The organism is Telluribacter humicola (assembly GCF_017355935.1).
GTDB lineage: Bacteria > Bacteroidota > Bacteroidia > Cytophagales > Spirosomataceae > Telluribacter > Telluribacter humicola.
Genome location: NZ_JAFIQT010000009.1, coordinates 1 through 57,671 on the forward strand (window position 1 = coordinate 1; position 57,671 = coordinate 57,671).

At 48.6% G+C, this 57,671-nt stretch carries 38 protein-coding genes (1 of these 38 running past the window's edge); 27 read left to right on the plus strand and 11 right to left on the minus strand.

Annotated elements, in window-relative coordinates; translation table 11 throughout:
• Positions 1-84: 84 nt before the first annotated feature.
• The 4 genes from JUB14_RS24845 to JUB14_RS24860 all read right to left on the minus strand — a co-directional run bounded on the left by JUB14_RS24845 (position 85) and on the right by JUB14_RS24860 (position 3,439).
• Positions 85-354, minus strand: a complete 270-nt coding sequence (locus tag JUB14_RS24845; protein WP_207509573.1) for a CHC2 zinc finger domain-containing protein — start codon at positions 352-354, stop codon at positions 85-87.
• A gap of 249 nt (positions 355-603) precedes the next feature.
• Positions 604-1,875, minus strand: a complete 1,272-nt coding sequence (locus JUB14_RS24850; RefSeq protein WP_207509574.1) for a VapE domain-containing protein — start codon at positions 1,873-1,875, stop codon at positions 604-606.
• A 74-nt stretch (positions 1,876-1,949) separates the two neighbouring features.
• On the minus strand, positions 1,950-3,230 hold the full coding sequence (locus JUB14_RS24855; protein WP_207509575.1) for a site-specific integrase: 1,281 nt from the start codon (positions 3,228-3,230) through the stop codon (positions 1,950-1,952).
• Positions 3,227-3,439 carry a helix-turn-helix domain-containing protein gene (locus tag JUB14_RS24860; protein WP_207509576.1) on the minus strand — a complete coding sequence of 71 codons (213 nt, stop codon included), beginning with the start codon at positions 3,437-3,439 and terminating at the stop codon, positions 3,227-3,229. The genes JUB14_RS24855 and JUB14_RS24860 overlap by 4 nt, the downstream gene beginning before the upstream one ends.
• A gap of 117 nt (positions 3,440-3,556) precedes the next feature.
• Between JUB14_RS24860 and JUB14_RS24865 the strand changes: the two genes are divergently transcribed.
• Complete coding sequence (locus JUB14_RS24865) at positions 3,557-4,078, plus strand: helix-turn-helix domain-containing protein (protein WP_207509577.1); 522 nt, start codon at positions 3,557-3,559, stop codon at positions 4,076-4,078.
• Between the two features lie 323 nt (positions 4,079-4,401).
• Here the strand turns inward: JUB14_RS24865 and avs2 are convergent, their stop codons facing one another.
• Both avs2 and JUB14_RS24875 read right to left on the minus strand, forming a co-directional pair.
• Positions 4,402-8,907 (minus strand): AVAST type 2 anti-phage system protein Avs2, encoded by a 4,506-nt coding sequence (avs2, locus tag JUB14_RS24870; protein ID WP_207509578.1) that lies wholly within the window; start codon positions 8,905-8,907, stop codon positions 4,402-4,404.
• A gap of 960 nt (positions 8,908-9,867) precedes the next feature.
• On the minus strand, positions 9,868-10,437 hold the full coding sequence (locus JUB14_RS24875) for a cupin domain-containing protein (protein WP_207509579.1): 570 nt from the start codon (positions 10,435-10,437) through the stop codon (positions 9,868-9,870).
• 405 nt (positions 10,438-10,842) lie between these two features.
• Here JUB14_RS24875 and JUB14_RS24880 point away from each other — a divergent pair, with 405 nt between their 5' ends.
• The 4 genes from JUB14_RS24880 to JUB14_RS24895 all read left to right on the plus strand — a co-directional run bounded on the left by JUB14_RS24880 (position 10,843) and on the right by JUB14_RS24895 (position 17,573).
• Positions 10,843-11,778, plus strand: a complete 936-nt coding sequence (locus JUB14_RS24880) for a DUF6807 family protein (protein ID WP_207509580.1) — start codon at positions 10,843-10,845, stop codon at positions 11,776-11,778.
• A 56-nt stretch (positions 11,779-11,834) separates the two neighbouring features.
• Positions 11,835-14,669: a 3-keto-alpha-glucoside-1,2-lyase-like domain-containing protein gene (locus tag JUB14_RS24885; RefSeq protein ID WP_207509581.1), complete on the plus strand. Its 2,835-nt coding sequence runs from the start codon at positions 11,835-11,837 to the stop codon at positions 14,667-14,669.
• Positions 14,670-14,970: 301 nt separating this feature from the next.
• Positions 14,971-16,371, plus strand: a complete 1,401-nt coding sequence (locus tag JUB14_RS24890) for an SBBP repeat-containing protein (protein ID WP_207509582.1) — start codon at positions 14,971-14,973, stop codon at positions 16,369-16,371.
• A gap of 305 nt (positions 16,372-16,676) precedes the next feature.
• Positions 16,677-17,573 carry a poly(ethylene terephthalate) hydrolase family protein gene (locus tag JUB14_RS24895; protein ID WP_207509583.1) on the plus strand — a complete coding sequence of 299 codons (897 nt, stop codon included), beginning with the start codon at positions 16,677-16,679 and terminating at the stop codon, positions 17,571-17,573.
• 116 nt (positions 17,574-17,689) lie between these two features.
• Here the strand turns inward: JUB14_RS24895 and JUB14_RS24900 are convergent, their stop codons facing one another.
• From JUB14_RS24900 to JUB14_RS24915, 4 genes are all read right to left on the minus strand, one after another.
• Entirely contained in the window at positions 17,690-19,828 is a 2,139-nt protein-coding gene (locus tag JUB14_RS24900) for a polysaccharide lyase family 8 super-sandwich domain-containing protein (protein WP_229368263.1), read from the minus strand.
• A gap of 251 nt (positions 19,829-20,079) precedes the next feature.
• On the minus strand, positions 20,080-21,018 hold the full coding sequence (locus tag JUB14_RS24905) for a ThuA domain-containing protein (RefSeq protein WP_207509585.1): 939 nt from the start codon (positions 21,016-21,018) through the stop codon (positions 20,080-20,082).
• A gap of 106 nt (positions 21,019-21,124) precedes the next feature.
• Entirely contained in the window at positions 21,125-21,583 is a 459-nt protein-coding gene (locus JUB14_RS24910; protein ID WP_310586198.1) for a DUF3237 domain-containing protein, read from the minus strand.
• A 3-nt stretch (positions 21,584-21,586) separates the two neighbouring features.
• On the minus strand, positions 21,587-22,831 hold the full coding sequence (locus JUB14_RS24915; RefSeq protein WP_207509586.1) for a flavin-dependent oxidoreductase: 1,245 nt from the start codon (positions 22,829-22,831) through the stop codon (positions 21,587-21,589).
• Positions 22,832-23,693: 862 nt separating this feature from the next.
• Between JUB14_RS24915 and JUB14_RS24920 the strand changes: the two genes are divergently transcribed.
• From JUB14_RS24920 to JUB14_RS25020, 21 genes are all read left to right on the plus strand, one after another.
• Positions 23,694-26,780 (plus strand): SusC/RagA family TonB-linked outer membrane protein, encoded by a 3,087-nt coding sequence (locus tag JUB14_RS24920; RefSeq protein ID WP_229368266.1) that lies wholly within the window; start codon positions 23,694-23,696, stop codon positions 26,778-26,780.
• A 38-nt stretch (positions 26,781-26,818) separates the two neighbouring features.
• Positions 26,819-28,330: a RagB/SusD family nutrient uptake outer membrane protein gene (locus JUB14_RS24925; RefSeq protein WP_207509588.1), complete on the plus strand. Its 1,512-nt coding sequence runs from the start codon at positions 26,819-26,821 to the stop codon at positions 28,328-28,330.
• Between the two features lie 310 nt (positions 28,331-28,640).
• Complete coding sequence (locus tag JUB14_RS24930) at positions 28,641-31,358, plus strand: c-type cytochrome (RefSeq protein WP_229368269.1); 2,718 nt, start codon at positions 28,641-28,643, stop codon at positions 31,356-31,358.
• Between the two features lie 180 nt (positions 31,359-31,538).
• Positions 31,539-32,231 carry a 3-keto-disaccharide hydrolase gene (locus tag JUB14_RS24935; protein ID WP_229368290.1) on the plus strand — a complete coding sequence of 231 codons (693 nt, stop codon included), beginning with the start codon at positions 31,539-31,541 and terminating at the stop codon, positions 32,229-32,231.
• A 102-nt stretch (positions 32,232-32,333) separates the two neighbouring features.
• Positions 32,334-33,218, plus strand: coding sequence for a sugar phosphate isomerase/epimerase family protein (locus JUB14_RS24940; RefSeq protein ID WP_207509590.1), 885 nt, complete (start codon positions 32,334-32,336; stop codon positions 33,216-33,218).
• A complete protein-coding gene (locus JUB14_RS24945) occupies positions 33,200-34,279 on the plus strand; it encodes an aldose 1-epimerase family protein (protein ID WP_207509591.1) in 1,080 nt (359 codons plus the stop codon). Before JUB14_RS24940 ends, JUB14_RS24945 begins: the two co-directional genes overlap by 19 nt.
• 111 nt (positions 34,280-34,390) lie before the next feature.
• The gene (locus JUB14_RS24950; protein WP_207509592.1) at positions 34,391-35,614 is read left to right on the plus strand and encodes a class I mannose-6-phosphate isomerase; all 1,224 of its coding nucleotides are present in this window, start codon (positions 34,391-34,393) and stop codon (positions 35,612-35,614) included.
• A gap of 42 nt (positions 35,615-35,656) precedes the next feature.
• Entirely contained in the window at positions 35,657-36,712 is a 1,056-nt protein-coding gene (locus tag JUB14_RS24955) for a sugar phosphate isomerase/epimerase family protein (RefSeq protein WP_207509593.1), read from the plus strand.
• Between the two features lie 74 nt (positions 36,713-36,786).
• Positions 36,787-37,962 (plus strand): Gfo/Idh/MocA family protein, encoded by a 1,176-nt coding sequence (locus JUB14_RS24960; protein ID WP_207509594.1) that lies wholly within the window; start codon positions 36,787-36,789, stop codon positions 37,960-37,962.
• Positions 37,963-38,169: 207 nt separating this feature from the next.
• Positions 38,170-39,714 (plus strand): sugar ABC transporter ATP-binding protein, encoded by a 1,545-nt coding sequence (locus tag JUB14_RS24965; protein ID WP_207509595.1) that lies wholly within the window; start codon positions 38,170-38,172, stop codon positions 39,712-39,714.
• Entirely contained in the window at positions 39,711-40,694 is a 984-nt protein-coding gene (locus JUB14_RS24970) for an ABC transporter permease (RefSeq protein WP_207509596.1), read from the plus strand. The genes JUB14_RS24965 and JUB14_RS24970 overlap by 4 nt, the downstream gene beginning before the upstream one ends.
• A 279-nt stretch (positions 40,695-40,973) precedes the next feature.
• Entirely contained in the window at positions 40,974-42,149 is a 1,176-nt protein-coding gene (locus JUB14_RS24975) for a sensor histidine kinase (protein ID WP_207509597.1), read from the plus strand.
• 223 nt (positions 42,150-42,372) lie between these two features.
• The gene (locus JUB14_RS24980; protein ID WP_207509598.1) at positions 42,373-43,320 is read left to right on the plus strand and encodes a sugar ABC transporter substrate-binding protein; all 948 of its coding nucleotides are present in this window, start codon (positions 42,373-42,375) and stop codon (positions 43,318-43,320) included.
• Between the two features lie 119 nt (positions 43,321-43,439).
• Positions 43,440-43,985: an REP-associated tyrosine transposase gene (locus JUB14_RS24985; RefSeq protein ID WP_207509599.1), complete on the plus strand. Its 546-nt coding sequence runs from the start codon at positions 43,440-43,442 to the stop codon at positions 43,983-43,985.
• 166 nt (positions 43,986-44,151) lie between these two features.
• Positions 44,152-45,480 carry a rhamnogalacturonidase gene (locus JUB14_RS24990; protein WP_207509600.1) on the plus strand — a complete coding sequence of 443 codons (1,329 nt, stop codon included), beginning with the start codon at positions 44,152-44,154 and terminating at the stop codon, positions 45,478-45,480.
• Positions 45,481-45,808: 328 nt separating this feature from the next.
• A complete protein-coding gene (locus tag JUB14_RS24995; protein ID WP_207509601.1) occupies positions 45,809-48,172 on the plus strand; it encodes a DUF1549 domain-containing protein in 2,364 nt (787 codons plus the stop codon).
• Positions 48,173-48,174: 2 nt separating this feature from the next.
• Positions 48,175-49,614, plus strand: coding sequence for a DUF1501 domain-containing protein (locus JUB14_RS25000; RefSeq protein WP_207509602.1), 1,440 nt, complete (start codon positions 48,175-48,177; stop codon positions 49,612-49,614).
• Positions 49,615-49,685: 71 nt separating this feature from the next.
• Positions 49,686-52,013, plus strand: coding sequence for a PSD1 and planctomycete cytochrome C domain-containing protein (locus JUB14_RS25005; protein WP_207509603.1), 2,328 nt, complete (start codon positions 49,686-49,688; stop codon positions 52,011-52,013).
• A gap of 5 nt (positions 52,014-52,018) precedes the next feature.
• Entirely contained in the window at positions 52,019-53,473 is a 1,455-nt protein-coding gene (locus JUB14_RS25010; RefSeq protein ID WP_207509604.1) for a DUF1501 domain-containing protein, read from the plus strand.
• 93 nt (positions 53,474-53,566) lie between these two features.
• Entirely contained in the window at positions 53,567-55,741 is a 2,175-nt protein-coding gene (locus JUB14_RS25015; protein ID WP_207509605.1) for a c-type cytochrome domain-containing protein, read from the plus strand.
• Positions 55,742-55,934: 193 nt separating this feature from the next.
• Entirely contained in the window at positions 55,935-56,561 is a 627-nt protein-coding gene (locus tag JUB14_RS25020; protein ID WP_229368272.1) for a DsbA family oxidoreductase, read from the plus strand.
• A gap of 85 nt (positions 56,562-56,646) precedes the next feature.
• On the opposite strand, the gene JUB14_RS25025 is transcribed toward JUB14_RS25020, so the two are convergent.
• Entirely contained in the window at positions 56,647-57,330 is a 684-nt protein-coding gene (locus tag JUB14_RS25025; RefSeq protein ID WP_207509606.1) for an arylesterase, read from the minus strand.
• Positions 57,331-57,438: 108 nt separating this feature from the next.
• Here JUB14_RS25025 and JUB14_RS25030 point away from each other — a divergent pair, with 108 nt between their 5' ends.
• On the plus strand, positions 57,439-57,671 hold the start of the coding sequence (locus JUB14_RS25030) for an ABC transporter ATP-binding protein (RefSeq protein ID WP_207509607.1). Its footprint extends 466 nt past the window's final position; only the first 233 of its 699 coding nucleotides appear in the window; it begins with the start codon at positions 57,439-57,441; its stop codon lies off the right edge, out of view.

A 57,671-nucleotide genomic window follows, 5' to 3' on the forward strand; every position in this document is an offset into this window, starting at 1 on the left:
ATACAGTGATATTTACAGTGTTTCTACTACAACCACAGGGTGGCTCAGTTTACTCCGAAATGGGTGGCTCAATTTCACCGGAATTTACACTAAAAAGCCGCAGTTGTAAAAGAGTCTAACTAATCGGATAATGTCCCCTTTCATTTCTTCTGAGCCTCCAAAGTCATTAAAGCTGTTTTTGATGATGTTCACCGAGAAAGAAGGAGTCTTTTCTTCTCTTAGTGGTGATAGATAAATTAACTCTCGCCCATATTCCTTAATAGGGTGGAGCCCTACCGATTGAAGGAAGCTAGTAATGGGTACTTCTTTAACCTTTTCTATTATTTCCCTTTCGTAGAATCTTATATTTTCCATTGGGTTGTGCTTTAAAATTTTTTGACTTTTAAAACTGTGTGACTACACCTTGATACCTGGCTACAATTGGCCGTAAGTGATAGATATTAAATGATTTATTCTTTTTCTTTTAGCGGTAAAACTTAACTACAAAGTAGAATACAGGACTAAAAGGAGGTAATTTGTGTTAAGTTGTATTCATCTTTGTAGCTAAGTGAAATATCAAGAGGTGTATACAGCTATCTGACTGATAGATAGAGTATAAGATTGCTATGTAGCTATGTAGTCAACATGAGCAGCCAAATAATTTAAAATATCTGGGTTGTTGCTGGTAACGAAGTATCTGCTTGTAGGATTTGCTTGATACGGTAAGCGAATAGGATGCTTTTTTATTTTAAGGTGAGTAAGAGCTCTACCAATTTGTACACTACTTAGTTTGTTGCTGGTTTTGGTAACAGCCTGAATAGCATCCAGTATATCAGTGGAAGTTACAGCATACGTATTAGGCATTCCTCTTTCAGAGCCAATGATATATTTGGATACATAATCTAACTCAGAAGTGGTACGTTGATAGCTCCTATTAGCTTCTTCTACTTTCTTGATTTCTTCTGATGATAATTCACAAGCTTCTCCTTTTAGCACCAGAGCATAAGCTTGTGCCCAAACATTATCAATATTTACTCGCTGTGAATAGCCGTTCTTGCCCCCTTGGTCATGCTGAAAACCATCAACTTCAAACACTAACCATCTGACATTACCTGTTGGGTCATTCAGAAATTCCCTTTCATTGGTGGTGCCGAAGAAACTTGCATAGCGAGCCTGGGAGCTATCTTTAGAAGCATAGTGCGCTCTTACTTTTATCTCCGCTTGTGAGAATAAGGATTTAACCTTGTTGGCATCAGCTTTACCTAGATCATGTAATTCGTCAATGTTGATGATGAAATACTTACCCAAGGCAAGAATGCTATCCTTATGGTCTAATGGAGGGTTTTCTTTGTAGTAGTCTTTAAGCTGTTTAGGAGTAAGAAAACGCAAGAAAGAAGTCTTTCCATCATTCTGTTTTCCAAGTAGGACTAGACATTGTTTGTTGAAAGGTAGGATACGAAGAGAGCAAGCTACGGTTCTCATCAGATGCTTTCGGAACATCAGGCTATACCATGGCCGCTGTGTCTCATCTTCTAGTCTTACATGGTCAAGAAGTTCGCTGATATAGTCGTTTCCATCCCATGGAGGTAGTGATTGAAAATAATTCTTGAATGGGTTAAAGTCTGGACAGAAATGGTCTGATTTCAAAAGATCATCTAAAAGCCCTTTGAAGCCTGTGAAGCCCTGCTTTGTAAGCTCTATTCGTAGTTTAGCTATGCTTCTTTCACTTATAGAGCTGAACTTTTCAGTCCCTCTTTGTCTGAATTCTGTATCTTCATATACAATGTTGTATTGGAAGTCATACTTTGACTTAAGATATTTCTCTATACGAGTTAGCTTGTTTTCGTTGGAAGAATTTTCGTCCTGATTTGAGTTGTTTTGGTTGTTTTTTTTCATCTTTACAGTGGTTTTAAAAAATTGATACTAAGATTATTGGGCTCCATTCTCTGGCAGGAGAGGGGAGCCTTTTTTTAGGAGGTGGTAGTAATAAGTTGAAAAATTTTTGCTTGCTCCCGAATGGTTCTTTCGGCTTGCTGATTTAGGTAGTGCTTTTCAGTGATTCCTATGCTGCTATGAGCCATTGCGTACTGGAGGCTCTCTTTGGATAGCCCTTTGTTGACCATGAGGGTAGCAAACGTTTTACGGAAGACATGAGAAGTCAGCCTCTTATTGATTCCTATAATTTTGGCTATCTCCTTAATTACTCTATTGTATTGCTGATTGGTAGGAACGGGTAGGCAAGTGCCACGAGCTATACAGACTGGGTGATTCTTGTACCGTTCTAAGATCTGCAGAGTAGTATCAATGAGCAGAGTTGCAAAATCGTTATGCGTCTTGTACCTACGGGCGAAGATGTATTTCAAGCCATTCTCATTTGTGATAATCTGAGTAGGGGAAAGAATGTATAAATCTGCATAGGAAAGCCCCGTAAGGCACTGGAATAACACCAAGTCCCTTGTCTCTCGGTAGGTGTCATTCAGGAATTGAGCTTGCTGCAGTCGTTTGATTTCAGCATCATTTAAGAATAGAACTTCCTTTCGGGTGTGCTTAATACTGATTGACAGAAACGGGTTGTACTCGCACCAATTGTTAGCGATGGCAAAAGCATAGGTGCGTTTACAGAGTCCATGAAGCTTGCGCACAGTATCAGAGCAAAACCCCATTTGAGTCCTCATGTAATGAATAAAATCCTTGGCTGTGGCATGATTGATCTTTGAGAATGCTACCTGTTTGGTACCGAATCGATGCTGTAGGAAAGTCCCAATGTGTTTGACGGAGTTTTCCATTTTATTCACCGTCTTTCGGGTGTATTCCACGTCTTCAAGATCCTGATACCTTTCAAGCTCTTTCTCTAAGACTTCATAGAATGTAGGGGTATCATCCTTTAGATCACATTCCTTCAAGATCAGACTCATAATTAGGAATGGGTCAAGCTCTCTTTCAGTAAGTCTGAAATCTGCAACAAAGCTTTCTGCCTTGATACAGGCTAGCTGGATAATAGAAGTTGCTTTTGAATCACCCTTGACTGTTCGAGTCTTTGCGTCTAAGGCTCCCTTTTTACAGTAAATCTGGAGACTTCTACGGGCTATCTTACTGCCGTGTTTGAGGGTAAGGTATATTACAGCCTTATCGTTGCCGGATACTTTATCCGTTCTTTCCATTACAGAGATTCCAAACTTGGAAAGCCTGGACTGGCTTTCCGTAGATAGGACTTCCTGAATGAGCTTTGAAAGTTTTCTCCCTTTTCTCATAGCAGTTGATCGGCTGAAATTTTGAAGTAGGTGGCAATGGAATGCAGCTCTGAGCGAGTAGGGTCTATTTCATCCCGCATGATCTTAGCGAATCGGTGCTTGTTGATTCCTATCTGCTGATAGAAGTTCTTCCTTGGCTTGAATTCAACGTTGGGAGGCAACGCAGAGCCAATGATTTGTGAGATTGGCAGAAGTGGCGTATTTTGCATAATTAAGAATTAGATAAGGTTATTTATATGCGTTATTGATATATATCGCAAATATATAAATACTTATTCTGTATATGCAATACGTAAAACGCATTTATGCTTATATGATATAGTTATATGAATGATATATATTTGAAAATCAAGAGCATAAGAGTCAAAAAAAATTTGACTCAGGATGATGTTGCTAAGCATCTAGGTATGGCGCAGAGCAACTATGCCAGGATGGAAAGAGGCTTGTCTCAGATAACAGTAGAGCGACTGGCAGAACTGGCAGAGATATTTGAGATGTCTCCGGAAGCTATTATGGGCTACTCAGAGGAAGGAGGAGATTTCAAAGAAGATGCACAATACTACTACAATCAGGTTAAGAAGCTAGAAGAGAAGGTCAAGAAGCTTCAAAAGGAGCTAGAAGAAAGAGATACCGATGATCTAGATTCATTTAGTCGTAGAGAAGCAGAGAAGAAAAAGCTGTCGGAAAAAGTAGGAGAGCTTAGGAAAGAGCTTGCAGCAAAGGAAGCTTTATTACAAGAGAAACAGCAAGCTATAGAAAGGCTAGAGAGGGAAAAGGAGGAAAGAGGTAGGACAATAGAGCATCTACAGGCTGCTAATACAAAGCTGTTGGAGCTGCTGACAAGGTAACTTAACCATCTCCTTTATCTCTAATATAAAGGCTGGACTTAAATTCTCAAAGTTAGATTTTAAACTTAAGCTATTACAGTATTCTAATAATTATTATAAAAGAAGGAAAGTATTTTGGTTGCACATAGTGGGAGGCATTGGCGAAAGCAAGACGCTTTAATTTTTTTTGCCGATACGATTAAGGATTAAAAGTAAAATGATCTTTAATAATTCTAGATTGATCAGCAAAAAGTCGGATACTTACTGCAGTTGGATTTATAGCAAGTATTAGTTGATTGTCCACCAGCCTTGCTTTCGCAAATGCAATGTTATGCAGCCATTTTTTATTTTTGCTTTAAATTCAACCTACCAACGATAGCACAGTTATCAAGATAGTATACCCCACTAATTTCAAGTCTTCCAGAATAATCCTTACCAAAAGTGCTGCCGCCAATTATAAGTTTCTCTCCTAAACATGTCCAAGCTATTTTTAGATTGTGTTCTTGTAGCCAATTTAGGAAGGGCTTCTTTTTGATAAGTAAAGAGGGCTTGGAACTGTTATATACGTTGGGAGCAAAACATTGGACTTCATTAGCTGTATTGAGGAATTCTCCTTCATTTTGGCTGTACTTTAATCGCATCCCTTCATATATTAGTTTACTGGGCTTCAAAAAGTATATTGACTCTTCTTTAGACATATCATATTCTTCTCCCCACGAGTAAGCTTGAGAGGTTATATTAACTTTTGTAACGAACTTTCCAGACTTTTTATCATGAAGCTCTATCCATTCTGTCCCCATATTGCGTTCATTCATAAAATATTCCTGCGCAGGTGACCAATAGTACTCCCTACTGAACATCTCGTGTTGTTCATGACTTTCAGGCATCCAACGGCCCATAAAGTCTTGTTTACTAGCCCAATCTTTAAATGCGATGAACTCACTATCATTAACAATATAACTCCTTATCTGGCTCCATAGTTCTTTGCGCGGCTGATTCCATTTTTCTTCACCAATTTTTTTGGGCTCCGACCACGATGGATAAGCTTCCAGTATCAACCATTCTTCGTCGTTATTATCCTTTACTTGAATCAATTCTTCATAACGTGGTAAAATAGTAGAATCTTGAACCCAATCATCGTTTGAGCTATTCCAATTGAATACTTCGTTGTTATCCCACCAGAAACTCTTAGACTGTTCTTCATCAAGCCTACCTGTTTTATTAATTAGTATTGATGGGTCTATGTCTCTAACATATGGGTCCCAGGGACCTTGGTATGGGTTTTCTTCTCTATCGCCCCATCTGTCTTTTTTAATAAAGTTGTCAGATAAAAGTGACATGTATTGATGATAGGCTATCCATTGATATTTTTTTCCAATTCTTTCATGAGGGTTGGTGTCCCTATTTCTGCCTGTGCCAATTTCTTTATCAAAAGCAAGATGCAATTCTGGATTCCACCCAAGATTTATAACTTTAGAGAAAATAAGCCGCTGGGCAACCCTTAAATCGAAATACTCTCCTGTATTTATAATTTTATGATTGTGATTCAAAAAAGGTTCTATTTCGTTTTCGTATTCCGATAATAACTCTTTTGACAAGGATTGTTTAAAATCAGTTCTGATTTGAGTTAATTGTTCTTCACTCTTCCGGCCAATAGCAATTTTAAAATCGATTTTTCTATCTACAAGCTTTAATGTTCTACTTGGTTCGTCAGATGTAATTATAGGATCTAAGGCGTTCAGGAACTGTAATTGGTCGTTGTTTAACTTGTTTTTAAACTTATAATAAAGTTGTTCCCTGTTAATAGGGGTCTCGCCTTTTTTGCAGCCAGACCAATCTGAAATGCTATTATTTGTTCCAATGATATATCTGGAAAAATCGCCAAGCCCCATAATCGATTCCCATAAATGCCAGTATTTATCATTATTGTAATTTTCTTCCAATTCATCATAAGAAGGAATTTCTTCTGGCCAAGCGCTTTTGTATGGGGGACGAATCTTTGATATTTCAAAACTAAGGTTGATGCCAAGATGATGAGTATATTCAATAACACCTCTTGCATAGTCCCTCATTAATATATGTGGAACTACTCCTTGTGGATTATTGAAAATGCTGCTGAAAATATATTCGCTTAAATCAGCTAAGCTTTCTTTTTGCTGTGTTCTTAATGCACACCCATAGGCTACAGCATAAAGACGTTCACTTATATAAGGATCATTGACATTTTCAAACATTTTTAGAATATCAATCAATATATTCAATCGATATTGTAGTAAACTAACAAGTGCCTTTGTAGAACAGTCCCTGAGCTTTCTGTTAGTGGAAGTATGAAACCATGCTAGGGTAATCCCAGAAAGCAGTATGGATTGGTCAGATATATGTGATTTGTCTGTATCATTCCAGGCCCAATCAATAAGCCTCTTTACTGATGAATCATCACTATATCTATATTTAAGAAATTGAGTCCAATTCGCATCTCTTTCTGCCAAAGAGAACTTCAATAAATAAGCATGAAGCGAATTCGCATTAAAAAAGTGTCCTGGAACTCCCGTAATAGCAAGTATCGTTTCCAAAAAGAGCTCATACGTGCCATTATATGAGATTACATATTCATTTACATAATTTTGTGATATTTCATTGATAGTCTCTATTTTACGCCAAAGTAAGCTCTCAACAAATGATTCTATAATCGGGTACTCATCTTTAAGTTCGGGAATGTGAGCAAAGAATTCTTGACCTGTTTTCTCAGGAACTTGGATTGAAAAAGCTTCTACTAGCCCTTTATGTATGTACAAAGCATGTTGATCTTTCACATACTTGTATAGTTTACCCCCTTTTTTAAAAGCTGAGTCTAATTTAGGGCATTGATCAAGTAAATACTGAACAGTTAAGTGATCTTCAAATCGCTGATAAGCCAAATAAACTCCTTCTTCATAATCATTATCATTTCTCCAGAAAAGGTTTTTAGATAAAACTCCTTCTGTAATTAGTTCATCAATAAAGCCCTTTCTTGTTATAAACTTTGAGATATTGTTATCAATAACTTCGTAAGCTTTTTCATAAGGAATATATTCAAGGTTGTTCTTAATTTTATATTCAATCAAAACGTAAATAGACTTTTCTACTAAGTTCAAGCTAGTGGAGTATCCAAGCCTATTAGGTTTAGATAAAACGTTATTTACATTCTTGATGAAAAAGTTGTTAATAGAAGTGATTCCTTGAAGTCCATCAGGAATACGTGTTAAACCTGCTTTATTGATCCCTTCGCAAAATAACTTTAAGAAAAGTGGGTTTTGAAACTCTGGATTTAACAAGGGGACATTGGGTAATTCTATTTTATAATTATCGAAGAATAGTTTGCTTGCTTCATATTCAATATTTTTGAATCCGTAATGGTGATGCTCCACCATACGCAATTCCAATAATTCGTCTTCTGGGAAAATATAATTCTTGTATGAGCTTCTAACAGTTATAACAAGTCCTAACCATTCATATCGTCTTATCTCATTAATAAAGCTCCTTATAAAGCTACTCCAGAAGTAGTTCCCTCTTCCCTCGTTAATAGCATCAATAAAAAGGATAATTCTCTTTCTTGATTTATCGGCATGTTGATTTAATTTTCTTAGGAAATCTTCAGACTTTGAATTAATTTGAAGTCTTTTAAATATTTGTGTCCACGGGTCTTCATCTGTGACAAAATGTTGCCCAAGTAGGAAAATACTTTCATATCCCCTATTATTTCTACTTGAAACTATATCCCCAATTAAATGGGATTTTCCAATGCCGGCTTCACCGTCTAATAGTAAGAAAGGATTATTAGCTAGATTAAATGTAGAGCCACGTATAAAAGTGTTGAAATTTGAAAGCTCATATTTAAACTCTTGAATATTTCTTAGCTCAAGGCCGTATTTGTGATAATATCTATGATCATCCTTTTCTTTATGTAGTTTTATTTCTTCTTCTATGTAATAATTACGAATATGTTGAACTGAACTTTCAATATTATTAATTAAATATCTAATTTTATCTACAGGAAGTGTGCTGGTGCCTAAAAAGTCTGTATTATTGAATAAGTTGTATAGTTCATCAAAGTAGTTCTCCAAGCTCTCAACCCACTCTTTTATGCTAGATTCTTTCTCTAATACTTTTTTTCCCTTTATTAGAAGCATATCAAAAAGGTTTTCTACTTTTATTTTAAATTCTTCAGTTCTTCCAAGTCCTTCGAAGATTTCTGATACCTCCAGATGTACATTTATTTCTAGTGTATAACGTTTGCCTAAGTCAAATATAGATAGTCTACATTGTTCTAAAAGCCAATTTGTATGTGGATGAAATAATATTTCAGAGTTAAGATCTTGAACATTTGAGTTGATCAAATCAACTTTACCCTCAATTCTTTCTAGGTCTTTGCCAAGTGTAAAAATTTTAGATTTAAAGTTTTCGTCTATATACAATAACCTTAGGGTCTTATCTTTATTAACTTTTGAGGTAAAAATATGATAAAACGTTTCTAAATCTTTTGTATTTGGAACAATGATATTAGGGTTTTTATCTATAATGCTAGCAATAGCATTATAGTCAACATCTGAGTTTTTGAAAATGATGAATTTATTTAGCTCATCAAATAGTGATTGTGAGTAATAGAAGGGGAACTTGTTGTTGTAGCTTGCAATTGGTCTAATATTTTGATATTCCTTAATTGTTTCATAAATAATATCAGTAAGTCTGTTTGCATATTTCTCTGATGGAAATAAAAACTTTTTGATTCTACCGTACCCTTCGTCTTTGATGAACTGATCAACGAATTTGAGAGAAACGTATGTTATTATAGTAATTAATACTGGATCCATCTAATATTCTTGTAATGCGTAAGTTTAGATATATATACTATGGTGTATAACTAGTGAAAATGCCAAAAATTTGTAGTAGTATAGACTAAATCATACTTTCATTGTTATATAGGGTGCTTTATATAGAATTTTTGTTCTGATATTTATTAGAATGAGAAATTGTAAAGAATAGTTGGTGGGTTGACAATGCTGTATCAGTCTATCTTCTTGTTTAATTCGGCTAATGGTGAATCCAACAGACCTTACCGTTTGGTAGGCATCTTTATTTTACTTTGCAGTTTATTCTGGGTCTATTGGCTGGAAATCGAAAGGCATATAGTTACTTCAATTTTAAATATCCTTTCTACTATCTGCAAAATGTATGTTCTGTAGTTTTAAATGCCTGGTGACTTACCACCTTGGCTGCCGTGCTACTATTGTATGGTATTAAGTTCAAAAATAAATTTTGAAACAAGCATTAAAGAAACTAGACAGATAGGTCTTAATACTATCAATTTTATATACATGCTAAGTATACTACCACACTTATAAGTGTCTTAATATTAAGTAGTTAATATATATGGGGGCTGTGTAAAGCTACAAAAAGATGTAATAAATTGTGACAATTTATGATCACAAATGAAAAGTTCATTGCGCCTACCACCTAATGTATTGATACACAGCCATTTATATATTCATGCCTCTTCCCAGCTTCGGGAGCCTTGGTTGTCAAGCGCTTAGTCACTACGACTAAGCGCTTTATTGTTTGCACGCAAATTTGCACGCCTACCCGATAGTTCAAGCTTTGTATTCCTTTCTCTTAGCTACTAGCGGCCGCTAAATATTGGTCAATTGTTGAGCATGGTCAGTCCTTAATTTTGCCTTCTACTGAATAGAGACTTTACCTGACATAGGAGCTAATTATTGGAAGTAAAACCAATAAGAGTCCTGAGCAACTATACACTAGTATCAGGAGTTTGTTCACGAGCGAGACCGGAGCGTTTTCAGCGGTGCTGGAGCTCCCTGAAAATGCTCGTATTTTCCCAATAAGCTACCTACCTGGTACGTAAAAGGCATGATCACTTTCCGAACTAAATACGGAATCTCTACCATGGTGTATTCGCTGGCATACTGCGTCAGGAGGTAGGCCGCATCAAAGGCTTCCGGCTGGGCCTTGCCCGATTTATTTTGGGCCGCATAGACTGCCGAAAGAAAAAATACTATGCTATTGGCGGGATTAACCCAGCCTTTACAATTGAGTACTTCCTCACCAGCGTTCCAGAAGCGGTGGGCAATACCCCGCTTAAACAAAAGGGTTTCCCCCTCACCGGCATATTGAGCCGGTTGTCCTGCCACCTGATATCCCATTTTGCCTTTGACGATCGTCAGACTTTCATCCTGTTGCCAGTGCACGTGCATAGGTGGCCCACTACCGGGCGCCACAAAATTTTCAACCAGAACCCTTTCTCCCTCTGGACTGCTTTCAGTTCCAAGAAAGATGAGCTTTTCACCGTGAGTGTTACTAATTGTGTAAGGGTAGGAGATGTTCATAACCTCTGTGTATTAGTGTTTTATATTTTTAATTAGGTCAAAGCTATGAGAGAAGCCAACAAGTCTCAAGAGTGAGCCTGGTGAAGCGGAAGAAGCGCTGTATAAGGCGGCACTTGAGGGACATGGAGCCTTAAGTTGTCCTAAAATAAAACGACCTTACTTTTGCTACTATTAGCTGAAGTCATGATTAACTTCAACCATAAATAAGCAATCAATCCCCCTTACTAAGAGCCACTCTCTGCAAGTAGATTTTGAGACATACGACCTTAAAATTTTTGATTTAAGATTAACACTTTTCCAGGTGAGCAGCCTTGGGCTGGAATAGGTATCCGTTGGCTTGCAATGCAGTACCTAGTCACTTTCTGTTCCTGAGGCATATTAATGTTTTGCCTGTACGTATACACTATGATAAAGAAGATATCAGTTTTCGCCTTATTCGTTACCATTTTCACTGGCCTGGCAGGCGGTGTAGTACCTATAACGGCCTATGCGGCAGAAGGCTCCACTATTGACAACAAGACCCTCCGGGTAGAGCACGATGAGCAGGCGGGTACCATATCTGTTTTTCGGGCCGGGGATAAAGTGCCGATCCTGACGCAGAATGCCAGGGAGGATACGCGACCGTATATTCACCCGATTGTGGCTCCTGATGAAAAAGGCCTGCTGACAGAATACCGACCCAAACATCACCTGCACCAGACTGGGCTATACTGGGGCCTTAAACTGGTCAATGGCCGCGACTATTTTATGAACTGGCAGGGCAACTACTGGCGCCGCGTGTCGGCTACGGTACTCAATAAAAAGGGGCAGGAGGTGAAATGGCAAACCGTGTATGACCTGATTGATGAAAAGGGAGCCATTATCCTGACCGAAACCCAGAACTGGACCATGCAGGAGCAGGACGGGAAGTACCTGCTGGACCTGGAATGGAAGGGGAATGCCCACGTAGATATCAATCTGGGCAAGTTCTACGTCGGGGGCTTGTTTATCCGGATGCCTTGGAAACCGGGGGACAAGGGCGAGGTAGTCAATGCGGTGGGACAAAAAGATAAGGAGGCGGAGGGGCAACGCGCTATCTGGACGGATGTAGGCATTCAGGTGGAGGGACGTAATGATCTGGCCCACATCGCTATCTTCGATCACCCCGATAACCGCGCTTTCCCTACTCCCTGGCGTGTAGATAATGAATTGGGTGTAGGTCCATCTGTACAAATCCTGGGCGACTGGAAGATACCAAAAGAACAAACCGAGACAATCCGCTACCGACTGGTTGTCTACACCGGAGACCTGAAGGATGCCGGACTGACCCAACAATGGAAAGAGTTTGTCCGGGCGTATTAAGGCCGCCTTTCCGTGTAGTATACCTTTTCTTTGATTAATTACTGACTTAGTAGTACATGAAACCAGTTTCGTACCTCTTCCTGCTCCTTCCTTTTCTGTACCTGTATACCCCTAAGGCTCCTGAGCGTACATCCGGTGCTATAAGATTAGATAGTATTCCTAAAAGCGGTCAGAAGGACAAGTACGACAACTTTATGGACTGGGCCATCTACCGCGGGGATAAAAAAGCCAATCAGTATGCCGAGCTGGCGCAGATTAATGCTACGAATGTGCACCAGCTGGAGAAGGCCTGGGAGTACCATACCGGCGATCCGAAGGGACCCTCTATGTACAGCAACCCCATTATTGTCAATGGTCTTATGTACTTCACCACTCCTAAGCTACATGCTGTAGCCCTAAACGCGGTGACGGGGAAGCAGGTGTGGGTATTCGATCCAGCCCGATACAGTGAGGACAAAAAAGACTTCCGTGGGCGTAGCCGCGGCGTTACCTACTGGGAAGATGCTACAGGTGGAAAGCAGCGAATATTCAACTTTGTGAAGGACCGGGTGTATGCGCTGGACGCCAAAACGGGGGCTCTGATCGAATCATTTGGGGAGAAGGGCTATATTGATCTGCGTAAGAACCTGCCTGTTGATCCGGCCACGGCCGCTATCGAGGTCACTACGCCCGGCATCGTGTACAAGAATTTTCTGATCGTTGGCTCGCGGGTACCCGAAGGAGAAGATTCAACCCCGGGGGACATTCGGGCCTACGATACCGAAACCGGAGAATTTAAATGGATCTTCCATACCATACCACAGAAGGGTGAGTTTGGCTATGACACCTGGAAGCGGGTGGAGGGCGTGACCTACGGCGGGGCTAACCCCTGGGGCGGCTTTTCGCTGGATGAAGAAAGAGGATGGGTTTTTTGTGCTACCGGATCAGCGGCCGCCGACTTTATCTACGGGGGAGACCGCAAAGGAGCCAACTTGTTTAGTAACTGTGTACTGGCCCTGGATGCGACTACCGGCGAGCGCAAGTGGCACTACCAAACCATCCACCACGATATTTTTGACTACGACAATCCTCCGGCTCCCATGCTGACGACCATCAGCTCCAAAGGCAAGACCCGGGACGCAGTGGTTCAGTTTACCAAGATGGGCCTCACGTTCGTCTTGGATCGCGACACGGGAGAACCCATTTTTCCGGTGGTAGAGATGCCCGTACCACCCTCGGATGTACCGGGCGAGGAAGCCTGGCCTACCCAGCCATTCCCCCTGAAGCCAGCACCCCTCAACCGATTGATACTAACGGAGGCTGACCTGACTAATATCACTCCTGAATCCCGCGCCTCGGCCCTCAAGCAGTTCAGAAAGTATAAAACCGGATTTCTGTATACACCCGCTTCTCAGCAGGGTACTATCACCCTCCCTGGACATCAGGGTGGCATGGAGTGGGGGGGAGGCTCCTATGACCCGTACACCAACCGGTTGTACATTAATGTCAATGAAGCGCCTACTATCAATCAACTGGTACCTTATCAGGAAAGTGAGAATATGGCTAAGGCTACGCCGGGGGAGCGTGGTGCTGTGATCTATAATAAGAACTGCACGTCCTGTCACGGAGCTAATCGTCAGGGAAATCTGCCGGCTTTTCCTCCGCTCACCCAAATCAAGCTCAACAACGAGCAGATTCGTACTGTGCTCCACGCAGGGCGTGGTATGATGCCGGCATTCCCTCAGTTTAGCGATGCGCAGGTAAATGATCTGGTGGCTTTTCTGAAGACCCGACCTGGCGAAATAAAGCTGAAAGAAGTGGTCGGCGGGCGGACACGCTATGCCAATGAGGCTCCCTTCTTTGTGGACCCTTACGGAGTTCCGGCCATTGCGCCGCCCTGGGGTACGCTCAATGCCATTGACCTCGCTACGGGTGATATTCTGTGGAAGGTACCTCTGGGCGAATATCCGGAGCTGGTAGCCAAAGGCATTCGCAATACCGGATCAAAAAACTTTGGCGGACCCGTGGCCACGGCCGGAGACGTCGTATTCATAGCCGGTACTCCTGATGAGAAGATCCGGGCATTTAGTTCGCATACGGGCGAAGTACTTTGGGAGTACCAGTTGCCCGCGGGTGGCTACGCTACCCCAAGCGTGTACATGATCGACGGCAAACAGTATGTAGTGATAGCCGCCGGTGGTGGAGGTAAGAATGGCACCAAGTACGGCGATTCTATTATAGCCTTCGCTCTGCCAGAGTCGGATGGCAAGCAGCAGCCGAAACCCAAAAAGGCGGAAACAGGCTGGATTGATCTCTTCGATGGCTCTACCCTAAACGGATGGGTTCAGCTCAACGGTACCCATACCTTTGCTGTGGAAGACGGAGCCATCGTAGGGCGAACGAAGGAGGGTAGCCCCAATTCGTTTCTAGGTACCCGGCAAAAATTCAGTGATTTTGAGCTAGAGCTGGACGTTATGGTCGATAGCGTGACCAACTCAGGTATCCAGATCAGGACTAGAGTCAAACCCGTAACGGCAGGAAAAGGGCATGATCAGCGGGCTGGAAGAGTATACGGTCCACAGGTAGAAATGCAGCGAAACCATCGTCCCGGTACCCCCACTACGGGACTCATATACGGAGAAGCGTTAGGAACGGGCTGGCTCTCTTCGCCGGAAAAGATACAGAACGGCCACCACTACCTGAATAATGAAGGCTGGAACAGGTTACGCATCGTGGCCAAAGGCCCGCGTATACAAACCTGGCTGAATGGCCAACCCACAGAAGACCTAACCAATGAGGCCGTTTATAAAACCAATCCCGAAGGCTTTATCGGCCTGCAGATGCACGGTATAGATGGCAAAGGCCCCTACTTGATGAAGTGGAAGAATATCAGGATTCGGGAGTTAAAGTAGTGGTCTTACTGAAAAGTGAAAGCCTCCAACTGTAAGATCTGAGGCTTTTGTGTACTTACCATGAATCTCCTTCTTCTTTCTTGAAACTATCAGTATTACTGTATTTAAATGATTAGGTGAGGAGGTCCTAATTCTTACTTTTGCAAAATGTGGCATTATTAATGTGCCTCCATTAGTGGTTGAAGTCTTTGACTACGAAATGTGCTATGTACCTACAGCATCAATCAATCCAGTATTAATTTACTATTTGAATTATACCCTTTGAAACCTTACTCTGCATATAAGTATTCTACTATTTTTTATGAAAAAAATATCTGTTGTTTTAATGTCAATGATAGGAGCCTTATTGATAGGCTGCAAGGATCATAATCCTGATCCTGTTACCATTCCGCCTGTTACCAATCCTCAGTTCGAAGTTAATGCATGGCGAGCTGGCGGCACAGGAAAAGATGAGGGAAACTATATTACTGTTGATGGGAGCGGCAATGTATATGTATTAGGCCAATTTTTTAATTCAGTTACCTTTGGCACGACTACTCTTACTTCAAATGGTGATAGAGATGTGTTTGTTGTAAAGTATAATAACAATGGAGAAGTGCAGTGGGCTAAGAGTGCAGGTGGTACAGGGTCAGATTCGGGGCTGAGTATTGCTGTTGATGGAAGTAGCAATGTATACGTAACAGGCTTCTACTATCACTCAATAAACTTTGGTGCGACTGCTTTAGCATCTGCCGGTCTTTCTGACATGTACGTGGCTAAATTCAAAAGCAATGGAGAAGTGCAGTGGGCCAAGAGCGCCGGTGGTACTGGATATGATAATGGAAGTGCTCTCGCCGTGGATGGGGGAGGGAATGTGTATGTTGGTGGCTCCTTTACAGGCAGTGTTTCCTTTGGTATGACTACACTAACCTGTACTGGGGAATCTGATATTTATGTTGCAAAATACAGCAGCAGTGGAGATCTACAATGGGCAAAAAGAGAAGGAGGAGTTGGATCTGAAACTGTTAGAGGGGTTGCTGTAGATAATAGTGGCAATATATATACAACAGGAACCTACATTGGCACGACTACCTTTGGTTCGACTACTCTAACACCCATTAATCCCATAGGTGTGGTTGTTGATATATACGTTACAAAATTCAGCAACAATGGTGAAGTGCAGTGGGCTAAGAGTGCCGGGAGTAGAGGGAATGAAACAACACTTGATATTGCTGTAGATGGCAGCGGCAACGCATATATTACCGGCTATACAACTGGTCTTGCAACTACTTTTGGTAGCATAACATTAAATCCTATTGGTGATTATGATACATTCATAGCTAAATACAGCACAAATGGTGAAGTGCAATGGGCTAAAATAGCAGGAGGTACAGGTGCTGATCAAGGGCAGGGAATCGCAGTTGATGAAAGTGGTAACCTATATGTGACAGGAAACTTCAGTGGTACATTTACTTTTGGTACAACTACACTAACGTCGAATGGTGATTTAGACATTTATGTAGCAAAATATAATAATGCTGGAGACGTTCAGTGGGTAAAATCAGCAGGAGGAAGTGGAACTGATCGAGGTCAGGATATCGTAGTTGATGGAAGCAGTAAAGCATATGTTACCGGACTATTTTCTGACACTGCTACTTTTGGCTCTACTACACTTACCTCCAGTGGTGACAAGGATATGTTTGTAGCCAAGTTTAAAAACTGATATAGTTTACATGTGGCAAGAAATATGAATGATTGCTAAGAATAGTCCAGTCAAGTTTTAGAGCATTAAGTATTATATTCCATCCAGCACAAAAGCCTTAGATCGCGCGATCTGAGGCTTTTGTGCTGGATGACTTCTGTTTGTATATGTGTTTACTGCCCTATGGGTTCTTTTTCGGTTCGTTGGATAAAGCATGGGCTTCTCTTATTCTGTCTAACCCGTAGAATAAAATTCAGGCTTACTGTTAGAAGTTAAGGAATGCAAGATTTACATTGAGGCTTCAATCAGAAATACTTTTGAAACAGATGAAAATACTAAAGTTTATAGTACTGGTGTGGGCTCTTTTTAGTTCAGTATATGCATCAAGGGCACAGGAAGCAAGCTCAAGAGTGGTTGAAGACGGGGGAACAGGCAAGTACTCCGCCATCATGATGACGGAGACTTCCCTGCCGACGCACACCATCTTTAGGCCAGAAGAATTAAGTGAATTTGGCAAAAGGAATAAGTTGCCGGTTATTGCCTGGGGAAACGGCGCATGCTACGACTCGCCTTGGGAGCATGTCAACTTCCTGAATGAGGTAGCGTCTCATGGATTTCTGGTCATAGCCATTGGGGTGATGCCCAAAGAAACGGGGGAACAGGTAAAAGAGCGCTCCACCTCGAAAAAGCTGCTGGATGCCATTGACTGGGCCATTGCGCAGAATAACGATAAGAAAAGTCCTTACTATAATAAAATAGATATATCCAAGATCGCAGTGAGTGGTATGTCGTGTGGGGGGCTGCAGACCCTTGAGGTCGCTGGCGATCCGAGAGTCACCACGACTGTGGTCTGCAACAGTGGGATCTTTATCAATCCGGCAAACAGCAAAATGCCTGGTATGCCTGCCCTCACGAAGGATCAGCTGAAAAAAATTCACACGCCCACGCTGTATCTGCTAGGTGGGCCGTCGGACATTGCTTATAACAATGGAATGGATGATTACAAGCAGATCAACCACGTACCCGTTTTTGTAGCGAACATGGATGTTGGGCATGGCGGTACATACAGTAAGCCTCACGGTGGTGAATTCGCCCGAGTAGCAACTGCCTGGTACAAGTGGCAGCTGAAAGGAGACCGTGAAGCAGGTAAAATGTTTACTGGTAATCCACCAGGACTTGCTCAATCTAAGGGATGGACGGTTGCGAAAAAAAATATGCCCTAAGGAGGTAGTTTTAATCCAATCTAGGAATTCAAAAGGGGGGCGCTCGTTTGCTACTGATCCTTATTCGTGTAGCGCCCCCTTCCCCCTAAAAGCTCTATCCAGATAAGGCCATTGGTTTATTTTACACTCAGATGGACGCTTTTACCCAGGTACACTCCCTGGGGCAGGTCGACGATGAATAAGGTGCTGTTCTGCTTCTCATCCACAAGGGTACGGAAGTGCTCTCCCTGAACATTATAAACACCACTTACAGACAAGAGCATGCGGCTCAATTTTCTGGATGGATCGGCCAGGGTCAGTTCGCTCAGCCGTCCTCCCTCTATCTTCAGCATGGCCATCCCGGGGCTATCCAGCCTGATCTGTACGTCTTTGTCGATTTCTACGGATCCGGCCTTGTAGAAGGCCAACTGGGTGATCCCTAACTGGCCCTGTTTCACAGCCTGTAAGGCGGAGGTATTGGAGAGTATTTCAATGGAGCGATTGTGCTGGCTGGTTTGGTTCAGCTGCTCCTCCGTTACGTTAGGTACCACGATGTACTGGTAGGACGCTCCGTTCGGCTTGCTGCCGTGGTCAAACCACAGGGCAAATACTTCTTCGCTTACCGGTTTAGAGCTTATATTTTTCTGGTCTGTAATGGCCGACCAACTGCCCGTTTCCGTCTGATTGGAGAGGTTGATGGTAGTAGGTTGGGGGAAGAGGTAGCCGATGTTATTGTGGTGTACCCACTTCACCTTCTGGAGCGGGCGGCTTCCTTTCTGAACACTTTGCCGGTTACCATCCTGCATCATGCGTACATCACTCCGTATCAGTACCTGGTCGAGCGTAGTGGCTACCGGCAGGGCAGACATGGATTTGATATCAGTACCGAGACAGACGTACTCTTCGTCAAAGAAGAACCATGACTTTTTAGCTTCGAGCGGGTCGTGCGGGCTCTTAAAATCAAAGACAACGGCTCCGTACAATCCATCGGTTACCGCACCTACAAAGTCGGTCAGCCCTTCTTTCTGAATGGCATCAGGGGCGGGTAACTCCGGCTTCTGCACAATAGTTGTTCCTGAAATCTTCTGCCAGTTGTACACGGGCCAGATGTTGTGGTACTCATCGCCTTTCAGCATAAGGTAGTTGGTACCATCGGCCCGGTGGTGGGTGAGTTTTCCGGGCCCGTTGTAGGGCTCTTCCATGTTCCGGTTGCGGGTCGAAAACATACGGACGGTGGTGTAGAAACGGGGGCGCTGGAAAACGAAATGTTCGGTTTGCCAGAAGAATTTTGCGAAGGACGCCGAGGGGGGGACTTCGCCTTTGCGCAACCGGATGATCTCTTCCAGCTCACTTTTACGGTAGTCAGTACTCACCAGCAACCGCTCTATTTCCAGCGTACTATGCGGCTTAAAAGTAGCCTGATTGGAGATACTGCGGTTTTTAACACTGATGTCTTCGTACACCCCGTACACCATCTGCTTATAGATCCCGTCGAGGTAGTAGTCCACCAGTTGGTTTATTTTCTCTTTGGAGAAAGCATAGCGGGTATCTGCCACATAGTAGGACCAGTTCCCGAAGGCATTGGCATACTTACCATAGCCGTATGACGAGGTATTGTTCACGCGGTCCACCCGGTGGTGAAAGCTATAATCGTGTTGCATACCCCGCTGTCCCGTTGCAAACTTTAGCTCTCCTTCAATGATTTTTATTACCTCATCAAATTGCTGATTGTCGCCCAGAAAAAGCAGGTTTTTAGCCAGAATCCCCGCGATCACAATCCGGTCGCCACTGGGCCGCGCCCCCGAGGCATTCATATTGGCCCGGCCAATGATGGGCTGGGCTTTAGCCACAAGGTCTTTAGGTAGTTCGTCACCCATGATCAGCATCAGGTCCCCCAGATCGGTGGGGGTTGTGATCTGATTATCATGCCAGTTGTCTCCAAAGAAATCGTGCTGGACCCAGTAGGACAGCCCCTGCTCAATACGGGTCTTCAGTAGCTTGCTCCGGTAGTATCGGGACTTTTTGGCTTTATAGGCCTTGGCCATGTATACAAGATCGCGTGTGTGGGCTCTGTGCGGAAATCCGGCTGTTCGGCTTAGATCCTCATAGTTGATACCCACGAAGCTACCATCCTTGTTCATTCTGGCTAATATAGCCTCCACTGCACTGTCGCTGGGTATTGTTGACATCAGGTCAGTTACAACCCGCTCCTTTATTGTTTTTATATCATTCTGTGCCAGACAGAATGAAGTCAGCAGGGTAAGGCTCAGTGCCATGAAGAGGCATCTCAGTTGGGACATCATAGGAAAGTAAGTTTACGTACCTTGGGTTTAGCTATCTTAACAAAGTAGCTGTCCACCAATTTCTATTGACAGGGCGGGCAAAAAGGCTTGTAGAGCCGACCGGAAAGCACAGGTGCCAGAGGTATTTTATTTAAAAGTTCCTGCTTTTGCTCTTCCAGTTCCCTAAATAGAAAAAGCCTCAGAATGAATATTCTGAGGCTTTTTCTAATCAATATTTTATTAAATCACTGCAACGAGCCGCCCATCCAGCGGGCAGCGTTGGTAATAATCTGTAGGGGCCACTTCTCTTTGTATACCGGGTAGAGCTCATGGCCGGGGCGGAAGTAAAAGACTTGTCCCTTGCCTAATCGCCAGAGCATACCGCTGCGAAACCATTCGCCGGTCTCCCAGCGCTCTTCCAGCACTATCTCATCCGGCTCGGGTACATGAAAAGGTTCGTTGTACATTTCGGTCTGAGGCACCTGAAACTGCTGAGGTACCCCTTTGGCAATGGGATGCTGTGGCTTGAGGATCTGAATGGTACTAGGCTTGCCATCACCCCGGTAGGCCGGAAAGCAGCAGTTTGGCAGATGTACATCCACCTTTACAGTTCTGTCCGGAAATTTGCGGGAGGCGGTATAGGGGGTGAGGCGGGTGTCATATTTAGGCATGATGTACTTCTGCGCGGGAGCAATGATCTTAAACTCTATCTGACTCTCGTTCGAAGCCTGATATGATTTCCGGGCATCCTGGATGGTACGCTCATACATAGCCTCTACAAACGGAGTAGACCAGTGTGAAGCATGCAGAGCGATCAGGGCTGTTTTACCGGCCAGTACCTGTTCTACTATCCGGCGTCCCGTTTCGGGTTTTATTTCGCCGTGTCTGACGTGCCCCCACCAGATCAGTACATCGCAGTTGTCAAGTACCTCAGCAGATAGTCCCTGCTCAGGATCATCCAGGGCAACGGATCGTACCGAGAAGCCCGACTGCGTTTTGAAATGGTCGGCCAGATGGTTGCCTATGTAGTTGTCGTAGGCTTTTTTCTGATCGGGCTGGCGCTCATCCCACACTACCACCCGGATGCCCTTTGTGGGAGAGGCCGTGAGCATACCATCAGGTACCAGGGTGACAGCCGTAGCCAGGGTAACATTTTTAATAAATTTTCTTCGGTTTGTGTGCATAGTAGTAGCTTATGAACAGATTCATAACCCGTAACATGGTACTCCGGTGAGAGTACAATTACTGCTACAAGTTAAATCTATATATAGACTACATCTACTCTTACCGCTACAAAACCTTATAGACCCGGATAAGCACGTGGTCGGGTTGGCGGCTGCCCGTCGCGACAAAGATGGATTGGTTGAGCCAGGTGTAGCGCTCATCGGCGGTTTCAAATTCGGGGATGGAGCGGAAGTAGTACTCGGATGGGTCTACCCCCGCCCCCTGAGCCAGTCGCTGCATCACCTCTTTGGGGCCGTGCCTTAGGCCCTGGTTGACGATGGTAATGGTAACGCCGTCGTCGGTATGGAGCAGGTAGCGGGCTTCCAACTCGGTAACACCATCGGCGCGGCCAATCTGCCAGTCGAAGCCGCCGGGCACTACTTCACCCCTGATAGCCGGGCCTTCAAAAGTACCCCCCGTGATGAGGATCACGCGGCGTACTCCTTTGGGCGTAGGACCCAGTTCTTCGATAGCGGCTACGGTTACGCGTAGTTCCAGAGCAAACTCAAGTTGTATGGTATCCACAGGTTAGTGTTTTTGGTTAAGGCTTTCCTTATCAAATCCGGCTATGACTTTGTAGCGGCTCATGATGGTGTCCATCTCGGCGTAGGGGAACACCTCGTACGGATCTGTAAATCCATTGGGAGCCCGCTCTTCCATAATATCCAGGATCTGGTCGGGGCCTTTCTGCCGGTTGCCCTGTACTACCTGCGAGGTCGCCGGCAGGCGCTTCTGTTCGTAATTCTGTAAAGCAGCGGGTATATCCGGGGCACTCTGGAGACAATCGGCAAGTACCTCTGCGTCCAGTATAGCCTGCGAGGCCCCATTGGAGCCGATGGGGTACATCGGGTGGGCAGCATCACCCAGTAGGGTGGTCCGGCCGAAGGTCCAGCGGCCGAGCGGATCTCGGTCCGACATGGGAAACTCGTATACGGCTCCGGCCCCGGCGATCATGGCGGGTACGTCCAGCCAGTCAAACGTCCATTGCTGGTACTTTTGCACCAGCCAGTCTTGGTCAGCCGGGCGGTTCCAGTCGCGGACCGTCATGAGCTGGGTGTCGGGCTCCTTCAGGTTTGCTACCCAGTTGATCAGTTGGTGACCATTGGCGTCGAGGTCAGGGCTGATGGGGTAAGCCACCATTTTCTGCTTCATGGAGCCGACCATGACCATGGAAGTACCGTTGAGGAAGGGAGGCATACGGGTCGTGCCGCGGTAGAGGACATTGCCCGAAAAGCATGGGGAGCCTTCCTGCGTATATAGTTGCTTACGTACCACCGAGTGAATGCCGTCGCAGCCGACCAGCAGGTCACCCACATCGGTACCTAGTACCTGACCAGTCTCCCGGTCTACGAAGGTAGCTCTGATACCTTCAGGCGTCTCTTCGAAAGACTCTAAATGATGATTGGTACGTACAGCGTCTTCGCCGAGCCGCTCCTTTACTGCTTCCAGCAGCAGCATCTGAAATCCGCCCCTGTGGATTGAGAACTGAGGCCACTGGTAGCCGGCATGCCTGCCGCGCGGCTCTTGCCAGAATTTCTGTCCGAACTTATTGAAGTATACCAGATCTGAGGTCTCGACGGCCATGCTGGCTATTTTTTCTTCCAGCCGGAGATTAGTCAGTACCCGTACACTATGGGGAAGGAGGTTAATACCCACACCTAAGGGCCGCAGTTCCTGGACCGACTCGTACACCTGTACGTCAATACCGGCTTCATTCAGACAGAGGGCCGTAGTGAGTCCTCCGATTCCTCCTCCTATGATGATCGCTTTCACGGTCTATAACTTTTTAAAGGCGCTGATAATGAAGCCTAAAGGATTGCCAGCTACCTGCATACTTGTAGTTGTACCCGCAAAATGGTAATAAAGCCAGCAGAAAGTCTAATAGTATTTTCTTCTTTTTAGATAAGTAATACTTATCAGCTCCTGCCCATGATCCGGCAATAGCAGAGCCTCCCGGGAGTGTGGAGGTAGCTTGGCAGGTACCCTAAAAAACAGGGTAGAGTACACTAAAACTATGGAAAGAGGTGGATTGAAAAGGCCGTATGGGAGCAGCCTGTGCAGCTAAGAGAAGGAAATAAAAATAGATCACCTGACACTACAGGATAGTAAAAGAAAGTATCAGATGTAAATAGCACTTAGTAATGCTTAAATGTGATTATCCAAATAGTTGTATAAGCTACTGCTTCAAAAAATAATATCTTAGTTTTAGATAGTATAAAAAGCTTACTAGCAGCAGCAGTAGCCGGAAAGGTGAAGTAAGGGTGTGAAATAGGCTGCAACGTTCACACATTCGGTTGGTAGCTGATAAGTAAATGTTGACAGTTACAACCTTCTGATTTGAAAATCTATACCGATACTTAAGCTTAAAAATAAAAAAGATGTACCGCCTATGATAGTATGATATAAGCTCATCTTATAAAAAAACAACCGACAGTGTGCCACCACTATCGGTTGAGATTCCCCGCCCGTATCCCGTCTCAAGAGATTCATCCAAAAGATGAAGCAGGGCCCTATTGTCTTATTTTCTCACAAAATAAAACCTGTCAAAATTATGAACGAATTGCGACAATTACAATTGTATGGTACTAGAGGCCACCTTCGCAAGCTATTTCTATACCCTGCTCTAGCAGCCTGTATGGTGCATACAGGATCACTGGCTGCCACCGCATTGCCCGTGGGTACTTCGGCGGTAGCGGTGGCTGTCACTATAAAAGGAACCGTAACGGACGACGCTGGGCAGGGCCTGCCGGGGGTAAGTGTAGTGCTTAAAGGAACTACTACCGGTACCACTACCGGACCAGATGGAGGGTACTCCCTTGTAGTGCCCAATGTCACAGGGACGCTGGTGTTCTCCTACGTGGGTTTTACATCGCAGGAGGTCAGTATTAGCAACCAGACTACAATCAACATACAGATGACTGCCGATACCAAGGCTCTGTCAGAGGTAGTAGTAGTGGGATACGGTAGTCAGCTTAAGAAAGAAATTACCGGAGCGGTACAGACCGTAGGTGCGGCAGAGATTAAGGACTTGCCGGTTTCGCAAATCGGACAGAAGCTTCAGGGACGACTAGCCGGGGTACAGATTAATCAAACTACCGGTAAGCCGGGGCAGGGGATCAGCATCCGTATTCGCGGGCAGGTGTCGGTTTCGGCGGGTAGTGATCCGCTGTACGTAATTGACGGCTTTCCTATCACAGGAAACATCGCCCAGTTGAACCCGGACGAAATAGAAGATATCTCCATTCTGAAAGATGCAGCTTCAACCTCACTGTACGGTTCGCGGGCGGCTAACGGCGTCGTGCTGATTACCACTAAGAAAGGTGTCCCCGGCAAAACTACCATCAGCTTTAATGCTTTTGGAGGTATACAGAGTGTACCCGAGCGTGGCCGTGTCAAAATGCTGAACGCCCAGGAGTTTGCCCAGTTCAAGAAAGATTACTACGAAGATCAGGGTCAGGCGGTACCTGCGGAGTTTCAGAACCCGGCAGATTGGGCTAACAAAGACAACGACTGGTACAATGCAGTACTTCGGAAGGCACCCGTTCAGAGCTACAACCTGAGTATCTCTAATAACACAGACCGCTCGAGCACCTCGCTGGTAGCGGGTGTATTCAACCAGGAGGGGGTTGTGATAAATAACACCTACAAGCGTTATTCGCTGCGGATGAATTCCAACTATAACCTGTCTAATACCGTAAAGGTAGGTTTTAACATAGCGCCTTCGTACGTATATGACAACACGCCACGTACGGATGGTGACCGGGGTACAGGTATACTATTCAATGCGCTGCATACCTGGCCGGTTATGCCTATCTACGATCCGAATGGCGAGCTGACTCTGGTGAACCGCTTCCCCGGAAGTACCGGAAACATCTTTGCCTATCCCAACTGGGTACGGGCAGCGAATGAGCTGACCAACGAAAACAAGAATACCAATCTACTCGCCAATACGTATATTCAGTATACACCGCTTCCGGGCCTGTCGCTTAGGTCGACCTTCAACGTGGAGTACATGAACTCTAAGTTCTTCTTCTTCAACCCGTCGACAGCTACCAGTCAGATCAACGTACCCATTCCGACTACGGCCGTTTCTATCCGTCAGGGGCTTGAAAACGTATCCTGGCTGAATGAGAACCTGGCGACGTACACGAGAAGCTTTAACGGTGATCATAACTTCGAATTACTGGCGGGTTTTACGCAGCAGCGCTTTAGCCAGGAGTTTTCCCGCGTTCAGGCTGATACCTATGCCGATGACCGGCTACCAACTATCCAGGGAGCTCTTAACATCAACCGGGGGGGAACCATCAACGGGGTTAACGAATGGAGCCTGCTATCGTACCTGTCACGTCTGACCTATAACTACAAAGGTAAGTACCTCTTTACGGCGGCTATTCGTTCGGATGGATCGTCGCGCTTTGGTGCCAACAACCGCTGGGGTACCTTCCCGTCGGCATCGGTGGGTTGGGTTGTTTCGGATGAAGAATTCCTCAAGCCTGTTCAGCAGGTTTCGTTTGCCAAAGTACGGGCCAGCTACGGTGTGATCGGTAACAATAACATCGGTAACTACACGCAGTACGCCCTGGTAAACAACACCGTCAATGCCGTTTTCGGAAGTACAGTGGGTACAGGAGCGGTAGTAACGTCTATTGCTAACCCTAACCTGGGCTGGGAAACTACCAAGCAGTTTGACTTAGGTTTGGATTTGGGCTTGTTCAACGATCGTGTACAGTTCATCTATGACTTCTATACCAAGCGTACTACCAATCTGTTGTACGCCGTACAACTGCCGCAGGAGTCCGGTTTTACCAACTTCAACGATAACATTGGTGAGATTAAGTTCTGGGGGCATGAGTTCTCGCTGACTACCCGCAACACAGTAGGTAAGCTGAAGTGGACTACCAACGCCAACATTTCGTTTAACCGTAACCTGGTAGTAGCACTGGCACCGGGCATTGACCGGGTATATGGTACTTTCCACATCACGCAGGTAGGTAAGCCTTTTGGTCAGTTCTACGGTCTGGTGAAAGAAGGCTACTACATGAGCCAGGAAGAACTCAAAACTTCGCCTATCATTCCGGGTCGCTCAGCAGTCGGTACGATCAAGATGCGTGACGTGAACGGTGATGGTGTAATTACCTACGGAGGTGACGCCGACGACCGGACTATCATCGGTAATCCGTTCCCCAAGTTTACATACGGTATCACCAACGACATGAAGTATGGCAACTGGGACCTGTCTATTACAGGATCGGGTTCACACGGCAATCAGCTATGGGTACGCCACCTGTACAGTACTGCTAACCTGGACGGTGTGTTCAACATGGTGGCGGGTGTAAAGGATCGCTTCCGGGTTGACAAGAACGGGAATGTAATTACCCCTGGTGCAGGTATGTTTGGCGCGACTAACGGCGGTGGTAACTTCACCGGTATTGAGCGTGACTGGAACAGTACTCAGTTCCTGGCGGATGCCTCGTTCTTCACCATCCGTAACATCACGGTAGGCCACACGTTCGGCGCTTTGAACAAGTTCTTCAAGTCAGCCCGCGTGTACGCATCGGCTCAGCAGGTGTATGTATTCACTAAGTACTGGGGTGGTCCTAACCCTGAAACCAGTGCTCAGGGTGATGGTAACGGCGATGGTGGTAACCTGAGCCAGGGCGTTGACTTCTCCAACTATCCGGTTCCACGTACCTACACAGTTGGTGTTAACCTGAATTTCTAATTAGCTAATCCATTTTTTCATCCTTATACGAATACAGAATGAAAAAGATAATCATACTAGCGGGTCTGATCGGGCTGTCCGTGACGAGTTGCAATACTGATAAGTTCCTGACGGTAGTACCCGAAACCTTGCTTAGCTCAGCTACCTTCTTCACCAAAGAGGCCGACTTCCAGCAGGCTGTCAATGCGGCCTACGTACCTTTACGAGCTATGTACAATGAAGCTGCCTGGGCTTTGGAGGAGATGCACTCCGACAATACTTACTATGCACGTAACGTACTATTTGGGGCGGTTGAAAATACAGAGAACGTAGCCGATTTTGCCGTTCCTTCTGCAAACGGCGTGACTGCTAACACTATAGTACTTAACATCTTTCGTCTGAACTACCAGATCATCGCCAGAACCAACCAGGTACTGTCGGTTATCGACAATGTGGAGTTCGGCGCAGAGTCAAAGAGTAACCTAAAAGGCCAGGCCTTATTCCTGCGGGGATTTGCCTACTTTGAACTGGTTCGGTTGTTTGGCAAAGTACCCATGCACCTGCAGCCTGTACCTAACCGGGAAGAGGCTGCTGCGCCCCTGGCGACTACGGAAGAACTATACGCCCAGGTGGAGAAGGACCTTTCCGAAGCAGCTAAACTACTGCCACCTAAGTCGAAGCAGGAGGCTGGCCGGGTTACATCGGGGGCGGCCAAAACAGCGCTGGCTAACCTGTACATGATCCAGAAAAAATGGGCAGAGGCCGAAAAGCTCCTGATGGAAATCGTTAACAGTGGCGAGTACGCACTAATGCCGGATTACAACGACGCGTTCTCAACCACGGGAGGTAACAAGAACAATAAGGAGTCGATCTTTGAAATCCAGTACATGGAAGGAGCGGCCGGCTATAACGGTAACCAGATTTACCGGTTTGTGCCTTCGCCGATCACCGCCGAAGAACTGAAGCCTATCACAGGTACGTCGAATCCTCAGGCTATCTCCGGTGAGAACAACAATGTTCCGACACCGGATCTGATTGCAGCCTACGAACCGGGTGACAAGCGGAAGGATATTTCGATCGGTTTTGTGACACTCAGCCAAAGCCTGCGGGATAACAAGGTGTATCCATACATTAAGAAGTATGCCCGCACTCACTCTTTGCACGGTAACACAGGACAGAACTGGCCGGTGTATCGCTACTCAGAAGTACTGCTGTTCCTGGCCGAAGCCCTCAATGAGCAGGGTAAGACCAGTGAGGCGGCTACCTATCTGAATCAGGTGCGTACCCGGGCCGGGCTGGCTGCTACCACGGCGTCTTCTCAGGCCGACATGCGTAAGGCTATTATGCAGGAGCGTCGTGTCGAGTTGGCATTCGAAAACAAGCGCTGGTTTGACCTGGTGCGTACCGGTATGGTCAATGAGGTAATTAGCGCCTACGGAGCCCGTATCAAAGCTAACCCGCAGGCGTACTACTTCCCTGCTGGTGCCGTGCCACCACCCAATGCCTTCACTAATCTGGAAATATACTATCCGTTGCCGGCAGTTGAGGCAGCCCTGACCCCGCACTTCTAAGACTAGTAGATTGACAAGCTGGTATCCCTGGTGAGCCAGCTTGTCATTACTTTTTATACAATAGGATGCCGTAGCCCTTGATAAGGGCACAGCCGTACTTCCTTCGGGATATGTAATTTGTACGTAAAGTTTGAATTTGAGTATTAGCAGGATTTATATAAGTATTTATGCCCGTGGAGCACCTTTTACTAGTGCCGCATTTATAGAGAGTGCCTAAAAGTAACTTACTGAGTAGTTAAGGGTAAACGTAGCAAGAAGCTGTCAGTAAGATATTGGAAGAATCATCCGGAATTTCCTAACATCCAACCTTATGTTCAACAAGAATTCATCCGCCAGTACGACTGCCATTAAGTCCATGCTGGGCCTGGGAGTCGTTTTGATACTGGGCGCTTCCTATACCCAGATCAACAAAACGGAGCCAGCCCACACAGGCATCGATAACCCGAAGGTGGAGAAGCTCAAGCTCCAGCCCGGCTTTAAGGCTGAGCATTTGTACAGCCCATCTGAGAATCAGCAGGGGTCGTGGGTATCTATGGCTTTTGATGACAAGGGCCGCATGATCGTATCTGATCAATACGGAGCCTTGTATCGCCTCAAAGTACCGGCAATGGGCTCCGGTTCTACCAAGCCGGAAGTGGAGAAGCTAAAGATCGGCAACGCCACTGATACGCTGGGTATGGGTACGGCACAGGGCCTCCTGTACGCATTCAATAGCCTGTATGTAGTAGTAAACAACCGCGTTACCGAGACGCTGCCACGCACCAGTGGTCTCTATCGCCTGCAGGATACCGACGGCGACGACCAGTTTGATAAGGTAACCATGCTGAAAGAGCTGGTTGGTAACGGTGAGCACGGCCCGCACAGCATTATTCTGTCACCTGATAAAAAATCATTGTATGTCATAGCGGGTAACCATACCGATATACCCCCGATGGACTGGTACCGTCTGCCCAAAAACTGGTCAGAGGATAACCTCTTTCCACTTATCAAAGACCCCCGCGGCCACGCCAACGACCGTATGGCTCCGGGTGGCTGGATCGCTAACGTTGACCCTGAGGGAAAGCGCTGGGAGCTGATCAGTGCGGGCTACCGCAACGCCTTTGATATGGCCTTTGATGCAAACGGCGACTTATTTGTATACGACGCGGATATGGAGTGGGACTTCGGGATGCCCTGGTACCGCCCAACCCGTATTGTACATGCTACCAGTGCCAGTGAGTTTGGCTGGCGGACCGGTAACAGCAAGTGGTCGGCTGCTTATCCCGATAACCTGCCTCCCGTGCTGAACATCGGACAAGGCTCCCCTACGAACCTGCTGCATACCCGCGACGCCAAGTTTCCGGCCAAATACAAAAATGCGCTGCTAGCCTTTGACTGGAGCTTTGGTATTGTACATACTATTCTGCTGAAGCCTTCCGGCTCTACCTTTACAGCCGACCACGAAGAGTTCCTGTCGGGTATACCACTACCGCTTACCGATGGTGTAATCGGACCGGATGGTGCCCTGTACTTCCTGACCGGAGGCCGCCGTCTGGAGTCAGATCTGTACCGGGTTTATTATGATGGTAAAGAGCCTCTGAACAGTACAGTAGCCGCGCCACCAATCAATCAGGCCAACGAACTACGCAGAAGCCTTGAGAAATTCCATACCGGCGGACCTAACAAGGATGCCATCGCAACTGCCTGGCCTCACCTCAACAACCCCGACCGCTTCATCCGCTATGCGGCGCGTCTGGCGGTTGAGCACCAGCCGTTAGCTGAGTGGCAGGCAAAAGCTCTGGCCGAAAAAGATCCTGTTCGCCTTACCAATGCTATGATTGCCCTGTCGCGTCAGGGATCACCTGAGCAGAAAGGCGCTATGCTGAAAGCATTAACCTCTATCAACTATGCAGCACTTTCGGAGCAGCAGCAGATCGAGTTGCTGCGCGCTTTTGAACTGACATTTGCCCGTATGGGGCAGCCCGATGCCGCTACCAAGTCGCAGGTAATCGCTTACCTGAACCCTAAGTATCCGGCTAAGTCTAATGAGCTGAATCGTCTGTTCGCTAAGGTACTGGTATTTGTGGAGGCTCCCGGAGTAATACCTAAGACACTGGCCCTGCTGGAAGCGAAGGAGCAGCCCGGTGCTGCCACGGCTGGCGGCGAAACTGCTACTTCATCCGCCGAACTGATCATGCGTAACCCGCAGTATGGACTGGATATTGCCGGTATGCTTGAGAAGATGCCACCGGCTCAGCAGACCTACCTGGCTACCGCGCTCAGCAAGGCCAAGACAGGCTGGACACCTGAACTGCATGACCGCTACTTTAAGTGGTTCCGTAAGGCATTCAGCTACCAGGGAGGACGCAGCTACATCGGATTTATTGATAAAGCCCGTAAGATGGCCCTCCAGAACGTGTCTGAATCCAGAATGGCTCATTACGATAAGCTATCGGGTGGTGATCTGCTAACTCAGAACGGAAACGATCTGGCTAAGGCGGTATATCCTAAAGGTCCCGGCCGCAGATGGGCACTGGATGAAGCCGTCACCGCGGTAGATGGTAAGCTGACCAACCGTAATTTTGCCCAGGGTAAGGCCATGTACAACGCCATTACCTGTAGCCGCTGCCATGCGATCGGGGGTGAAGGTGGAAACATCGGACCTGAGCTGTCTCAGTTGGCTACCCGCTTCTCTACCAAAGATGTACTGGAGGCCATCATTGATCCGCACAAAGCTGTTTCGGATCAGTATGCCGCTACGCAACTAACACTGAAAAATGGAGAGTCCATAGTAGGGCGCGTCACCAACGAAGATAAAGTTAACTACTTCGTGTCGCAAAATCCATTTGCACCGGATATGCTCTTGAAAGTACCTAAGAAAGACGTAGTTTCAAGCAAGTATTCGGCCGTTTCGATCATGCTTCCCGGCCTGATCAACAGTCTGAACGAAGAAGAGCTGAAAGACCTGATGGCCTACCTGATGGCCGGAGGAAACGAAAAGCACCCTTCTTTCTCAGCTTCGGCTGCCAAGAGTACTGGAGGAAAATAAATAAGCTTACCAGGGACAGAGCTGTATCAATCAGCTCTGTCCTTTTTTATTAAGCTCTGCTGCACATCAGTCCACCTGTTAACTACTGCTACTATAATGCTGAAAAGAAAAGACATCCGTTTTCTGATAGGAAGTATTGCATTGGGCGCTATCCTTACCGGTAGCATCCTGACTCCGGCTATGAGCCAGAAAACCGAAAAAGGCTTTAAGTCCATATTTGATGGCAAAACCCTGAAAGGGTGGGAGGGCGACCCCAACTACTGGCGGGTCGAGAACGGCAGCCTGGTAGGAGAGATTACTCCTGATAAGCCCCTTAAGACAAACTCATTCATTATCTGGCAAGGTGGAGAGCCCGCCGATTTTGAATTGAAAGGTGAATTTAAAATCACTGAAAACGGCAACTCGGGTATCAACTACCGCAGCGAACGCCTTACTGATATTCCTTACGCGCTACGTGGCTATCAGGCCGATATTGACGGTAAAAACCGCTATACCGGCCAAAACTACGAAGAGCGCAAGCGTACTACCCTGGCCTACCGGGGCGAGGTAGCCCAGATCAACCCGTATGAGGGCGAGGCTACTCCCGAGGCAGTACGGGCCAAAACTGCCAGAAACGCCTGGACCAATCGGACTGTGACTGGCTCTTTGGGAGCCAATGAAGAGCTACAGGCTAAAATTAAGCCCGGTGACTGGAATGAGTTTCATCTGGTCGCCAAAGGAAACCGCCTGCAGCACTACGTCAACGGGGTACTTATGAGTGACGTGATTGATGAGGATACCATTAACGGAATGAAAAAGGGACTGCTGGGCGTGCAGGTGCACGTGGGACCTCCTATGAAAGTAGAGTATCGTAACCTGCGGATCAAGCAGTAAGCGTTTCGTTAACTCATTCCCGGCTAAAAAATCCTACATGTATAGAATAGGTACTACCGCCTTTCTGACTTTATTAGCGTAGTACTTAATTTACCTGAACCCATGAACAAGATTGGTTTTAATGTGCTTGCCTGGTCGGCGGTGGTGTCGGATGATCTTTTCCCCGTTGTCGACCGGCTAAAAGAAATTGGATACGATGGTGTAGAGTGCTTTGTAGGAGCCGCCGATGATCCTGCTGCGTATAAGCGCTTTGGCCGCCACGCCAGCGACTTAGGATTGGGCATGACGGCCGTTACAGTAGTTGGAGCCGACACCAATCCTATCAGCGAATCAGCTTCTGTACGGGCCAAAGCCCTGGATCGGATCAAGTGGAGCATTGATCGTACGCATGATCTGCAGGGTACTATTCTGTGTGGCCCGTTTCATTCGGCACATACCGTATTTGCCCAGCATCCGGCCCTCGAAGATGAGTACAACTGGGCCGCTGAGGTACTGCATGCGGCCGGTGAGCACGCCGCTCAGGCTAATATCATACTAGGTCCGGAGGCACTCAATCGTTTTGAATGCTACCTCTGCAATACCATGGATCAACTGCTATACCTGGTGCAGAAGGCGAATCATCCCAACGTGCGGGCTATGTTCGATACGCACCACGCCAACATCGAAGAAAAACGCTACCAGACAGCACTCAGTACCATAGCTCCCGTACTGGCTCACGTACACATCAGCGAGAACGACCGGGGTACTCCCGGGGATGGCCATATCCCCTGGGACGATGCCTTCGGCGGGCTGGCGGATATCAACTACGGGGGCTGGCTCACCATTGAGGCCTTCTCGCGTAATGATCCCGATTTTGCCAACTCTATTGGGGTGTGGCGCGAGTACAATGATCCCTGGCATATCGCCGAAAACGGTTTGAGCTTTATTAAAAAAATGGCTGCCAAGCACGGTCTCAAAGAAAACGCTACATGGAACGTACCGAGCTGACACCACAACACATAAGTACCATGATTGCCAATCCGGCCCAGATGGGTGGGATTGAAACCTCCGTTCTCGACAATGGATCAGGACGGGATACCCGCATCGCCTGGATCAACACCGGCACCGGCCTGCGCTACAAAGTAGTGATAGACCGGGGCATGGACATCTACGATGCCTTTTATAACCAGTACAGCCTGGCCTGGCAGAGCCACGTAGGTATTACCGCGCCCCAGCCTTTCTCGGACAAGGGCATTGACTGGTTGCGTACGTTTGGTGGTGGGCTACTGGTGACTTGCGGCCTGTCGCACGTAGGTGGTCCCGAGTCAGATGAACACGGTGAAAGAGGAATACATGGGCTGATTAGTAACCTGCCGGCTGAGATTGAGTCCATCATTCAACCCGATCCCGCCGCTGGACGAATGGAAATGAGCATCACCGGCCGCATCAGGGAAACGAAGGTCTTCGGGCCTAGCCTGGAGCTGCGGAGGACTATCTCAGGTACCCTGGGGCAGCCCTTTATCCGCATACACGATGAGGTCATCAACCGGGGCAATACGCCGGCTCCGCACATGCTGCTGTACCACTTCAACCTGGGCTGGCCCCTGGTGGATGAGGGTGCCGATATACTTTGGCAGGGCGACTGGCAACCAAGATTTGACCCGAGTAAGCACAAAATATTCAGGGAGGGGGGTAACTTCAGAAAGTGTCCGGCTCCTTTAGATAGTCATTCAGGATCGGGCGAAGAAGTAGCCTTTATTGACCCGGCTACCAACGAGTCAGGAGAGTGCGTGTGCGGTCTGCACAACGGCAGGATCGGCCTCGCGCTGGCAATCCGATTCCAGAAGGAGCAGCTACCCTGGCTCACCAACTGGCAGCACTGGGGCAGGGGCGAGTACGTAACAGGACTTGAGCCCGGTACCCATCCGCCCATCGGGCAGGCGAAGGCCCGGGAAGAGGGAACACTGATCCAGCTGGCACCCGGCGAAAGCCGGACGTACGATCTGGTACTGGAAGTACACAGTGGTCATGAATCCGTACAAGAGTTCAGAAGTCAGTTTCCGGAGTAGAGGGTCAGGCCTCACAGGCCAGGCATAAGGCTCAGCAACTACGCTGATAATACTATTTCATACCAAGAACAGCTAAGCGCTAATAACTAATTACTAACACCTAAATACCTTATGGAAACATTGAGTAACGTGAGTGTAGCCGAAAAAGCATTAGAACAGGGCAAAGGAATCCTGCGCCTGGCTCCAACCTGGGTACCCCGGTCGTTTTGCGTACCGGGCCGACGGATCAAGCTACACCCCGACGACTACTACGTACTGGGAGGGCAGCGCGGCGGTATTGATGAGCGCTGGCTCTCTTCAACCACACCTGCCAAGAATGGTCCCCTTACCGGCGAGAACGAAGGTTTGAGCATGATAGTATTCAACGATGGTAGCCAGGAAGTAAAAGTCCTGCTCAAAGACGTAATCGACGAGCTGAAAGGAGAGATCATTGGCGACCGACTGTGGAATGAGTACCAGAGCTGGCCGATGTACTCAAAGTTTTTTGATAACATGGGTCCCCTGCCGCACCACATCCACCACAACGACGAGCACGCGGCCAAGATCGGCCAGTTGGGCAAGCCGGAGGCCTACTACTTCCCCCCACAGCTCAATAACCACGGCGGCGACTTCCCTTATACCTTCTTTGGCATTGCTCCGGGTACTACCAAAGAAGAGATCAAGGAGTGCCTGATGAACTTCACAAAGGGCGATAACAAGATCACCATGTACTCGCAGGCCTTCCCGCTCATTCCGGGTACGGGTTGGGATGTGCCTCCAGGCATGCTTCACGCACCCGGTAGCCTATGTACCTACGAGCCTCAGAAGGCATCGGACGTATTTGCGATGTACCAGTCGCTGGTGAACGAGGCGGTAATTCCGGAAGAACTACTCTGGAATGGTACTCCTGAGGATCGCAAGGGTGACTACGACCAACTGATGGAGGTAATCGACTGGGAGTTGAATACTAACCCGAACCTGCTCGAGACCCGCTTTATGCGTCCCATCCCGGTGCGTGACCTGGCCGAAATGCAGGCCGAAGGCTATGAAGAGAAATGGGTATGCTACCGCTCCGACGCATTCAGTGCCAAAGAACTGACTGTGATGCCGGGTGCTACCGTGACCATCAAAGACAGCGCTGCGTATGGCTTGATCATGATGCAGGGACATGGTACCATGGGCGAATGGGATATCGAAACTCCGGCCCTGATCCGCTACGGCCAGCTTACCAACGATGAATTCTTCGTGACTGAAAAAGCAGCCCGCGAAGGCGTAACCATCGTGAACAAGTCCAGCACCGACCCTATCGTGATGCTGAAGCACTTTGGTCCCGGCAACCCTGATCTGGTACTTTAACCTACACTAGCACTATATCATTAACCCTTAACATCCAATACCATGCAAGAAAACAACTATCCTAAACTCCACAACGCTACCTGGCCCGGTATCGTGGGCAAAGGCGAAGGCTCTGAGCCGGTAATACCATTTGATACCATGCTGGAAATGACCGCTAAGGCCGAAGTAAATGGTGTCAAGTTTGATGGAGTGGACCTTGGTTTGCTGGGACCACATGTTGATATCGATAGCTCGGATGATGATATAAAGCGTCTGGCTGATAAGATTGCCGGATATGGTCTTAACGTAGGTAGCCTGGTGGCTCCCATCTGGGGCGGCCCTACGCTGGGTACCGACGACGACCGCCGGACTTTTGTTGAAATGGTACGTAAGTCGTGCAACTTTGGAAAGATATTCCGGGAGGCGGGCATCCGTCCCTACGGCGTCATCCGTATTGACTCCGCTACCAATCCGGAGAGCTGGGCCAAGGACCCGGTGAATAATACCAAACTAATTGCCAAAACTTTCCGCGAAGCCTGTGATGTAGCCGCTGAATTTGACGAGAAACTCGCCGCCGAGGGAGAAATCTGCTGGGGGGGGATGCACAGCTGGAAAACCATGATTGATACGCTGGAAGCAGTGGATCGCCCTAACATTGGATTCCAGGCTGATATGTCGCACACGCTGCTGTATACCATGGGCTACAACAGGCCTGAGGACCGCCTCCTGCCCGAAAACTTCGACTGGAACGACCGCGAGACACTCACTGCCGCGCTTAAGAAACTGACCAACGCGCTGCGCCCCTGGACCATCGACTTCCACGTAGCTCAGAATGATGGTACGGTACATGGTACCGGTTCACACGACAAGACTGGTCGTCACTGCCTTGCCACAGATCCCAATGGTAAACTGGATGTAGTACAAGACGCGGGCCTCTGGCTGCGCGACGAAAACGGCGAATTGACTAAGCGCTTCAAGCACATCTGCTGGGATGGCTGTATGTTTGACAACGCTGTTATGCTTAAGCAGCAGACCTGGAATGATATCCTGGCTACACTGGTGAAGGTACGTCAGAAGCATGGCTGGTATGAGCCAGAGCGGGAGAAGATAGCTCTGTAACAGTGGCTATCCACTCCGTATAGTAGTGTATCTATTTACCAGTTTAACATTCTTCTACCGTAAATTTCCAGATAATGAGCAATAAAAAAGAGCTAAGAATAGGCTTGATCGGTTGCGGCTTTATGGGCCGTACCCACTCCAATGGCTATAAGCGTGTCAATGACTTCTTTCCGCAGCTGGGCTTCCGTCCTATCCTGAAAGCGGCCTGTGCCCGTAGCGAAGAAAAGGTAAAAGCCTTTGCGGAGCAGTGGGGCTATGAGTCGTACGAAACTGACTGGAAAGCCTTAATCGTCCGGGATGATATTGATGCTGTAGATATCTGTACCCCCAACGACAGCCACGCCGAAATCGCGATCGCTGCTGCCGCTGCGGGTAAAATGATCCTGTGCGAAAAGCCGCTGGCCCGCAACATGGAGGAGTCTCAGCAGATGCTGGATGCCGTTGAAAAAGCGGGTGTGGCTAATACCGTATGGTACAACTACCGTCGCTTACCGGCTGTAACGCTGGCTAAGCAGATCATCGCTTCCGGTAAGCTTGGCAAAATATTCCACTACCGTGCCAACTTCCTGCAGGACTGGACCATCAGTGCCGATGTACCTCAGGGTGGAACCGGTACCTGGCGGATGGATTCGGCGGCGGCCGGCTCGGGTGTGACCGGTGACCTGCTGGCGCACTGTATCGATACGGCTATGTGGCTCAATGGCGCCATTACGGATGTATCGGCCATGACCGAGACCTTTGTCAAGGAGCGTATGCACCAGCTGACCGGTAAGGTAGAGAAAGTAGGTATTGACGATGCCTGTATCTTCCACTGCCACTTCCAGAACGGCTCACTCGGTCTGTTTGAGTCGACCCGCTACGCCCGCGGACACAAAGCGCTTTATACCTTCGAGATCAACGGTGAGCATGCTTCTATCCGCTGGGATCTGCACGACCTCAACCGCCTCGAGTACTTTGACCACCGCGATGAGTCTATCGTGCGGGGCTGGCGTTCGATCCACGTTACTGACGGCGATCAGCCTTACATGGATAAGTGGTGGGTACCCGGCCTAGGTATTGGTTACGAGCATTCGTTCATTCACCAGGTAGCTGACTTCCTTAAGAGCCTCGAAACCGGCGAGCCTTGCTCACCTACCTTCTATGATGCCCTGCAGACCCAGAAGGTGTGTGAGGCAGTACTCGAGTCAGCTCAATCCAGAAGCTGGAAGGATACCAAAGTAGAGTGGAGAGAGCTGATGGCTGCCCTGTAAGGATAAGCCTATAAGCGTGCGGTGATGGACGGAGTTTAGAACTCGGCCATCACCGCACTTTTTTTGTGCCCTTGCCCGGGCTGGATACAGTAGTAAAACGGCAGATAAGAGTACTTTTACTAAGGCAGCGTCCTCCTGGTGGGGCGCCGGTAGCTTTACGTTAGTACGAGAAGCTACCTGATTTTTTCTCCGTTACTACTCTACACGATGAGCCTGACTCAGGATTACATACTCAGTGTACACGGACTGTCCAAGTCATTTGCTGGTGTACGGGCGCTACAGGACGTGTGCTTCCAGCTACGAAGGGGGGAGGTACACGCGTTGATGGGTGAAAACGGCGCGGGCAAGTCTACCTTTATGCGGATCCTGGTCGGCATGGAAACCGCCGATGCGGGTACTATCCTTTTTGAAGGAAATGAATTGAAGAGCAGCGGCGTCCGGCAGTCCCGGCGCTTTGGCATATCCATGATCCACCAGGAAATGCTGGTGGTACCCGAGCTGACGGTAGCGCAGAATATCTTTCTGGGCCGGGAAAAGAAAAAGACTTTATTTGGTTTCCTTCCCGGTTTCTCCGACGACCGTACCATGTCCGCTGAGGCCGGGGTACTGTTGCAAAAGCTGGGACTGAACCTCGACCCGGACCTACCCATGAAGTACCTCAGCGTAGCCGAGATGCAAATGGTAGAGATTGCCAAAGCTATTTCTAACGACGCCAAAGTCATTATTATGGATGAGCCTACGTCGGCCATTTCGGACCGGGAGGTAGCGGCGCTGTTTGAAGTAATCGAAGATCTTAAATGCAAGGGGGTAGCGATCATCTACATCTCCCACAAAATGGAGGAGGTATACAAGATCTGTGATACCATTACGGTCCTGCGGGATGGGAAGTATATAGGTACCCGCCCTGCCTCCGAATTGGACAAAAATGGGTTGATCACCATGATGGTAGGCCGGGAGATCAGTGACCTGTTCCCAGCGTCTACGGCCGCAAAGGGCGAGGCCTTGCTGTCAGTACGTGGGTTGAGCCAGGTTGGTAAATTCACCAACATCCATTTTGACGTACACCGGGGCGAAGTGCTGGGTATAGCCGGTCTGATGGGAGCGGGGCGTACCGAAGTCGCCCGTGCCCTCGTGGGGCTGGACAAACCTACGGGCGGGGAGGTATATTTTAAGGGAAAGCTTACAACTATAAAAACACCCAGTGATGCCATCCGGCAGGGGATCGGGTATGTCAGCGAAGACCGAAAAGGCTTTGGCTTCATCCCTGAACTATCCGTCGTAAATAACCTGACGTTATCCAGCCTGCCTCGCCACCGCAAGGGAGTTTTTGTCAATGAGAAAAGCGAACAGAGCGCGGCAGAGGAGATGATCAGGGAGCTGAAAATAAAAGTCTCGGGCCCTGACCAGAAAGTAGGCGTACTAAGCGGTGGTAACCAGCAAAAGGTAGTGATCGGGAAGGTACTGCTGACGGAGCCGGAACTGATCATTCTGGACGAGCCGACCCGCGGGATTGATATTGGAGCCAAGCACGAAATCTATAAGCTCATTACCCGGCTGACCGAGGCGGGGATGGCCGTTATTCTTATTTCGTCGGAGCTGCCGGAGATACTGGGGCTGTGTGATCGGGTAGTGGTGCTGTCCAAAGGCCGGCAGACGGCTCTGCTCTCCAAAGAAGAAATTACGCAGGAAACAATCATGAAACACGCGATGGAGTTCTCCAAACCCGTCGACCTACTACTCAATGAGGAATGAAAGAAACCCTAACCGCCTATTTTAACCGCTCTGCCGAAAGCCCTGCTATCCAGACTAAGCGTATTGGGAAGTACGGTATATTCCTGGCTTTTATCCTGCTCTGCATCCTGCTTTCGCTGATGACGCCCCGCTTCCTCACCGTGGCCAATCTAACCATCATTGTTACGCAGGTGTCTATCAACGCCCTGCTGGCCTTTGGCGTAACCTTTGTGATCCTGACGGGTGGCATTGACCTATCGCTGGGCTCTATGGTGGCAGTGACAGGTGTAGTGGCGGCGACCTTTGCTCATCCCGACGACTACCCGCTCCTGGTACCTATCGGAGTGGGGTTACTGGCGGGAGTAATCTTTGGCGCGCTTAATGGCTTCGTCATTACCCGTAGCAGGGTTGCTCCCTTTATCGTGACGTTAGGTACCATGACCATCGGCCGCGGCCTCGCCCTGATCATCAGCAAAGGCAGGCCTATCTCCAACCTCTCTGACTCCTTTAACTTCATCGGCGGCGGGCACCTGTTTGGCATTCCATTCCCAATCGTTATCCTCCTGATCGCCTTCGCCGTCTGTTCTTTGATTCTTAGAAAAACAATACTGGGACGCTACATCTACGCCATTGGAGGCAACGAGCAGGCTGCCCGTGCGTCGGGTATACAGGTAAGCCGGGTTAAAATGTGGGTATATACCATCAGCGGCCTGCTGGCCGCCGTAGCCGGTATTGTCCTTACGTCCCGCATCACGACCGGACAGCCCAATGCAGGTGTGGGATTTGAACTGAGTGCCATTGCCGCGGCTATTATCGGCGGTACCAGTACCTCGGGCGGCAGCGGCACCATGGCGGGTACCCTTATTGGCGCTCTACTGATCGGGGTGATCAGCAATGGCCTGGACCTGCTCAACGTTACCTCGTACTATCAGCAGGTGGTCATGGGCGCTATCATTATCGGAGCGGTGGTGCTGGATGGCTTAAACAAAAAATCATCCTAGCTACGCCAGTACTGATAATCAGAAAAAAATATGCAACGTATAAAGAGTATCCGTTGCCAATGTGTTGCTTACTAATCAACTGACTGTCTGCTGGTTTTAGTGATAAAGTATTAAGCTTGATGGAAGTAATATCCATTCAGGGGCTCAAAAAGGCATATTTCTTCCAAAAGCCGCATAACACTTATCATCCACAATGGGTTTGGCAGAAGTCATATCAAAACCTATCTCTAACCTGTTAGCACATTTCCTTTCCGGAAAAGCTACAAGCTGGACTTTGCAATGGAGGGAAAAAAAGCGCATCGAAATACTGCTCAGCCTATTGCTATAGAAGAGCAATTTCGAATCATGGCTGACACGGCACCCGTAATGATCTGGATTTCGGGGACGGATAAACTATGCTACTGTTTTAATCAGGGATGGCTGACCTTTACCGGGCGCTGCATGGAAGAGGAGTACGGTAACGGCTGGGCCGAAGGCGTTCATCCGGATGATTTTGATCGTTGTCTGCAAATTTATACTAGTCACTTTGATCAGCAGAAAGAGTTTAAGATGGACTATCGGCTCAGGAGGCACGATGGGGTGTACCGCTGGATTCTGGACCATGGGGTACCTCGTTACACCGCCACGGGGGAGTTTGCCGGTTTTATAGGATCTTGTATTGACATAGAAGAGAAGAAGCAGGTAGAAACCTCCCTGGAAAAAATAGTACTGCAACGGACAAAGGATCTCCAGCAGGCCATTTTTGAACTGCGACGTTCTAATCAGGAGCTGGAGCAATTTGCATATGCGGCTTCCCATGATATGAAAGAGCCGCTACGGAAGATACTCGTCTATAGTGAAGCTGTTTTGTCCGACCCGGATAGTACAGAGCAGTTTGTCCCTAAAATCCAGGGCGCAGCCCGACGAATGACCGCTTTGGTAGAAAATCTGCTGGAGCTTTCTAAGGCAGTCAAGGACGAAAAGCTATACGAAGAGGTAAATCTGAATGAAATAATCAGCGAGGTTAACACTGATCTGGAACTGGTTATTACTGAGAAGCAGGCAGCCATTACCAGTGATCAGCTCCCTACTATCAAAGCCATTCCGGAGCAGATGCGGCAGCTTTTCCGGAATCTATTGAGCAACGCCCTTAAGTACAGCAAAGAATCGGTGCCACCCAGTGTACATATAACGGCAGAATGGGTCAGGGATATACCACCGTCTTTTTTAGATAGATGGGTTCCCGGCAGAGAGTATGTGGAGATAACAGTCGAGGATAACGGTATCGGTTTTGATCCTCAGTACGCAGATGTGATATTCAATACTTTTCAGCGGCTTCATACCGACAATCAGTTTCCGGGTACCGGCGTAGGGCTGGCTCTATGCAAAAAGGTAGTACATAACCATGAGGGTGAAATATTCGCCGAATCCCAGGAGGACCAGGGAGCTCGATTTCGGATTATTCTGCCTGTGTAAGCTATTCCATCTCTTCCCTCTGATTCTTACTTCCTGCTTATATCTGGGCAGAGGCTACTGGTATGCTGGCAGGGAGGAATAAGTCTCCTTTCGTTATTTTCTTGCCTATCCAGGTAGGGGTAAATCGCCCCGCACTTCTTCTTTGCTTATAGGACGAGCTCCCAGGTGGTAGGTGTGGGCTCGGCAGTTTTATTTTCAGACTATTCTTATCTTAATACGTACTATGAAAAGTGCCTCTTCTTCTATTTTACAAGCTACTATTCTGTTTCTGGGATTGTACCTGTCCGGCTGTAACCAGTCCGGCGGAGACGGTGCTGGCGGAAAGGACAAAATCGTAGTAGGCGTATCCATGCTGAGTATGCAGAACGAGTTTATCGTCAACGTCGCCGATGAAATCGAGAAGAAAGCGGAAGAAATGGGCGTAGAATTGATTACGGTGGATGCCGAGCGCTCCCCGCTGAAGCAGATTGAGCAGGTAGAAAGTTTTATCGCTCAGGATGTGGATGTCATCATCATGAATCCCTGCGAAGTAGAGGCCAGCTCACCGGCTGTGACCAAAGCACTGGCTGCCAAGGTACCTATCATCAATGTCAACTCGGCCACCAGCTCCAATCCAACGGCTTTTGTAGGCTCAGATGACGTGGAGTCAGGGCGCATCGCCATGGAGTACATCGCCAAGCGTTTGGGGGGTAAGGGCAACGTCATCATGATCCACGGCTATATGGGGCAGGCGGCGCAGCTCCAGCGGGAGCAGGGCGCACGTGAGGTACTCAAGAAGTACCCCGGACTGAAGCTGATTGCGCACCAGAGTGGTGAATGGGATCGGGCCAAGGCCATGTCACTCACCGAAAACTGGATACAATCGTACGGCGGACAGATCAACGCAATCTTCGCGCACAATGATGAAATGGGCATGGGAGCCGTGAAGGCCCTCTCAGATGCTGGTATGAAGGATAAGGTCGTGGTAGTAAGTGTGGACGCTATCCCTGATGCGCTGCAGGCCGTTCAGAAAGGTACCCTGGATGCCACCGTGTTCCAGAATGCCGAGCAGCAGGGTTCCAAAGCCATCGAAACAGCCGTAAAAATTGTCAAAGGCCAACCTTTCGATGCCCAGACGCTGGTACCTTTCCAGCTTGTTACGAAGGAGAATGTAGGGCAGTATATCAAGTAGGTCCATGATATAAGTACCCGTGGCACCGCTTAAAGCGCTGCCACGGGTGCACCGCTCCGCTACCGCCGGTTTGCAACCGGTGGAATAAAATAATCTAAGTTTTCAACTTAAATAAACCCATGAGCCGCAACTACAAGATACTCGATCAGGGCGGGGTATATTTTGTCACTATGACCGTTGTCGGCTGGATTGATCTGTTTACGCGAAAAGAATATCGGGATCTTTTCCTGGACAGTTTTCGCTATTGCCAGCAAGAAAAAGGGTTGGTTGTATATGCCTGGTGCATTATGTCTAACCATATCCACCTGATCCTAAGAGCGGAGGAGGGGAACCTTTCGAATGTGATTCGAGATCTTAAAAAGTTTACAAGCAAAAAGTTGTTTGCCGCTATTGAGGCGAATCCTGAAGAGAGTCGACGCAATTGGATACTGGCGATCTTTCGCAAAAGCGGTGAGTTCAACACCAATAACGTAAACTTTCAGGTGTGGCAGCAGCACAATCAGCCTGTTGAATTGTATTCGCCTGCTGTACTCGAACAACAGCTCAATTATATTCACGAGAACCCGGTTAAGGCGGGTTGGGTAGAGAATTCATGGGAATACTTGTATAGTAGCGCCCGTGATTATGCAGACCAGAAAGGATTATTGATGATTGAATTAATTTAGTTTTGGATACTACAGTCATAGACTATAATTATATTTAGCCACCGGTTACAAACCGGCGGCAGCTGTAGAAAAAGTAGTGGAAGAGTTCCACTTGTCGCGTCTATGGAAATGCACCTAGTTCTCGACTAAGACCCGTTAGGGGTTTTATAAATTTAGAATTGACAACATGAAATTCCTAAGTATTCTTCTACTCCATATCCTCTGCCTTGCCTCAACTACCTATGCGCAGGGGGATCAAAAGAATGTTTTCCCAGACGGTACCCCCATGTCCCCCTGGTTTCTGGATTACACCAAGGTAAAGCTAAGCGATTTGGGCAAGCAGTACGTAATTACCAGCTTCGGGGTTAAACAGGATAGTACCTTAGTGCAGACCAAAGCTATTCAGAAAGCCATTGACGAGGCCGCTCGTAAGGGAGGAGGGGTAGTGGTAATTCCGAAGGGTACCTTTATGAGTGGAGCCCTGTTCTTCAAGCCCAAGACTCACCTGTACGTTTCGGAAGGTGGCAAGTTGAAAGGCTCAGATAACATCGCGGACTACCCCAGCATGCCCTCACGGATGGAAGGGCAGAGCCTCGACTACTTCCCAGCCCTGGTTAATGCCTACGGAGTTAATGGATTCACGATCTCGGGCAAAGGTACCATTGATGGCAATGGACTCAAATACTGGGAGGCTTTCTGGCAGCGCCGCAAGGAGAATCCGCAGTGTACCAATCTGGAAGTAAGCCGTCCGCGCCTGGTATTTGTCTGGAACAGTAACGATGTACAGGTACAGGACGTAAATCTGCATAATGCCGGCTTCTGGACCAGCCACTACTACAAGTGCAACAACGTGAAGATCCTCGATCTGCACATCTCTTCGCCCCATAGCCCTGTCAAGGCTCCCAGCACCGACGCTATTGATATTGATGCCTGTAACAATGTACTGGTGAAGGGCTGCTACATGTCTGTAAACGATGATGCTATTGCGCTGAAAGGCGGTAAAGGTCCCTGGGCGGATACTGACTCAACCAACGGGGCCAATACCAACATCCTGATCGAAGACTGCAAATTTGGCTTCTGCCACGCCGCCCTTACCTGCGGAAGCGAAGCCATTCATAACAAGAACATAGTCATGCGGAATTGCCACGTGGATGAAGCCATGCGGGTACTATGGCTCAAAATGCGCCCCGACACCCCTCAGAAATATGAGCACATACGGGTTGAAGGCATAACAGGGCAGGCCCACAGCCTGATCTATGTCAAGCCCTGGACGCAGTTCTTCGACCTGAAAGGCCGCAAGGAGGTGCCCTTGTCGTACTCGCAGTACATTACTTTGAAGAATATCGACATGAAGTGCGCTGTATTCTTTGATATCGCCATCACGGAATACGACAAACTCGCACAGTTTAGCTTTGAGAATCTCAAAATAGAAGCCAGGAATGATGCGTACAACAAAAGCATCATCGATGGTATTACTTTCAAAAACGTAGTGGTGAACGGGAAATCAATTCTCTAAACCTAGTCTACGAGCTTAGTACTTCCGCTACGGGTACATCAAGGTGAATAGCTGCTTCCCCAGGTGGCTAATCACCTTTTTCCTTTTTAGGCTAATGAAAATTATAATTAATCGCAGAGTAGTCCAAAACGCTGGATTCGAGTCATTATAAATAGCAGGTAGTTAGCTTTCTACTAGTAGTCGCTAGCTGCTGTAATGGAATAAGCTCTGAGAGCCTTACTTCCATGTTTTACCAGAATTATTAATCAGGAGGATTAGCTGAAGTTTACTCTACTTCTACGCTGAGTGCTACCGAACGTATTCTTGTCAACTACTAACCTATTACCTAGTGCAGGAAGTATCAGAAACATTTTGGTTATGGCAGCTTCTGGGCCGGCTTCACCCCCTGATCGTCCATTTTCCGCTTAGTTTGCTATGCGTGGCTCTGCTGGTAGAGGTCATCTCCTGGCGGAGACCCACTAATGAGTACCGGGCCGGGATTACCCTGATGGTCAGGATAGGTGCCATTAGCTCGGTAGTAGCCGTTGTTTTTGGATTACTACTTGCCAATCAGGAAGGGTACAGCGGCGATATCGTGACCATCCACCAGTGGTCCGGACTGGCCACCATGGCTCTGTCCTTTGTGACCCTAATGGCGCTACGGTCGGGTCGTTTGGCCCTATACAGGTCTATGCTGGCACTGACCGTAGTGGGCGTCACCGTGGCGGGGCACTACGGGGCCCTGTTGACGCATGGTGAAGATTACCTCACCAGTGTACTGCCGCTGGATGATGCACAGAAAGCTCCCGGAAACACCGCCGCTGTTTTTACCTTCGCCAGTAACAGCACCAACGGACCTCTGACCGCCCAGCAGGTAGAAGAACTAAATCTGGAGGTACGTTCCATACTGGCTCATAATTGCTACAGCTGCCACAGTGCTACCAAAATGAAGGGTGAGCTACGCCTGGATAAAAAGGAGCTGGTCATGAAGGGGGGAGAAAGCGGACCCGTTATTGTGGCGAACCATCCGGAAGACAGCGAGCTAATCCGGAGGATTACCCTTCCGGCCGGTCATAAGGAGGCTATGCCTACCAAGGGAAAGCGGCTCACAGACAGAGAAGTAGCTATACTCGAATTCTGGATCAAACAGGGGGCACCCTGGCCGAGTGGAGCTGAGAAGAGTATTTACAAAGTAGCGGCTCTGGAGCCGCGCCTGCCATTATTGCCACCTGCTACTAATGGCCTCACCAATCCCGTTGATCGGTTTGTAAATGTCTATTTTCAGAAGAATAATGTAAGCTGGCAAAAGGTTGTGGACGATCGTACCTACATCCGACGCGTCTTTCTGGACGTGGTGGGGCTACTGCCTCCTCCCGAGAAGGTGCAGGCTTTTGTGGCGGATACCCGCCCGGATAAGCGGGAGGTACTGGTCAAGGAGCTACTTAAACGCAACGAGGACTACGCCCAGCACTGGCTGACTTTCTGGAACGATGCTCTCCGCAACGACTATACCGGCACGGGCTACATCACCGGCGGGCGCTTTGATATTACCAGGTGGCTATACAGCTCTTTGAAGACAAACAAACCCTACAACTGGTTTGTGAGAGAGCTTATTAGCCCAACCAAAGAATCAGAAGGCTTCATCAAGGGGATACAGTGGCGCGGCACGATCAATTCCAGCCAGCGTACCGAGATGCAGGCCGCTCAGAATGTCTCGCAGGTATTCCTGGGGCTGAACCTCAAGTGCGCCTCCTGCCACGACAGCTTTATCAGCGACTGGAAGCTGGAGGATGCCTACGCATTTGCCAATGTATTTTCTGATACTACCCTAGAGATCAACCACTGCGACAAGCCTACCGGAAAAATGGCCGGACGTCGCATACTCTTCAAAGAATTAGGAGAAATCAGTGTAGATGCCCCCACCGAAAAACGGCTACGCGAGCTGGCTGACTTCCTGGTGCAGCCAAAGGATGGCCGGCTGTACCGTACGCTGGTAAACCGGATCTGGGCCCAGCTGATGGGACGTGGAATTATAGAGCCAGTGGATATGATGGACAATGCTCCCTGGAGCCAGGACCTGCTGGACTACCTGGCGTACGATTTTGTACAACAAGGCTATGACATCAAGAAGCTGCTGTACACGGTACTAACCTCCCGTACCTACCAGCTACCTACCGTAGGAGTACAGGAGGCAGAGCTACTGATGGCACCTGACTACGTATTTAAAGGCATGGTTCGTCGTCGGCTTACGGCTGAGCAGTTTGCCGATGCCGTCAGTGTGGCCTTCAATCCTCTCTACGCTGACTCGGCCATTGTCTATAAGCGGCTACCGGAAACCATTCAGCAGGAAATCCCTTTTGTACGCGCCGCTTTGGTAAAGAATGATCCTTTCCTGACTGCTCTGGGGCGACCCAATCGGGAGACCGTCAGCACCGCCCGAACCTCGCAGGCTAATCTGCTGCAGGCGCTGGAGCTGACCAATGGTAATAAGTTGAATAAGACCCTGAAAGCTGGTGCCGAACGCTGGCGGACTCAGTATCCGGCTACGGATGCGCTGGTACGGGAACTCTACCGAAAGGCGCTGGGACGAGATCCCTCGGCCAAAGAACTAGCCGTAGCTGAGAAAATGCTGGGCAAGCAACCTAATGTGGCCGGGGTACAGGACCTGGCCTGGGCGATTGTACTACATCCTGAATTTCAGTTGATCTTCTAGCTATGAGTAGAATAGTAAATACCTGGAACCGGCGGGAGTTTTTGCAACGTACCAGTGCCGCTACGCTGGCCGCCCTGGCCGCGGGGGCTCCCGTGAGCAGCCTGCTCTCAGGTTGTACAGGCAAGGCGGGTGGTACCAAAGGTACCGCTGATACAGTAATCCTGCTCTGGATGGCGGGCGGAATGGCCCATACCGAAACCTTCGACCCCAAGCGCTATACACCCTTCGAAAAGGACATGGAGGGTAATCGGGTGCTGAGTACCTTCAAATCAGTACCTACTGTTTTGGATGGAATCCACCTTTCCGAAGGGCTGGAGTCCATCGGAAAGGTGATGGATAAAGGTACCCTCATCCGATCTTACGTAGCCGCTGATCTGGGGCACATCCTGCATTCGCGCCACCAGTACCACTGGCATACCGGCTATGAGCCCCCCCAGACAGTAGCCGCCCCTCACATAGGCGCTTGGATAGCGAAAGAGTTAGGACCTAAAAATCCGGTCATACCTGCTTTTATTGACATTGGACAACGATTCACCGTAGGCGAGGGTGAAGAACTGAAAGCCTTTCACACGGCCGGTTTCCTAGGTAATGAGTTCGGTCCTTTCTTCATACCCGACCCCAGTAAAGGGCTGGAGAGCGTACGTCCTCCAGTAGGGATGGATGCGAAGCGGTTTGAGCGGCGCAATCAGTTGTACAACGAACTCATAAGCAATAGTCCTCACGGGGAGTATGGAAGTGACTATCAGAAAGAGTCCCTGCGAAGGTCGATGGAGCAAGCCTATATGCTGCTCAATTCGCCCGAAGCCAAGGCATTTGATCTGACTAATGAGCCAAAGGAGAGCTACGATGTGTACAATACCGGGCGCTTTGGGCTGGGCTGTCTGCTGGCGCGACGGCTTACGGAGCAGGGCGCCCGATTTATCAGCGTGACCACGGAGTATGAGCCATTCATGGGCTGGGACACACACGAAAACGGCCACACCCGACTGCAGGATATGAAAAAGATGATTAACGGGCCGGTAGCGCAGCTGATCAAAGACCTGGACAAAACGGGCCATCTGGACCGAACCCTGGTGATCCTAGCCAGTGAATTCAGCCGGGATATGATGGTGGAAGGCCGACCCGACGCTAAAGTACTGGAGCAGGTCAATCAGCCGGATATACTATCGGATATCAAATTCTACGGCATGCACAGACATTTCACGGACGGATGCTCAGTACTGATGTTCGGAGGAGGAATCAAGAAAGGATTTGTGTACGGAAAGACGGCGGACGAGCGTCCCTGTAAAACCATCGAGAACCCGGTACGCATTGACGGTATTCACCAGACCATCTACCATGCGCTGGGTATTCCGCCTGATACCAACTATGAAATAGAAAAACGACCTTTCTACACTACTCCCGATGGCAAAGGAAAACCCGTAATGGATTTGCTCTCCTGAGTAGGATCGAAAGCTTTACAATAGGCCGCAAGAGGAAGAGAGACTTAATCCCTCCCTAAAACATATTCAGTATGCGCAGGAAACTTTACAGCCTGGTATATATAGCAGCAGGTATTGCCTGTACTATACAGTCATGTACTACCGGCTCCGCTACCTTAGGTGATGAGAAGTTGCCCGAGGTAGTCAGCTACAACTTTGACATCCGGCCCATTCTCTCCGACAAGTGTTTTGCCTGCCATGGCCCCGATGCCAACAAGCGGGAGGCGGGCTTGCGACTGGACATGGCGGATAGTGCCTACAAGGCGTTGGCTGATAATCCCGGAGCACACGCTATTGTTCCCGGTAAGCCCGAGCTGTCAGAAGTGTTTCGGAGAGTGTCATCCCAAGATACTAGTATCATTATGCCTCCCAAGGACTCTAACCTCAAGCTCACAAGCCGCGAAATAGATCTAATCGAAAAATGGATCAAGCAGGGGGCAAAGTATGAGAAGCACTGGGCCTTTGTAATACCTCAAAAACCAGCCCTGCCACAGGTAGAAAAGCAGGATTGGCCCCGAAACGAAATTGACTATTTTGTACTACACAAGCAGGAGCAAAGAGGCCTGGTACCCAACGAGGAGGCCGATAAAGAGCGCCTGCTGAAGCGGCTCAGTCTGGATATTACCGGCCTGCCACCCAGCCTGGCCCTGATGGAGCAGTTCATGGCGGACAACAGCCCCAAAGCCTACGAAAAGGTAGTGGACCAGCTCCTGAAGAGCCCGGCCTATGGCGAGCGGATGGCGCTGCACTGGCTGGACCTGGCTCGATACGCCGATTCACATGGCTATCAGGACGATGGCTACCGTACGCAGTGGCCCTGGCGCGACTGGGTCATTCACGCGCTGAACCGAAACATGCCTTATGACCAGTTTGTGACCTGGCAGTTGGCGGGGGATCTGCTGCCCAAGAAAAATGATAAGGTAGCGAAGGAGCAATTATTGGCAACTGGCTTCAACCGAAATCATAAAATTACGGAAGAAGGAGGTGTCATTCCCGAAGAGTATCGGGTCTCCTACGTCACCGACCGCACAGATCTGTTGGGGAAAGGCCTGCTGGGCGTAACAGTTGAATGCGCCCGTTGCCACGATCATAAGTACGATCCATTCTCTCAGAAAGAATACTACCAGCTCTACGCCTTCTTCAACAATGTAGACGAAAAAGGCATTGAATCCGTGATCGGTGGCCCCGAAACCTACGCTAAGAAGCCCCTGATGGAGATCAGCAACGAGGAGGTCAAAAGCATCCTGACGTTTATCAATAAGCCCGACACCAACCGACTTATCGTGTCGGTGATGGGGGACCTGGATACGCTACGCAAGTCGTATATCCTCAATCGGGGAGAGTATGATAACCTGGGAGAGGAAGTACAGGCAGGTACTCCGCAGGCCATTTTACCTTTCAACCCCAAGTACCCTAAAAACCGCCTGGGCCTGACTCAATGGATGTTTGATAAGAACAATCCTCTCACCGCTCGGGTGTTTGTCAACCAGGTCTGGCAGGAGCTATTTGGACAGGGCATTGTAAAAACGGCCGGAGACTTTGGTATGCAGGGCGAACTCCCATCGCACCCCCAGTTGCTGGACTGGCTGGCGGTTGATTTTCGGGAGCACGGCTGGGATATCAAGCGGCTGGTGAAGCAGATGGTTATGTCTGCTACCTACCGCCAGTCAGCCGTTATCACTAAAGACAAGCTACAGGCCGACCCGGACAATATACTACTGGCCCGGGGCCCCCGCTACCGCATTCATGCGGAGTTTGTACGGGACCTGGTGCTATCCAGCAGTGGCCTGCTCCATCTGGCTATTGGTGGTCCTCCCGTGAAGCCTTACCAGCCTGCCGGGCTATGGGAAGGAGCTACGTCGGGCCGTGGGCTGCTTTCTGCCTATAACCAGGATCATGGCTCGGCGCTGTACCGACGGGGCATGTACACGCTCATCAAGCGCACGGTACCCCCACCCGCCCTGGGTATCTTCGACGCCAGCAACCGTGACCAGTGTGAAGTAAAGCGACTTAAAACGAATACGCCCCTGCAGGCGCTGGTTATGATGAACGACCCGGCCGTGTTGGAGGCATCCCGGGTACTGGCAACCCGTCTGTTGCAGGAGAAGGGTTCAACTCAGGACCAGATCACCAAAGCCTTCCGGCTGATCGTCTGCCGAAAACCAAGCGAGAAGGAGCTTTCACTACTGACTACTTACTACGATAAGGAGCTGAAAAAGATAGAGGCCTCCACCGCCGAAAAGATAGTATCCGTAGGAGAGTACCCCCTGGCTCAGGGTGTGGATAAAAAGAAGCTTGCTGCCCTGATGCGGGTGGTAAATACCCTCTATAATCTGGAAGAAACTATTACAAAAACCTAGCTGGTATGGAAAAGGAGATGTTAGAATACGGGATGAGCTTTAACAGGCGCCGCTTCCTGTCCAGTCTAAGTCTGGGGCTGGGAGGGGTCGCTTTGGGCTCCCTCATGATTCCTGACCTCTTTAAAGGAGGAGGAAGAGGAGAGGATGGGCTAACACCCGGTATTCCTCATTTTGCTCCCAAAGCCAAGCGGGTCATCTACCTGTTCCAGAACGGAGCACCCTCGCAGCAGGAGCTATTCGACTACAAGCCGAAGCTGAGGGATATGATGGGGCAGGAGATACCGCCTTCGGTACGGGGCAACCAGCGATTAACGGGTATGACAGCCAATCAAAGTTCATTTCCGCTGGTAGGCTCTTTTGTGGATTTTAAACAGTACGGCCAGTCCCGCGCATGGGTAAGTGACCTGATGCCTTACACGGCCAAGATCGTGGATGATCTTTGTATCATCAGGTCCATGTATACCGAAGCCATCAACCATGATCCGGCGCTTACCTTCTTGCAAACCGGCTCGCAGCAGGGCAACCGGCCGAGTATGGGAGCCTGGCTGAGCTACGGGTTAGGGAATGAAAACAAAAACCTACCCGATTTTACAGTACTGCTTTCGCGGGGAGTCGGCAACGGACAGGGCGTGTATTCCAAGCTATGGTCCAACGGCTTCCTGGACTCTATTCACCAGGGGGTGCAGTTTAGTAAGGGCGAAGATCCGGTACTGTACCTGCGCGACCCGGAGGGGATGAACCGGCACGACCGGCGACAGATGCTGGACCAGCTCTCCGAGCTGAATCAGCTAGCCTACGATGAGTTTGGCGACCCGGAGATCATGGCAAAGGTTAAGCAGTACGAAATGGCCTACCGCATGCAGACTGCCATACCCGAAGTGATGGATCTGTCGCGGGAGTCGGATGATATCATCAAGCTCTATGGTCCTGACTGCCTCGTACCCGGTACCTACGCGGCCAACTGTCTGCTGGCGCGTAAGCTGTCCGAGAGTGGCGTTCGCTTTGTGCAGCTGTACCACCAGGGTTGGGACCAGCACGGCAATCTACCCTTCGAGATAACCAGTCAGGCCAAAGATGTAGATCAGGCGTCGGCCGCGCTGGTGACCGACCTCAAGCAGCGCGGACTCCTGGACGAAACACTGGTAATCTGGGGCGGTGAATTTGGCCGTACCAGCTATACCCAGGGCAAACTGACTAAGGATAATTACGGCCGTGATCACCACCCGCGGTGCTTTACGATCTGGATGGCTGGTGGCGGTATCAAACCCGGTATCGTCTACGGCGAAACTGACGAACTTGGCTATAACATCAGCCGTAATCCGGTACATGTACACGATTTTCAGGCTACGGTGCTGCATCAGTTGGGGCTGGACCACGAGAAGCTGATTTTCAAGCACCAGGGCCGCCGCTACCGGCTTACCGATATCTCCGGAAAAGTAGTCAGGGATATAATTAGCTAGGAGCTAGTAGGTTTTCCGTCCTATCGGTAGGAAACCTGGAGCCTGTTTGGCACAGGCCATGGGGTAGATAGAGAAGCAAAGAAATTCTTTTATATGAATAGCAAAGTCAAAGGAATAGCCGAACAGGTACTTATAGCCGCCGGTATCTTTATCCTGTTTCTACTACTGGTAGAGGACCGGCTGGTGGTACCTGTGTGGCTGCAGCCTTTTGGCCGAATGCACCCTATGCTCCTGCACTTTCCCCTGGTCATCCTGCTCCTGGCGATGGGGATGGAATTCTTTCGGTTCAACAGCCGCTACGCTGCTGAGCCCTTCTACCGCGTCTTCCTCAATAACCTGCTCCTGTTCGGCGCGTTATCATCGGCTCTGGCCGTGATCATGGGATTGTTCCTTGCCCGCGAAGAGGGCTATACCGGAGAAACGCTGCAATGGCATAAATGGGCAGGGATCAGTGTATTTGGGCTGTCTCTCCTGCTATACTGGAGCCGGAGTGCCTCCTGGTACAAGGCGGCTACGGCTCGGGGCGGAGCCCTCCTCATGGTGGTTCTTCTGCTCGTAGCCGGGCATTATGGAGCTACCCTTACCCATGGCGATGGCTTTGTGGTAGAGCCTTTGATGGGGCAAAAGCAGGAAGACCTTGTCCCGCTCGAAGAGGCCCAGGTATTTGATCATGTCATCCAGCCCATCTTCCAGCAGAAGTGCGTGAGCTGCCATAACTCCGGGAAGAGCAAAGGCGGACTACTACTCACCGACGAAGCCGCCATTCGGAAAGGAGGGAAAACCGGGCAACTGTTTGTAGCCGGAATGCCGGAGCAGAGCCTGCTGCTGAAACGCCTGCACCTGCCTATGGAGGAAAAGAAGCATATGCCGCCTAAGGGCAAGGAACAGTTAACGACGGAAGAGATAGCGTTGCTGTCGTGGTGGGTGAAGGGCCGGGCTGAATTTAGAAAGAAGGTACTTGACCTGCCCGCTACGGATACATTGAGGATTCTGGCCGCAAGCATGTTCAACACTGAGAGTCCCACGGAGCTTTACACTTTCGCGGCGGCGGATGACGATGTTATTCAGAAGCTCACTAATAACTACCGTTCTATTGCGCCCCTGGCGAGGGAGTCGCCCGCCTTATCGGTCAATATCTACAATAAGAATGAATATGCCCCGGAGCAGATAGAGGAGCTGAGCGAGCTTAAGAAGCAGATCGTATTCCTGAACCTGTCGAAGATGCCCGTTAAAGATGCGGATCTGAAAAAGATCAGCCAGTTTGAGAATCTGCAAAAGCTGAATCTGAACTTTACGGATATTTCGGGCAAAGGACTCAGCGAGCTGGCTTCTTTGACGAAGCTGAAGAGTCTTTCCCTGTCCGGAACGCAGGTGGCCTACGCAGATTTGCAAAAGTCTTTAGGAGCCATCAAAAGCCTGCAGACCGTGTCGGTCTGGGATACCGGGCTGACGGATCAGGATATACAGCGGTTGCAAAAAGGATTTCCGGGCATCCGCTTCATTGCGGGCTTCCAGGACGATGGCCTTAACCCACTCAAATTGAATCCCCCACAGGCAGGCAACCAGTCCACGGTTTTTACGGAGTCGCTGCCCATGCTATTAAAGCATCCCATCCGGGGTGTCCAGATTCGGTACACCACCGACGGTACAGAGCCCGACAGCGTTCATTCGCCCGTATTTAAGGAAGGTACCCTATTGCGTACAAGTACCTCCGTCAAAGCCCGGGCCTATAAGGAGGGGTGGCTGGGCAGTGAGGTGGCGCAAATCCACTTTTACAAGAGTACCTACAAGCCCGACAGCGTTCGGCTGCTGCTTCCGCTCAACCGGGTGCATCAGGCGGAGCGGAACCGTACCTTCTTCAATGAAAAGCTGGGTACATTTAATGCCAATAGTCCCGCCTGGGCCAACAACTGGGCCGGCGTCCGGGATAATGACCTGGCCTTCGTAGCCGAATTCAAACAACCGGTAACCATTAGCTCCGTTGCTCTGCGTACGATGGTGGAGCCTGAGAATGGCATATTCCCGCCCGCTATGGTAGAGGTGTGGGGAGGTGCCACAGAGTCACAGCTGAAGCTGTTAGGTACCTATCGGCCCACAATACCTACCAAAAAAACCAAACCATCCCTCAGTGCCTATGGGCCTGCCTTCAAACCGCAATCCGTCACATTTATTAAAGTCGTAGCCAAACCGCTTAATGAGATGCCAGCCTGGCATAACAACAAGGGGAACAAGGCGCTGCTGCTGGTCGATGAGGTGTTTGTGAATTAGGGATAGGATAGTACTTCTACTTACCCAATCTATCCGTGCCACGGTTTAAACCGTGGCACGGGTTTACGGCGTATTTCAGGTAGTCCGGTATCTTATGCAGCTGCCTTTACGAAGTATTCCCGTTCTACCTAGAACTCAGACTTACTTTATGTAGTAGCTAAATTAATAACTTGGAACAGTTTTAGTCAACCCAATGGCTAAGACTAAAACAAGTACTACTATGGCTCTGAAGATAAAAGTATATTCGGACTATGTGTGTCCGTACTGCCTGCTGGCGAAGAAGCCGCTGGATGAGGCCATTCAGGGGAAGGATGTGGAGGTGGAATGGATGCCTTATGAGCTACGGCCCTATCCGGCGGAGACACTGAGGCCCGAAGGTGACTACCTGCAGAATACATGGAGGAGCTCTGTGTACCCGCTAGCCAGGCAACTGGACGTGCCGATCAGGCTCCCGAGGGTGTCGCCCCAGCCCCACACGCACCTGGCTTTTGAGGGGTACCAGTACGCCCGCGAAAAAGGCAAAGGGCAGGAGTACAATGAACGAATGCTGAAAGCCTTCTTTCAGGAGGAGCTGGACATAGGCGATATAGATATACTAATCCGACTGGCGGCTGAGGTAGGTTTGGACGCGGAGGAGTACAGGGAGGTACTTGTTGCGCGCAAGTATAAAGAGGCGCATCAGAAGGCGCTACGACATGCTTATGAAGAGGCTAACATTACGGCGGTACCTACATTTATTATTGGAGATACCGTACTGCGGGGACTGAATGCCCGGGAAACTATTGAAAGAGTAATCGCGAAGGAATCAGGAGCTGTTTAGAAAAGCTGTACGTTGAGATTTAACTCCGGAACAGCTAAATAAGACCTGTGGCACCGCTTTGAGCAGTGCCACGGGTAGCTACACATTACGATACAACATCTTTCAGTACCTCCCACACATTTTCGGCCAAGATTTGGTGGCCTTCGGCAGTGGGGTGAATACCGTCCCGCTGGTTGAGCTTTACTTCGCCACCTACTCCTTCGAGCAGGAAGGGGATCAGCGTGATGTCATTTTTACGAGCCAGTTCAGGATAGATATTCCTGAAGTCAGTGGCGTACCGGGCTCCCATATTGGGCGGGATCTGCATACCGGCCAGTACGATCTTCGCCTCTGGGTACTTGGCTCGTACCTTATCAATGATTGACTGCAGGTTCTTTTTTGTTTCGGATACAGGTATACCCCGCAGGCCATCGTTACCTCCTAGTTCCAGTACAAACACATCAACCGGCTGGCGCAGTACCCAGTCTACCCGGCCATTACCGCCCGCGGTGGTTTCGCCGCTATTACCGGCGTTGATGACCTTGTAGGGAAGGTTTAGGGAGTCGATCCGCTCCTGAATCAGGGCCGGGAATGCTTCGGATGGATCCAGTCCATAGCCGGCGGTAAGGCTATTCCCAAAAAAAAGTATGGTCTTCACCTGCCGGGCAGTAGCGGTGGTGTCAGACTGAGCAGTAGCCGGTGGTTGTTCTGCCGACTCCTGTTTGCTATTATTACAGGAAACTAGTAGGAAGATCCAACAAAACAGGCTATAATAGATTAGTTTATACATAGGAGATATGAATGGAAATCAGACTAACTATCTTCTAAACGAATTAGAAACTCAAGATGCTAATAAAAACCGGAAAAAATCCGGCTGTAAGTTAATCCCAAACCCTTGATGAATACAATACTAAGTCTGCAGCAGGTGAGCAAAACCTACCGGAGCGGTAACCGGGACCTGACTGTACTGGACCACGTGAGCTTTGATGTACCTGCGGGCTCTACCATGGCCATTGTTGGCCCTTCGGGCAGCGGCAAAACCACCCTGCTGGGCCTCTGTGCCGGTCTGGACCGCGCCACATCCGGTAGTGTACACCTGCACGATACCCGCCTGGATGGGCTGAGCGAAGA

Coding starts and splice junctions, on each gene's coding strand:
- JUB14_RS24845 (WP_207509573.1), bottom strand. CDS start 354: ATGGAAAATATAAGATTCTACGAAAGGGAAATAATAGAAAAGGTTAAA.
- JUB14_RS24850 (WP_207509574.1), bottom strand. CDS start 1,875: ATGAAAAAAAACAACCAAAACAACTCAAATCAGGACGAAAATTCTTCC.
- JUB14_RS24855 (WP_207509575.1), bottom strand. CDS start 3,230: ATGAGAAAAGGGAGAAAACTTTCAAAGCTCATTCAGGAAGTCCTATCT.
- JUB14_RS24860 (WP_207509576.1), bottom strand. CDS start 3,439: ATGCAAAATACGCCACTTCTGCCAATCTCACAAATCATTGGCTCTGCG.
- JUB14_RS24865 (WP_207509577.1), top strand. CDS start 3,557: ATGAATGATATATATTTGAAAATCAAGAGCATAAGAGTCAAAAAAAAT.
- avs2 (WP_207509578.1), bottom strand. CDS start 8,907: ATGGATCCAGTATTAATTACTATAATAACATACGTTTCTCTCAAATTC.
- JUB14_RS24875 (WP_207509579.1), bottom strand. CDS start 10,437: ATGAACATCTCCTACCCTTACACAATTAGTAACACTCACGGTGAAAAG.
- JUB14_RS24880 (WP_207509580.1), top strand. CDS start 10,843: ATGATAAAGAAGATATCAGTTTTCGCCTTATTCGTTACCATTTTCACT.
- JUB14_RS24885 (WP_207509581.1), top strand. CDS start 11,835: ATGAAACCAGTTTCGTACCTCTTCCTGCTCCTTCCTTTTCTGTACCTG.
- JUB14_RS24890 (WP_207509582.1), top strand. CDS start 14,971: ATGAAAAAAATATCTGTTGTTTTAATGTCAATGATAGGAGCCTTATTG.
- JUB14_RS24895 (WP_207509583.1), top strand. CDS start 16,677: ATGAAAATACTAAAGTTTATAGTACTGGTGTGGGCTCTTTTTAGTTCA.
- JUB14_RS24900 (WP_229368263.1), bottom strand. CDS start 19,828: ATGGCACTGAGCCTTACCCTGCTGACTTCATTCTGTCTGGCACAGAAT.
- JUB14_RS24905 (WP_207509585.1), bottom strand. CDS start 21,018: ATGCACACAAACCGAAGAAAATTTATTAAAAATGTTACCCTGGCTACG.
- JUB14_RS24920 (WP_229368266.1), top strand. CDS start 23,694: ATGGTGCATACAGGATCACTGGCTGCCACCGCATTGCCCGTGGGTACT.
- JUB14_RS24925 (WP_207509588.1), top strand. CDS start 26,819: ATGAAAAAGATAATCATACTAGCGGGTCTGATCGGGCTGTCCGTGACG.
- JUB14_RS24930 (WP_229368269.1), top strand. CDS start 28,641: ATGTTCAACAAGAATTCATCCGCCAGTACGACTGCCATTAAGTCCATG.
- JUB14_RS24935 (WP_229368290.1), top strand. CDS start 31,539: ATGAGCCAGAAAACCGAAAAAGGCTTTAAGTCCATATTTGATGGCAAA.
- JUB14_RS24940 (WP_207509590.1), top strand. CDS start 32,334: ATGAACAAGATTGGTTTTAATGTGCTTGCCTGGTCGGCGGTGGTGTCG.
- JUB14_RS24945 (WP_207509591.1), top strand. CDS start 33,200: ATGGAACGTACCGAGCTGACACCACAACACATAAGTACCATGATTGCC.
- JUB14_RS24950 (WP_207509592.1), top strand. CDS start 34,391: ATGGAAACATTGAGTAACGTGAGTGTAGCCGAAAAAGCATTAGAACAG.
- JUB14_RS24955 (WP_207509593.1), top strand. CDS start 35,657: ATGCAAGAAAACAACTATCCTAAACTCCACAACGCTACCTGGCCCGGT.
- JUB14_RS24960 (WP_207509594.1), top strand. CDS start 36,787: ATGAGCAATAAAAAAGAGCTAAGAATAGGCTTGATCGGTTGCGGCTTT.
- JUB14_RS24965 (WP_207509595.1), top strand. CDS start 38,170: ATGAGCCTGACTCAGGATTACATACTCAGTGTACACGGACTGTCCAAG.
- JUB14_RS24970 (WP_207509596.1), top strand. CDS start 39,711: ATGAAAGAAACCCTAACCGCCTATTTTAACCGCTCTGCCGAAAGCCCT.
- JUB14_RS24975 (WP_207509597.1), top strand. CDS start 40,974: ATGGAGGGAAAAAAAGCGCATCGAAATACTGCTCAGCCTATTGCTATA.
- JUB14_RS24980 (WP_207509598.1), top strand. CDS start 42,373: ATGAAAAGTGCCTCTTCTTCTATTTTACAAGCTACTATTCTGTTTCTG.
- JUB14_RS24985 (WP_207509599.1), top strand. CDS start 43,440: ATGAGCCGCAACTACAAGATACTCGATCAGGGCGGGGTATATTTTGTC.
- JUB14_RS24990 (WP_207509600.1), top strand. CDS start 44,152: ATGAAATTCCTAAGTATTCTTCTACTCCATATCCTCTGCCTTGCCTCA.
- JUB14_RS25000 (WP_207509602.1), top strand. CDS start 48,175: ATGAGTAGAATAGTAAATACCTGGAACCGGCGGGAGTTTTTGCAACGT.
- JUB14_RS25005 (WP_207509603.1), top strand. CDS start 49,686: ATGCGCAGGAAACTTTACAGCCTGGTATATATAGCAGCAGGTATTGCC.
- JUB14_RS25010 (WP_207509604.1), top strand. CDS start 52,019: ATGGAAAAGGAGATGTTAGAATACGGGATGAGCTTTAACAGGCGCCGC.
- JUB14_RS25015 (WP_207509605.1), top strand. CDS start 53,567: ATGAATAGCAAAGTCAAAGGAATAGCCGAACAGGTACTTATAGCCGCC.
- JUB14_RS25020 (WP_229368272.1), top strand. CDS start 55,935: ATGGCTAAGACTAAAACAAGTACTACTATGGCTCTGAAGATAAAAGTA.
- JUB14_RS25025 (WP_207509606.1), bottom strand. CDS start 57,330: ATGTATAAACTAATCTATTATAGCCTGTTTTGTTGGATCTTCCTACTA.